The organism is Pseudomonas sp. PDM31 (assembly GCF_019218965.1).
In the GTDB taxonomy this organism is placed as follows: domain Bacteria; phylum Pseudomonadota; class Gammaproteobacteria; order Pseudomonadales; family Pseudomonadaceae; genus Aquipseudomonas.
In genome coordinates this window covers 1-41,872 of the sequence record NZ_JAHUWS010000020.1, presented here as the reverse complement: position 1 = coordinate 41,872, position 41,872 = coordinate 1, and the positions used below count along the sequence as shown (strand labels likewise).

30 protein-coding genes, 4 tRNA genes and 1 riboswitch are annotated in these 41,872 nt (G+C 57.9%); of the genes, 10 read left to right on the top strand and 24 right to left on the bottom strand.

Annotated elements, in window-relative coordinates:
- Nucleotides 1–987 precede the first annotated feature (987 nt).
- Entirely contained in the window at nucleotides 988–3,213 is a 2,226-nt protein-coding gene (locus KW839_RS27940; protein WP_218425989.1) for a M10 family metallopeptidase C-terminal domain-containing protein, read from the top strand.
- Nucleotides 3,214–3,474: 261 nt separating this feature from the next.
- Here KW839_RS27940 and KW839_RS26870 read toward each other — a convergent pair.
- Nucleotides 3,475–3,551, bottom strand: a tRNA-Arg gene (locus tag KW839_RS26870).
- Between the two features lie 291 nt (nucleotides 3,552–3,842).
- Here KW839_RS26870 and KW839_RS26865 point away from each other — a divergent pair.
- Nucleotides 3,843–4,079 (top strand): hypothetical protein, encoded by a 237-nt coding sequence (locus KW839_RS26865; RefSeq protein WP_218425988.1) that lies wholly within the window; start codon nucleotides 3,843–3,845, stop codon nucleotides 4,077–4,079.
- Between the two features lie 20 nt (nucleotides 4,080–4,099).
- Entirely contained in the window at nucleotides 4,100–4,279 is a 180-nt protein-coding gene (locus KW839_RS26860) for a PA3371 family protein (RefSeq protein WP_060539746.1), read from the top strand.
- Nucleotides 4,280–4,448: 169 nt separating this feature from the next.
- Here the strand turns inward: KW839_RS26860 and KW839_RS27845 are convergent, their stop codons facing one another.
- Entirely contained in the window at nucleotides 4,449–4,571 is a 123-nt protein-coding gene (locus KW839_RS27845; protein ID WP_256352867.1) for a hypothetical protein, read from the bottom strand.
- A gap of 111 nt (nucleotides 4,572–4,682) precedes the next feature.
- Here KW839_RS27845 and KW839_RS26855 point away from each other — a divergent pair, with 111 nt between their 5' ends.
- Nucleotides 4,683–5,009 carry an Arc family DNA-binding protein gene (locus tag KW839_RS26855; protein WP_003178899.1) on the top strand — a complete coding sequence of 109 codons (327 nt, stop codon included), beginning with the start codon at nucleotides 4,683–4,685 and terminating at the stop codon, nucleotides 5,007–5,009.
- A gap of 101 nt (nucleotides 5,010–5,110) precedes the next feature.
- On the opposite strand, the gene mgtE is transcribed toward KW839_RS26855, so the two are convergent.
- Nucleotides 5,111–6,553, bottom strand: coding sequence for a magnesium transporter (mgtE, locus tag KW839_RS26850; protein WP_060539745.1), 1,443 nt, complete (start codon nucleotides 6,551–6,553; stop codon nucleotides 5,111–5,113).
- 321 nt (nucleotides 6,554–6,874) lie between these two features.
- Between mgtE and KW839_RS26845 the strand changes: the two genes are divergently transcribed.
- The gene (locus tag KW839_RS26845; protein WP_218425987.1) at nucleotides 6,875–7,399 is read left to right on the top strand and encodes a cell envelope protein SmpA; all 525 of its coding nucleotides are present in this window, start codon (nucleotides 6,875–6,877) and stop codon (nucleotides 7,397–7,399) included.
- A gap of 19 nt (nucleotides 7,400–7,418) precedes the next feature.
- Here the strand turns inward: KW839_RS26845 and KW839_RS26840 are convergent.
- From KW839_RS26840 to ltaE, 7 genes are all read right to left on the bottom strand, one after another.
- Nucleotides 7,419–7,495, bottom strand: a tRNA-Arg gene (locus tag KW839_RS26840).
- A gap of 72 nt (nucleotides 7,496–7,567) precedes the next feature.
- Nucleotides 7,568–7,644: transfer RNA gene (locus tag KW839_RS26835), tRNA-Arg, on the bottom strand.
- A gap of 107 nt (nucleotides 7,645–7,751) precedes the next feature.
- Nucleotides 7,752–7,842, bottom strand: a tRNA-Ser gene (locus tag KW839_RS26830).
- 62 nt (nucleotides 7,843–7,904) lie between these two features.
- Nucleotides 7,905–8,093, bottom strand: a complete 189-nt coding sequence (gene csrA, locus KW839_RS26825) for a carbon storage regulator CsrA (protein ID WP_002554426.1) — start codon at nucleotides 8,091–8,093, stop codon at nucleotides 7,905–7,907.
- Between the two features lie 186 nt (nucleotides 8,094–8,279).
- Entirely contained in the window at nucleotides 8,280–9,521 is a 1,242-nt protein-coding gene (locus KW839_RS26820; RefSeq protein ID WP_060539743.1) for an aspartate kinase, read from the bottom strand.
- A 91-nt stretch (nucleotides 9,522–9,612) separates the two neighbouring features.
- Nucleotides 9,613–12,231: an alanine--tRNA ligase gene (gene alaS, locus KW839_RS26815; RefSeq protein WP_218425986.1), complete on the bottom strand. Its 2,619-nt coding sequence runs from the start codon at nucleotides 12,229–12,231 to the stop codon at nucleotides 9,613–9,615.
- A 146-nt stretch (nucleotides 12,232–12,377) separates the two neighbouring features.
- The gene (ltaE, locus tag KW839_RS26810) at nucleotides 12,378–13,382 is read right to left on the bottom strand and encodes a low-specificity L-threonine aldolase (RefSeq protein WP_218425985.1); all 1,005 of its coding nucleotides are present in this window, start codon (nucleotides 13,380–13,382) and stop codon (nucleotides 12,378–12,380) included.
- Nucleotides 13,383–13,671: 289 nt separating this feature from the next.
- Nucleotides 13,672–13,843, top strand: a riboswitch (FMN riboswitch).
- 103 nt (nucleotides 13,844–13,946) lie between these two features.
- Here ltaE and KW839_RS26805 point away from each other — a divergent pair.
- Nucleotides 13,947–14,456 (top strand): 6,7-dimethyl-8-ribityllumazine synthase, encoded by a 510-nt coding sequence (locus KW839_RS26805; RefSeq protein ID WP_218425984.1) that lies wholly within the window; start codon nucleotides 13,947–13,949, stop codon nucleotides 14,454–14,456.
- 156 nt (nucleotides 14,457–14,612) lie between these two features.
- Here KW839_RS26805 and astE read toward each other — a convergent pair whose 3' ends face one another.
- The 7 genes from astE to KW839_RS26770 form a co-directional block, all read right to left on the bottom strand.
- Nucleotides 14,613–15,623, bottom strand: a complete 1,011-nt coding sequence (gene astE, locus KW839_RS26800; RefSeq protein WP_218425983.1) for a succinylglutamate desuccinylase — start codon at nucleotides 15,621–15,623, stop codon at nucleotides 14,613–14,615.
- 11 nt (nucleotides 15,624–15,634) lie between these two features.
- Nucleotides 15,635–15,925: a hypothetical protein gene (locus KW839_RS26795; protein WP_060539738.1), complete on the bottom strand. Its 291-nt coding sequence runs from the start codon at nucleotides 15,923–15,925 to the stop codon at nucleotides 15,635–15,637.
- Nucleotides 15,926–15,986: 61 nt separating this feature from the next.
- A complete protein-coding gene (gene astB, locus KW839_RS26790) occupies nucleotides 15,987–17,333 on the bottom strand; it encodes an N-succinylarginine dihydrolase (RefSeq protein ID WP_060539737.1) in 1,347 nt (448 codons plus the stop codon).
- A gap of 163 nt (nucleotides 17,334–17,496) precedes the next feature.
- Nucleotides 17,497–18,966, bottom strand: coding sequence for a succinylglutamate-semialdehyde dehydrogenase (gene astD / locus KW839_RS26785; protein WP_218425991.1), 1,470 nt, complete (start codon nucleotides 18,964–18,966; stop codon nucleotides 17,497–17,499).
- Nucleotides 18,963–19,988 carry an arginine N-succinyltransferase gene (astA, locus tag KW839_RS26780; RefSeq protein ID WP_218425982.1) on the bottom strand — a complete coding sequence of 342 codons (1,026 nt, stop codon included), beginning with the start codon at nucleotides 19,986–19,988 and terminating at the stop codon, nucleotides 18,963–18,965. Before astA ends, astD begins: the two co-directional genes overlap by 4 nt.
- Before the next feature lie 68 nt (nucleotides 19,989–20,056).
- Nucleotides 20,057–21,076, bottom strand: a complete 1,020-nt coding sequence (gene aruF, locus KW839_RS26775) for an arginine/ornithine succinyltransferase subunit alpha (RefSeq protein ID WP_060539734.1) — start codon at nucleotides 21,074–21,076, stop codon at nucleotides 20,057–20,059.
- A 299-nt stretch (nucleotides 21,077–21,375) separates the two neighbouring features.
- A complete protein-coding gene (locus tag KW839_RS26770; protein ID WP_218425981.1) occupies nucleotides 21,376–22,596 on the bottom strand; it encodes an aspartate aminotransferase family protein in 1,221 nt (406 codons plus the stop codon).
- Nucleotides 22,597–22,881: 285 nt separating this feature from the next.
- Here KW839_RS26770 and KW839_RS26765 point away from each other — a divergent pair, with 285 nt between their 5' ends.
- Complete coding sequence (locus tag KW839_RS26765; protein ID WP_371318122.1) at nucleotides 22,882–27,891, top strand: dermonecrotic toxin domain-containing protein; 5,010 nt, start codon at nucleotides 22,882–22,884, stop codon at nucleotides 27,889–27,891.
- Nucleotides 27,892–27,965: 74 nt separating this feature from the next.
- On the opposite strand, the gene argR is transcribed toward KW839_RS26765, so the two are convergent.
- The 7 genes from argR to acs all read right to left on the bottom strand — a co-directional run bounded on the left by argR (nucleotide 27,966) and on the right by acs (nucleotide 36,013).
- A complete protein-coding gene (gene argR, locus KW839_RS26760) occupies nucleotides 27,966–28,946 on the bottom strand; it encodes a transcriptional regulator ArgR (protein WP_060539732.1) in 981 nt (326 codons plus the stop codon).
- A 247-nt stretch (nucleotides 28,947–29,193) separates the two neighbouring features.
- Nucleotides 29,194–29,958 carry an ABC transporter ATP-binding protein gene (locus tag KW839_RS26755; protein WP_007971015.1) on the bottom strand — a complete coding sequence of 255 codons (765 nt, stop codon included), beginning with the start codon at nucleotides 29,956–29,958 and terminating at the stop codon, nucleotides 29,194–29,196.
- A gap of 27 nt (nucleotides 29,959–29,985) precedes the next feature.
- Entirely contained in the window at nucleotides 29,986–31,098 is a 1,113-nt protein-coding gene (locus KW839_RS26750) for a M14 family metallopeptidase (RefSeq protein WP_218425980.1), read from the bottom strand.
- A 1-nt stretch (nucleotide 31,099) separates the two neighbouring features.
- Nucleotides 31,100–31,798, bottom strand: coding sequence for an ABC transporter permease (locus KW839_RS26745; protein WP_060539730.1), 699 nt, complete (start codon nucleotides 31,796–31,798; stop codon nucleotides 31,100–31,102).
- Nucleotides 31,795–32,484 (bottom strand): ABC transporter permease, encoded by a 690-nt coding sequence (locus tag KW839_RS26740; protein WP_034151464.1) that lies wholly within the window; start codon nucleotides 32,482–32,484, stop codon nucleotides 31,795–31,797. Before KW839_RS26740 ends, KW839_RS26745 begins: the two co-directional genes overlap by 4 nt.
- 91 nt (nucleotides 32,485–32,575) lie before the next feature.
- Nucleotides 32,576–33,355: an ABC transporter substrate-binding protein gene (locus KW839_RS26735; protein WP_060539729.1), complete on the bottom strand. Its 780-nt coding sequence runs from the start codon at nucleotides 33,353–33,355 to the stop codon at nucleotides 32,576–32,578.
- Between the two features lie 702 nt (nucleotides 33,356–34,057).
- A complete protein-coding gene (gene acs, locus KW839_RS26730) occupies nucleotides 34,058–36,013 on the bottom strand; it encodes an acetate--CoA ligase (protein WP_060539728.1) in 1,956 nt (651 codons plus the stop codon).
- A gap of 494 nt (nucleotides 36,014–36,507) precedes the next feature.
- On the opposite strand from acs, the gene KW839_RS26725 reads away from it, so the two are divergent.
- The 3 genes from KW839_RS26725 to KW839_RS26715 all read left to right on the top strand — a co-directional run bounded on the left by KW839_RS26725 (nucleotide 36,508) and on the right by KW839_RS26715 (nucleotide 41,770).
- A complete protein-coding gene (locus tag KW839_RS26725) occupies nucleotides 36,508–36,771 on the top strand; it encodes a DUF2790 domain-containing protein (RefSeq protein WP_218425979.1) in 264 nt (87 codons plus the stop codon).
- Nucleotides 36,772–37,307: 536 nt separating this feature from the next.
- The gene (locus tag KW839_RS26720; protein WP_218425978.1) at nucleotides 37,308–38,555 is read left to right on the top strand and encodes a ribonucleotide-diphosphate reductase subunit beta; all 1,248 of its coding nucleotides are present in this window, start codon (nucleotides 37,308–37,310) and stop codon (nucleotides 38,553–38,555) included.
- Between the two features lie 875 nt (nucleotides 38,556–39,430).
- Complete coding sequence (locus KW839_RS26715) at nucleotides 39,431–41,770, top strand: STY4851/ECs_5259 family protein (protein ID WP_218425977.1); 2,340 nt, start codon at nucleotides 39,431–39,433, stop codon at nucleotides 41,768–41,770.
- The last annotated feature ends 102 nt before the right edge of the window (nucleotides 41,771–41,872 follow it).

Sequence of the window (41,872 nt, the reverse complement as noted above, 5' to 3'; positions counted from 1 at the left end):
TTTCGGCTTCGATGAACTGAAGCAACTTGCTGTCGAAAACTGCGTAACTCATTGTTTACCAAGGAGTTTTCCGTTTCGACTGCGCCGGAAGTGGGGCGAATTATAGGCTTCCAGAATCTGCCGTCAAGCGTTGATATTGCTTTTCTATCAATAACTTGCAGAAAGCGGCAAAACGTCCCGATTTCCACCTATAGAGAGAAGCCAAAAGCCCCCTCTATATAGAAGGAGCGAAATCACCGGCGTTCGACACCAGGCTGACTTATCACCTCGGCAACGACCTGGCTAACACTGTCCAGCACGATGCAGCCTACTCACTCGACGACGGAATCGGCAGCTGTCGCGCCCCATCAACGACTTCGTGCGGGGTAGCAACACGATTGGCCTGTCGACCGAGCGCTTCTGGGTTACCGGTCTGGCGACTTCACACCTAGTCCTCTAATCCTGATAGAGCAGAGGAGTACTTTCTTGCCCGCTCTACCCTGCTGCTGCTTTTATCCAGACCATCAAGCGACTTCCCAGGCATGGGAAAGCGATGCTGAACGCCTTCCATCCTCCGTGCGCAATCCACTTGACAGAATCCATACCCCCGGTGATATCGTTTTGATATTATACGGCATAGGGGCCGCATGAGGAGCATGAGGAGTAACAGCCGAAAAAATCGCTGCTTACCCATTCCGAACAATGCGGCCAGAGTAGTCAGGCGTGGTGGATTGCGTCAAAAAACTTCTACGTCACCAATGTACAGGGCATTTTGTTTCCAGACTCAATATGGAAGCAGGGTCAATTTACACCCCTACTCGCCATCAGCCACCTGTGAACGGGTACTCACTCCCCTTGGTTTCATAGAGACATCTAGTAGTCGACTATGGATCGAACTTGGCTAGCCCCAATGTTGGCAGATGAGGATAGGTTGCGCCTCGAATTAATGCTTGAAGTTCAGCCCGTGGCACAAGCCGCTTTTTCAAAAATAAAGACAGGAGAGTCTAAATGGCAACAGTTAATGGAAGGACGGTAAACGGGTCCACCATTTATGGAACCACCGGCTATGACATTATTTATGGCGCCAACATCGCCGAAGTTATTTATGGCGGAATTGGTGACGATACCATTTATGGCAATGATGGTAACGATACGATCTATGGTGGCACTGGGTCGGACAACCTGAATGGCGGCAACGGCAACGATATCCTGGACGCGAGCACCAGCAGTAATAGCGTCCTTACAGGCGGCGCAGGCGCAGATACCTTCGTCATAAATCGTGGAGCCAATTATATAGGGCAAACCATCACGGATTTTGACGTGTCCGCAGATCGGCTGGATCTTCGTCAGCTCGGTATTTCCGACGTCGAGACGCTTAATCGCCTATTTCAAGTCGATTACAATGACAAGCTTTTTTTTACAATCAAAACTAACGGTTATGATTCGACGACCACGCTGAACGATCTTTGGGCCACCGGGATCGAGGAGTTGGACTCATCCAATGTGCTTCTCAATACGACCGTCAAAGACGATACGCTGACCGCAACCTCAAGGAGCGACCTGTTCGGAGGGTTCGGCAATGACAGGCTTACAGGTTCCTCGTCCTACGATCGCCTTTTTGGCGAAAGCGGCAATGACACCCTCTTTGGAATGAATGGGAATGACCTTTTGGTCGGTGGTGCCGGCAACGATACCCTGAACGGTGGTGCCGATGAAGATGTGCTCGAAGGCGGTAATGGCAACGATATCCTGAACGGTGGCACTGGGAGGGACGAGCTCATCGGGGGGGCTGGGAGCGACGTATTCATCGCTCAGCGGGCGAGCAATTACTACGACGCGACCCGAGTCATCGATTTCAGTATTGCAGAGCAGGACAAGCTCGATTTCCGTACGCTCGGGATCAGTGATATCGATAGCCTCAAGCGCCTGGTTGATGCGGTGGACAACAAAGGTGGCGACGTCATCACAAATTGGTACGGCGGCTACTCGGCTGAGTTGACGCTCACGGGAGTTTCGGTCGCCAACCTGACAACGTCCAGCCTGCTCCTCAATACGAGCACGGCCAACACAAATCAGTTCGCCACCGGCAGTAGCGATTTGTTCGGCGGCCTTGGCAACAACCGTCTCGTTGGCTCCTCGTCCCACGATCGCCTGTTCGGCGAAGGCGGCGCTGACACCCTGGAGGGGGGCGATAGTTACGACCTGCTGGTGGGTGGCAGCGGTAACGATAGTTTGTTCGGTGGCAATGGTGAGGACACACTCGAGGGCGGCATCGGCGACGACAAGCTCGATGGTGGCGACAACAACGACATCCTCAAGGGCGGCGTCGGCAACGATACGCTGAATGGCGGCCTGGGAGCAGACGTGTTATCGGGCGGCACCGGTAATGACTTGCTGCTCAGCAGCCTTGGCGACGACTTTCTGGACGGTGGTGAGGGCATCGATACCCTGTCCTACGCAGCAGAGGGATTAGCACTCAACGTCGATCTCAACCTCACCGGCGATCAGCGTGTCCAGGCATCCCGTTACGAAGATGATCGAATTCTCAATATCGAAAACGTTATTGGCGGTTACGCGAACGATCGCCTGGTGGGCAATGCCTATAACAACAGCCTCGATGGTGGCAACGGCGACGATACCCTCAGTGGTGGACTTGGTAATGACGTCCTGCGTGGTGCGGCTGGCAATGACACCCTGAACGGAGGTAGCGGCGTGGACACGGCTACCTACGAGGGGGCAACTTCTGCGGTCAAGGTCGACCTGAACATTACCACTGCCTCGCAGAACACACTCGGTGCCGGTGTCGATCGCCTCATCTCCATCGAAAATCTCACCGGTTCCAGCTACGCCGATACGCTCAAAGGCAATGCGGCAGCCAACGTGTTAACGGGCGGACTGGGCAAGGACACCCTCATCGGCGGCGCTGGCAGCGATATTTTCGACTTCAATTCGTTGTTGGAAACGGGAACGACCAGCTCCACCTGGGATGTCATCAGCGACTTCGTCCGCGGTAGCGACAAGATCGACCTGTCGACACTGGATGCCAACACCGCCACGACCGCCAATGAAGCCTTTGGCGCGATCATCGGTAGCACGACAGCCTTTACTGCTGCCGGGCAATTGAAGATTGCCAATGGCGTGCTCTACGGCAACACGGATGCGGACAACGCCGCCGAGTTCGCCATTCAGATCACCGGTGTCACCAGCCTCTCAACTTCGGACTTCATACTTTGAGCGTGGGGGGCGAATAGCCCCTCATCGAACCAAGGTGCTGAACGACCGTAACAATTGATCAAGGCTGTTCAGCTCAGGAAGTTGACGAATCCTTGATCAGCAGAAAAATCCGGAACCTGCTGACCAGGTTCCGGAATTTTTGAAGGCTGAAAACGAGAAAGGCCCCGTGCTGTGAAGCCGGGGCCTTTTTACTTGCGCTGCTACCTTGCTGGCATGAGTCGCGTTGATCAGCAAATTTCACTGCTAACCATCAGTAAATATTGGTGTCCCAGGGCAGGTTCGAACTGCCAACCTTCCCCTTAGGAGGGGGATGCTCTATCCAATTGAGCTACTGAGACACAAGTCGCCGGCGAAGAATCGCGCAGCGATAGACGGCGTGCATGTTAACGGCCAGGCATGCTTTTGTCATGTCGTCCGTAGGCTTTTTAAGTGTAGGCAGCAGCCCCATTCCGATGTTGACTTGTTTACCGTGCAATTTGCATCACCGCAAAAAGCCATCATTGCAAATTGCAACCCCCGCCTGCCCGGCAAATATCTTAATTGATTGTTTTTAAAGCATTTAAATGCCGATAGACTCTGGCATGCGAGCTGCTTCTGCTGTTCTCACAAGAACGACGGAGGCCAGCTCGATGAACAGCGTCCTTTTACTCGCGAACGCGATCGCTCTGACGGTTTTAGTGGGTTTGCAACTTATTCCCGAGAACGGTGCAGTCGAGGCGGTGGTGGCCCAACGCATTCCGCATTTCCTGCAGCTGCAAAAAGCACCACAGTTGGCGGTGATGAGCGACCGCGACTCTGCCGTTCAGGACGTCAGCCAGGAGAACACCCTGCTGCGGGCGCCGTCGTCTGAACGTTTGGTATTTTGATTTCCCATCAGGAGCAACACATGTCCAAATCAGCCGCAGGATTTTTCATCCTCGCCCTACTGAGCGGCATTCTTCATTTGTCCTTGACCGAAGAGATGGTCATCACCCTGCCCCTGATTGCCTGCGGTTTGTTCACAGCATTGTTCGTGCTGGCACTGATAGCCGGACGCAAGATCAAGTTCGATCCGGTGCTACGCTGACACCACGCCCGCCCGCCAGCCGTCCGTCCTGAATTCACCATCCCTATAGTGCCAACCCTAGCAAATCGGCCATTTGCCACTATCCTGTAAAGGTGGAGGAACAGTGGCCGAATCCTTATACCTGACCCTTTTTGCCAACCGTTGGTCCGGCCAATAATGCAGTAGGCGATCAGAACCGGTCGAACTTTTCAAACCAGTCCGCATTTCTGATAATCAGTGCTGGCAGAACGCCTTTACCCGGCTCAATATTTGTCACAGAATTGACGCCAATGATCTGGCTAATTTGAGGCATGATGCGCGCCTCTATCAATTCAGGTTGAACATTTGGCCATAGTGCTTGTCCTACCAGACATCCTGCGGTCAATCCCCAAAACCGCTCCCCTGAACTAAACCGGTTAAATATATGCGCCCATTGAAACAGGCAATTTATTCCAGCCGTACGGCTGACAAGTTCGTCGTACGTCTGCCAGACGGAATGCGTGAACGCATTGCCGAGGTGGCTCGCAATCATCATCGCAGTATGAACTCCGAGATCATTGCGCGCCTTGAGCAGAGTCTTATTCAGGAAGGCGCACTGGGAGAAGAGTTGAGCATGCGCCTGGACAGCCCTGAGCTGTCATTGCACGAACGCGAGTTGCTGCAGCGCTTTCGCCAACTATCCCATCGCCAGCAGAACGCCCTTGTTTCGCTGATCGCGCACGACGCCGAAATGGCCGCCGACGCCTCCTGATCCAACCCGAACGCCCAAAGCCAGCCTAATCGCTGGCTTTTTTTTGCCTGGATTTCGGGCACAAAAAAACCCGCCGGAGCGGGTTTTTGTGGCAAGGCCGGTCAGAGCAGGAAGATCGTCGCCAGCCCGAGGAAGATGAAGAAGCCGCCGCTGTCCGTGACTGCCGTGATCATCACACTGGCACCCATCGCAGGATCGCGCCCCAGGCGTGCCAGGGTCATGGGAATCAGCACCCCCATCAGCGCCGCCAGCAACAGGTTGAGCGTCATGGCGGCCGTCATGACCACCCCAAGGGACCAACTGCCGTACAGCAGAAAGGCCACGACACCGATAACCCCACCCCAGATCACACCGTTGATCAACGAAACCGCCAGTTCCTTGCGCATCAAGCGGGAGGTATTGCCGGTATTCACCTGATCCAGGGCCATGGCCCGGACAATCATGGTGATGGTCTGGTTGCCCGAGTTGCCACCGATACCCGCCACGATTGGCATCAATGCCGCCAGAGCCACGAGCTTCTCGATCGACCCTTCGAACAGCCCGATCACTCGAGAGGCCACGAACGCGGTAATCAGGTTGATCGCCAGCCAGGCCCAACGGTTACGCAGGGACTTCCAGACCGAGGCAAAAATATCTTCTTCTTCGCGCAGACCCGCCATGTTGAGAACTTCGCTTTCGCTCTCTTCACGAATCAGGTCGACCATTTCGTCGATGGTCAGACGGCCGATCAGCTTGCCGTTCTTGTCGACCACAGGGGCCGAGATCAAGTCGTAACGCTCGAACGCCTGGGCGGCGTCGTAGGCATCTTCGTCCGGGTGAAAACTCACCGGATCGCTGGCCATCACTTCGGCTACCTGCTTGTCCGGATCGTTGACCAGCAACCGCTTGATCGGCAGCACGCCCTTGAGGACACCGTCGTAATCGACCACAAACAACTTGTCGGTGTGGCCCGGCAGCTCCTTGAGACGACGCAGGTAACGCAACACCACTTCGAGACTGACATCCTCACGGATGGTCACCATCTCGAAGTCCATCAATGCACCGACCTGCTCCTCGTCGTAGGACAGGGCCGAACGGACGCGCTCGCGCTGTTGCTGGTCCAGCGACTCCATCAGCTCGTGGACGACGTCTCGCGGCAGCTCGGAGGCCAGGTCAGCGAGTTCGTCGGCATCCATGTCCTTGGCCGCAGCCAGGAGCTCGTGATCGTCCATGTCGGCGATCAGGGTTTCACGAACCGAGTCGGATACTTCGAGCAGGATGTCGCCGTCGCGATCGGCCTTGACCAGTTGCCAGAGCGTCAGACGATCGTCCAGCGGCAAGGCTTCAAGGATGTAGGCGACGTCGGCGGAGTGCAGATCATCGAGCTTGCGCTGCAACTCGACGAGGTTCTGCCGGTGAACCAGGTTCTCGACCCGGTCATGATGCGGGCCTTCCTGGCGGTGAGTCAGGTCTTCGACAACTCGCTGGCGCTGCAGCAATTCGATCACCTGGGCCAGGCGATCCTGCAAGCTTTCCTGCGTTTTCTTTACTTCAACTTCAGACATAGGCGAACTCCACTCCCAGCAGCGGGGTGCGCCGGAAGAATCAATCAGTCAATTCATGATTGGTAAAACGGGGTATTGAGTAACTACTGGGTAAGTCCATGGAAGTATTCCAAAAGCCCCGGCGGGGCTGACGGTCGCAATGATACACCGCCTGACGGTTTAAAACGCTAAAAAATCCCGGTCTGAAACAAGCGCTTGCGAAACAAACTTGAGCGCAATCCTGATCCATGAAAATGCGACGACTCATTCTGCAAAGAAAACACACCAGCACCGAAGTTTCTGCCAGCTACCCTAGAGCGCGAACGTCATGGAGGGCGCTCAATGCCATCGAATGCGCGATACCTGTTGCTGCTTGCCATGCTCAGCCCGCCGCCCGCGGTCTCCGCCACTGTCGTTCAGCGTTGCGAAGCTGCCAATGGCCACATCACCTTTACCACACTCAGTTGCATTGGCGGTGAAAGCGTCTCGCTTCAGGATGTGCGCCCTTCCCCGTCCAGCAGCAACAAGGCGCTCTTGCCTGAGGCCGAAGCCCGCGAGACACCCAGCATGAAAATCAACAACAAAGAACCGGTCGTGATCGGCCAGACAGAGGAAAACTGTGCAGACCTGATCAGCCCCCAGGAGCGCCGCAAGGCGATCATCAATCAGCGCATAGTCGCCGGCATGAGCCAGCAGGACGTCGAAAGCGCCCTCGGCAAGCCGGACAGGATCAGTACTCGCAACTCGACGACAAGTTATCGCTATGGTGCGAAGCCTGGTCGCAGCGCGCAGGTCGAAGTCGAGTTCGATGAGAAGGGATGCAGCACGGGAAAAGCCAAATCCCGGACGGCAAAAAGCCCGCAATAAATGCGGGCTTTCTGTTGTATGGTGCACTCGACAGGATTCGAACCTGTGACCGCTCGGTTCGTAGCCGAGTACTCTATCCAGCTGAGCTACGAGTGCAAGTTGTGTTTTTATACCAGATCACAACTGGTTGAAGCCAAGTTACCTGCATTGCTGCAAACAACTCTTAAATGGTGCACTCGACAGGATTCGAACCTGTGACCGCTCGGTTCGTAGCCGAGTACTCTATCCAGCTGAGCTACGAGTGCATTTGTTGCCGCGCATTATAGGCCGTCTAATCTCTATGTCAAACACTTTTTCTAGTAATTTCAACAACTTACCGAAGAAGCCAGATTACAACGTACTACGCAAATAATGGCGGAGAACGGGGGATTCGAACCCCCGACACCCTTTTGAGGTGTACTCCCTTAGCAGGGGAGCGCCTTCGGCCACTCGGCCAGCTCTCCGCAACACGGGGCGTATCTTAACCAACCTTTTCCCCGTTTGCAAACATAAAAAACGATAAAAATTAATGGCTTGGTTCTTCGTCCTTCTCTTTCTTGATACGCAGGTAAATTTCCTCACGGTGGACCGCAACCTCTTTAGGGGCGTTGACACCGATGCGCACTTGATTTCCTTTGACGCCGAGCACGGTCACGGTGATTTCGCCATCACCGATAATCAGGCTTTCTGCGCACCGACGAGTCAGAATCAGCATACCTTTCTCCTCACGCATTTCATTTCAGGGACTACAGTCTGCAAAAAAAAGGCACTCGACCCACAACCGGAGCGGTCGCAGCCCTACATGCCTGAGTATTGACCAGCGCGAGCAAAAGAACAGCCTTGGGTCACGCCATTCAAAAAAACAAAGGGCGCGGTCAGACCGCGCCCATTGGTAAACGCATCACTCGCCCTGGCGGACCGGTGCGTCCAGTTCGAAAGCCGTGTGCAGAGCGCGCACAGCCAGTTCCAGGTACTTCTCTTCGATCACTACGGAGACTTTGATTTCCGAAGTCGAGATCATCTGGATGTTGATGCTTTCCTTGGCCAGGGATTCGAACATGCGGCTGGCGACGCCTGCGTGCGAGCGCATGCCGACACCGACGATCGAGACCTTGGCGATCTTGGTGTCACCCACGACTTCACGGGCACCCAGCTCACCAGCGGTTTTTTCCAGCACCGCTTGCGCGGCCTGGTAGTCATTGCGGTGTACGGTGAAGGTGAAGTCGGTGGTGTTATCGTGCGCAACGTTCTGCACGATCATGTCGACTTCGATGTTCGCGGCGCTGATCGGGCCGAGAATCTTGAAGGCAACGCCCGGGATGTCTGGCACGCCACGGATGGTCAGCTTGGCTTCATCGCGGTTGAAAGCGATACCGGAAATGATCGGCTGTTCCATGGTTTCCTCTTCATCAATAGTAATGAGGGTGCCCGGACCCTCCTTGAAGCTGTGCAGTACGCGCAGCGGAACGTTGTACTTGCCGGCGAACTCGACTGCGCGGATCTGCAACACCTTGGAACCGAGGCTGGCCATTTCCAGCATCTCTTCGAAGGTGATCTTGTCCAGGCGCTGGGCCACGGACACCACACGCGGGTCGGTGGTGTAGACGCCGTCGACGTCGGTGTAGATCTGGCACTCGTCAGCCTTCAGGGCTGCCGCCAGGGCCACGCCCGTGGTGTCGGAACCGCCACGACCGAGGGTGGTGATGTTGCCGTGCTCGTCGACGCCCTGGAAACCGGCGACAACGACTACACGACCGGCCTTCAGGTCACCGCGAATCTTCTGGTCATCAATCTGCAGGATACGCGCTTTATTGTGCGCGCTATCCGTCAGAATCCGCACCTGGTTGCCGGTGTAGGACACCGCTGGCACGCCGCGCTTGATCAGCGCCATGGCCAACAAGGCAATCGTCACCTGTTCACCGGTGGAAACGATCACGTCCAGCTCACGGGGAACTGGCTGGCCGTCACCACTGATTTGCTTGGCAAGATCGATCAGACGGTTGGTTTCGCCGCTCATTGCAGACAGCACAACCACCAGGTCATCGCCCGCATCGCGGAATTTCTTAACCTTGTCGGCGACCTGTTCGATTCTCTCGACAGTGCCGACCGAGGTGCCTCCAAATTTCTGTACGATCAAAGCCATTTCAAAGCCGCCTCTGCCCATGAAGGGCGCCCAAATAATCACTCAAACAGCGTTGCGGCCAGCCACTAGACTGCCGGCCGCAAACACTGCCTTATAGACCCTGCTCTACAAATGGAACGGTCAGGGCCAATGCACCATCCAGTGCGCCAGCGTCGGTACCGCCGCCCTGCGCCATGTCTGGACGACCACCGCCCTTCCCGCCCACTGCCGCAGCGGCTTGCTTCATCAAATCACCGGCTTTGAGTTGGCCAGTCAGGTCTTTGGTTACGCCTGCAACCAGAACGACCTTCTCCTCATGGACACTGCCGAGCAGGATCACTGCGCGGCCGAGTTTGTTTTTCAGTTGATCGACCAGCGCCAACAGCGCCTTGCCATCCTGACCGTCCAGACGCACGGCCAGCACTTTCACGCCCTTGACGTCCAGGGCCTGGGCCGACAGATCGTCGCCCGCAGCGCTGGCAGCCTTGGCTTGCAGTTGCTCGAGTTGTTTCTCCAGCAGACGGTTGCGCTCCAGCACGGCTGACAGCTTGTCGATCAGGTTGTCGCGGCTACCCTTGACCAGGTTGGCCGCTTCCTTGAGTTGTTCTTCTGCCGCGTTGAAGTAGGCCAGTGCCGCAGCACCGGTGACCGCCTCGATACGCCGTACACCCGACGCCACACCGCCTTCGCTGATGATTTTCAGCAGGCCGATGTCGCCGGTACGGTTGGCATGGATACCACCGCACAGCTCGACGGAGAAGTCGCCGCCCATGCTCAGCACGCGCACGTCGTCGCCGTACTTCTCGCCGAACAGCGCCATGGCGCCCTTCTTCTTCGCGGTTTCGATATCGGTTTCTTCGGTCTCGACGGCGGAGTTCTTGCGAATCTCAGCGTTGACGATGTCTTCCAGGGCCTTCAGTTGTTCCGGCTTGATTGCCTCGAAGTGGCTGAAGTCGAAGCGCAGGCGCTGGCTATCAACCAACGAACCTTTCTGCTGAACGTGCTCGCCCAATACCTGACGCAATGCGGCGTGCAGCAAGTGGGTGGCCGAGTGGTTCAACGAAGTCGCATGACGCACCTCGGCATCCACGTGGGTTTCCACCGGCGCGCCAATGGTCAGGCTACCCGAATCCAGCACACCGTGGTGCAGAAAGGCGCCGCCGGTCTTGGTGGTGTCGCGCACGTCGAAACGTGCGCTGCCCGCCTGAAGATAACCGCAGTCGCCGATCTGGCCACCGGATTCAGCGTAGAACGGCGTCTGGTTCAGAACGATTACCGCCTCTTCGCCTTCATTCAAGACGTCGACCGACTGGCCTTCTTTATAGATAGCGACAATTTTTGCCGAACCGCTGGTGTCTTTGTAGCCGGTGAACTCGGTGGCCACATCAACCTTGACCAGCGTGTTGTAGTCCAGGCCGAAGGAACTGGCCGAACGCGCGCGAACACGCTGGGCTTCCATTTCACGTTCAAAACCGGCTTCGTCGACAGTCAGGCTGCGCTCGCGGGCGATATCCGCGGTCAGGTCCATCGGGAAACCGTAGGTGTCGTAGAGTTTGAACACCACGTCGCCCGGCACCACGGTGCCTTTGAGCTCGAGCAGATCCTGCTCGAGAATCTTCAGGCCATGCTCCAGGGTCTTGGAGAACTGTTCTTCTTCGGCCTTGAGCACACGTTCGATGTTGCTCTGCTGCTTCTTCAGTTCCGGGAAGGCTTCGCCCATCTCGGCAACCAGCGCCGCGACGATCTTGTAGAAGAAGCTGCCGGTGGCGCCCAGCTTGTTACCGTGACGGCAGGCGCGACGGATGATCCGACGCAGTACATAACCGCGACCTTCGTTGGACGGCAGCACGCCATCGGCGATGAGGAAACCGCACGACCGGATGTGGTCGGACACAACCTTGAGCGACGACTGATCGCCATTTTCGCAACCAATGGCTTCAGCAGAGGCTTTCAGCAGGTTCTTGAACAGGTCGATGTCGTAGTTGGAATTGACGTGTTGCATCACCGCACTGATCCGCTCCAGGCCCATGCCGGTGTCGACCGACGGCGCTGGCAACGGATGCAACACGCCATCGGCGGTGCGGTTGAACTGCATGAACACGTTGTTCCAGATTTCGATGTAACGGTCGCCATCTTCTTCCGGCGAGCCCGGTGGGCCACCCCAGATGTGGTCGCCGTGATCGTAGAAAATCTCGGTGCACGGGCCGCACGGGCCGGTGTCGCCCATGGTCCAGAAGTTGTCAGAGGCGTATGGCGCGCCTTTGTTGTCGCCGATGCGGATCATGCGCTCGACCGGCACGCCGATTTCCTTGGTCCAGATGTCATACGCTTCGTCGTCGGAGGCGTAGACGGTGACCCAGAGCTTTTCCTTCGGCAGTTTCAGAACGCCGGTCAGGAAGGTCCAGGCAAAGGTGATCGCGTCGTGCTTGAAATAGTCACCGAAGCTGAAGTTACCGAGCATTTCGAAGAACGTGTGGTGACGAGCGGTATAACCGACGTTTTCCAGGTCACTGTTCTTGCCACCGGCACGCACGCATTTCTGGCTGCTGGTCGCACGGGTGTACGCACGTTTTTCCTGGCCCAGGAAGCAGTCCTTGAACTGGTTCATCCCCGCGTTAGTGAACAGCAGGGTTGGGTCGTTGCCCGGAATCAAAGAGCTGGAGGCTACACGGGTGTGGCCTTGCTCTTCGAAGAAGCGAAGGAAGGCTTCACGGATTTCTGCGCTTTTCATTAGGTTCTTCCACGGAGGCTGCGGCCAAAGGCCTGTTCGAAACGTCAACAGACGAAGCGACGGCAAAGGGCCGCATTATATCGGCCCTGCGCGCGGGGTACAGCGTGTTTATACGATAGAAACGGTCAATTGGACCGCTAACCCTGTTACTTGCGGGAAAAGTCGACGAATGCCGCGACGACCTGCTCGATTTGCGCGCGGCTGACGTCCATGTGCGTAACCATGCGCAGACGTGCGGCCGCGCTGAGCTTGATCCCGCGTTCGGCAGCAAACGCCTTGATGGCCTCGGCTTTGTCGCCCATGGCAACGTAAACCATGTTGGTCTGTACCGGTTCGACCTCGAACCCCGCCCCACACAGGCCTTCGGCCAGCATCTGCGCGTTGGCATGGTCATCGGCCAGGCGTTCTACGTTGTTATCCAGCGCATGCAGGCCTGCCGCCGCGAGAATTCCGGCCTGACGCATGCCGCCACCGACCATCTTGCGCAGGCGCCGGGCCTTGCCGATCAGCTCCGCCGAGCCGCACAGCACCGAACCGACCGGTGCGCCCAGGCCTTTGGACAGGCACACCGAGACCGAATCGAAATGCGCGGTGATTTCCCGGGCATCCACACCCAGCTTGACCGCCGCGTTGTACAGCCGTGCGCCGTCCAGGTGCAATTGCAACCCGTGGTCGCGGGTAAAACTGCGCGCTTGAGCCAGGTAATCCAGGGGCAAAACCTTACCCTGCATGGTGTTTTCCAGGGCCAGCAAACGCGTGCGGGCGAAGTGAAAGTCGTCAGGCTTGATCGCTGCCGCCACCTGGGACAGGTCCAGCGAGCCATCGGCCTGCACTTCCAGCGGCTGCGGCTGGATCGAGCCGAGCACCGCAGCACCGCCACCCTCGTATTTATAGGTGTGGGCTTGCTGACCGACGATGTATTCGTCACCGCGATCGCAGTGGGCCATCAGGCCGAGCAAGTTGCTCATGGTGCCGGTCGGCACGAACAGTGCCGCGGCAAAACCCAGGCGCCGGGCCAGTTCGGCTTCCAACTGATTGACCGTCGGATCTTCGCCATACACGTCATCACCGGTGGCGGCCTTGGTCATTGCCTCGAGCATGCCGGCGCAAGGTTGGGTGACGGTGTCGCTGCGAAGATCAATAACACTCATGAATCTGGCCTCGGTAAGCAGGGGGAAATCCCTTTCAGGAAAGAATTACTGCGGGCATGCCGGCCAATAATCAAGCCTTGAACGAGGAAAAGTCAGGAAAGCACAATCCATGTGGGAGCGGGCTTGCTCGCGAAGGCGCACTGACAGTCAACATTTGCGTTGGATGCTAAACCGTCTTCGCGAGCAAGCCCGCTCCCACAGGTTGTACACCCCGACTGACCGGTATTGGCCATGCGCATACCGCAAATATGTGATAAAAACGCTGCGCAGCCAAACATAATGGCGGCAAAAACGTTCTCAGGGCGGGGTGCAACTCCCCACCGGCGGTAATTGCGCGCAATGCGCATAGCCCGCGAGCGCTTGGCGACAGGCACGGCAATGGCTGTGCATGACGACAAGGTCAGCAGACCCGGTGTGATCCCGGGGCCGACGGTCATAGTCCGGATGAAGAGAGAACGGGATTGACACCGAAGGGCCGCCCGCAGGCTTTTTTTGCGCTCGTGCGTACCCTTGAATCCCATTCGATTCATAAGCCCTGTTTTTCACACAAACAGGAATCAGAACATGCAACCCACCGCAATCGATAGCAAAAGCAAACACCATCATGGCGAGCGCGTAGCGTTCATCCAGGCCTGCTGGCACAAGGATATTGTCGATCAGAGCCGTAAAGGCTTCGTCGCCGAAATGATTGCCCAGGGTTACCAGGAATCCGACATCGACTTCTTCGAAGTCGGCGGCGCCTTTGAAATGCCCCTGCACGCCAAGTTGCTGGCCAAGACCGGTCGTTATGCCGGCATTGTTGCCGCCGCCCTGGTGGTGGACGGCGGGATCTACCGTCACGAGTTCGTTGCCCAGTCGGTGGTCAGCGGCCTGATGCAGGTGCAACTGGAAACTGAAGTGCCGGTGTTCTCGGTATCCCTGACCCCGCACCACTTCCATGCCGGCGAAGAACATCAGAAGTTCTTCTTCGAGCATTTCGTGCATAAAGGCCATGAAGCGGCGAAGACTTGTGCCGATACCCTGCACAAGATACGTGCGCTGCGTCGCACCGAGCCGCGTGCGGTAGCTGTCTAAAACTCGAACCCGTGATATGGGTGAAGTCTTTCGCTTCACCCATATCAAATGTGGGAGCGGGCTTGCTCGCGAAAGCGATTTCACATTCAACGAATGCGTTGAATGTGAATCCGTCTTCGCGAGCAAGCCCGCTCCCACATGGGTTTTGTATTGGTCTTAAGCCAGGTTTTCGTCGGTGGTCGGCACCACCAGGATGCCGGCACGCAGGCCGTTTTTCACCTTGGGGTTGGGGAAGATGATCCGCGCGCCCTGCTCTTCGATGATCCAGCGGGTATTGGCGATGTCTTCCGCCAACAGGTAACCCACTTCCAGCTCGGAAAAATTCTCGACATCCACCGGCAGGTTCAGGCGGAAGCTGTCGCTGTGCTTGATGATTTCCCGCGCCACACTGAATAGCTGCAAACCATCGAGCGCCTCTTCACTCATTTCCGGCTCGGTGCCTTCGATGATCTGTTTCAGGCGGTTTTCCAGCAAGGAAACATTGACCCCCGAGTTCTGCCCGAACGGCCGCGCCTTGCCCAGTTCAAGGGTGAAGGACTCGGCACCGAGCTTGTCGTAGGTGTAGGAACTGAAGACGATGGACGGCTTGTTCTGCAGCAGCACCGCTTGCATGCCGGCGGCGCGCAAACGTGCCAGCTCCAGACGCGAATGCTGGCGGTCTTCTTTCCAGGGATACAAGGCGAACTGCTCGATCTTCGAGCCGCGAATCGCTGTGTGCAAGTCATAGTGCAGGCGCTGGCGATCCGGCAGGCTGAAGAAGCTCGCCGCCAGGCGTTCCAGTTCACAGGCGCGCAGGGCTTCGCAGCCACTGCTTTGTTCATGACGGCCGTTGAACAGCCGATTGACGTCCTGCTCGACGAAACGCTCGCCCTTGCGAATCGCTTCGGGGTTGCCGAACAGGAACAGAATGCGTGCGCGCGGCTTGAGGTCGCCGCGGGCGATGTTGTGCAACAGGCGGTCGAGCAACTCGATCGGCGCTGTTTCGTTGCCATGGATGCCCGCCGACAGCAGCAGGTCCAGGCCGTTGTCACGCGCTTGCGGTGGCCGGACTTCCAGCGCACCTTCGCTCAACCAGCGCATACGCACGCCTTCGACAGTCAGTTGAGTCTTCTCCGCCGGTTCGCGGCCGGCGAGGGTCAGTTCAAGCAGTTTGCCGAGGGCGAGCATAGAGCGGTTCCTTAATGGTCGTGGTTGCAATCCGGACCGTGCACGTGGTCCTCGTCATCGCCGAGGTCAGCCGGTTCCATTTCCAGTTGCAGACTTACCAGATTAGTCGCCAACGGGCGCAGCAGCAGGTTGGCGTACTCTTCGTCGCCTTCTTCAACGTCCACGCCGATCAGCAGCTGGCCACGGCCGTCCTGCTGAATCCACAGCTCCTTGCCTTGCCACATGACCGCGACGCGGGTGCAGGAAGTTTCCAGTTGCGTGCCGTCGGTGTCTTCAAGGATCAGCTGCAGGGAATCGCTCATGTCTTTACGCTCTCATTGGAGATGAAACGGCGCGCGGCCACACAGGGCAGCGCACCGACGATCAATTGATCTGGAATGGATAAACCGCGCCCAGTTTAAGGATTTGCGTCAGTTCATCCAGTGCCGTCCGGCACTCAAGCAGCAACTGCGGGTCCGCCAGATCGCTTTCGGCCATGCGGTCGCGGTAGTGCTTTTCGACCCATTCGGTCAGTGTGCCGTACAACGGTGCCGTCATGATAACCCCTGGGTTGACGGCCGCCAGTTCGGTTTCGTTGAGTGCGACGCGCAGCCGCAGGCAAGCCGGGCCACCGCCGTTCTGCATGCTCTGCTTGAGATCGAAGACTTTGACCTCGCGGATCAGGCCGCCGGAGCTGGTCAAACCTTGCAGGTACTGCCAGACGCGCTCGTTGCCACGGCATTCTTCCGGCACGATCAACAGCATGGAGCCGTCAGGACGCGACAGCAGCTGGCTATTGAACAGGTAGGAACGAACCGCGTCATCGACGCTGACCGCAGAACGCGGAACACAGACCGACTGAAATTTCCCACCGACTTTAGCGAGTTTGCTCTGCAGTTCAGCGAGCATCTTTTCGGTCTCGAGGAAGGCGTCCTCGTGATAGAACAACACCTCGCCATTGCCCACGGCGATCACGTCGTTGTGGAACACGCCCTGATCGATCACCGACGGATTCTGCTGGCCGTAGACCACACCGTCATCGCTCAAGCCGTGCAGGCGAGCAACGGCCTGGGACGCTTCGAGGGTCTGGCGCGCCGGGTATTTCTGCGGTGCCGGGTAGCGGGTGTCGAATGCACTTCGACCAAAAACGAAGAATTCGACGCCGGCTTCGCCGTACTCGCGGCAGAAGCGCGTGTGGTTGGCCGCGCCTTCGTCACCGAACTGCGCCACGGCTGGCAAGGCAGCGTGATGGGCGAAGTGCTTCTGATCGGCGAACATCGCCCCCAGCACGCGGCTGGTGGTCGGGTGCTCAATGCTGCGGTGGTATTTGCAGTTGAGGTTGGCGGCGGTGAAATGCACGCGACCATCAGCGGTGTCGGCGCTCGGGCTGACTGTGGCGGCGTTGGCCACCCACATGCTCGACGCCGAGCAACTGGCAACCAGCAGCGGCATCGCTTCTTTGGCGGCGCGCTCGATCACTTGAGCGTCGCTACCGCTGAAACCCAGGCGACGCAGCGCGGCCACATCCGGGCGCTCCTGCGGCGCCAGCACGCCTTGCTGAAAGCCCATTTCCATCAGCGCTTTCATTTTTGCCAGGCCTTGCAGCGCCGCTTCCTTGGGGTTGGAGGACTGCTGGCTGTTGCTCTGGGACGCGACGTTGCCGTAGGACAGGCCGCCGTAGTTATGGGTCGGCCCCACTAGACCGTCAAAATTGACTTCATAGGATTTCATCAGCGAGGCTCCACGAGAATCTGTTGTTATAGGCTCAGGTAACAATTCTTTTAGACCAAGTCGCGGCCATCGCTGGCAAGCCAGCTCCCACAGGTTCAGAGGTGCTCACACATTTTGTGTTCGACGCAACTCCTGTGGGAGCGGGCTTGCTCGCGAATGGGCGCTACGCCATCTTCACGCCAGGCGTCAAAGCGGCCGGCATCACCAGGCTCGGTGTTTCCAGCGAGGCCACCGGGTACGCGCAGTAATCCGCCGCGTAGTAGGCGCTGGCGCGATGGTTGCCCGAGGCTCCGACGCCGCCGAACGGTGCGCTGCTCGCGGCGCCGGTCAATTGCTTGTTCCAGTTGACGATACCCGCACGGCTTTCCAGCCAGAACTGCTGATAACGCGCCTCGGAATCCGACAGCAAGCCGGCCGCCAGGCCGTAGGCGGTGTCGTTGGCTTCAGCGATCGCGGCCTCAAAATCAGCGTAGCGGATCACTTGCAGCAACGGACCAAACAGCTCTTCGTCAGGACGATCGGCCACGGCGCTGACATCCACAATGCCCGGGGTCAACAAGGCCGACTGAGCCTGTGGCTGGGTCATTTCCAGCAGCGCCACAGCGCCATTGGCCAACAGATGCTCTTGGGCATCCATCAGCGCTTTCGCCGCGCCGAGGGAAACCACCGAGCCCATGAACGGCGCCGGTTGCTGGTCGAAAGCACCGACCGCAATGGTCGAACTGACCGCCACCAGACGCGCCAGCAGCGTGTCGCCCCAGGCGCCTTGCGGCACCAGCAGACGGCGGGCGCAGGTGCAACGCTGACCGGCAGAGATGAATGCCGACTGAATGATGGTGTACACCGCAGCGTCGAGGTCGGCGACCTGATCGACCACCAGCGGGTTGTTGCCGCCCATCTCCAGCGCGAGGATCTTGTCCGGACGACCGGCGAATTGCTGGTGCAGGTGATTGCCGGTACGGCTGGAGCCGGTGAAGAACAGGCCGTCGATACCCGGGTTCGCCGCCAGGGCGATACCGGTTTCCCGCGCGCCTTGCAGCAGGTTCAACACGCCCGCCGGCAGCCCTGCCTCGATCCAGCACTTGAGCGTCAGCTCGGCGACTTTCGGCGTCAGTTCGCTAGGTTTGAACAGCACGCTGTTACCGGCCAGCAGCGCCGGCACGATGTGACCGTTGGGCAAGTGACCAGGGAAGTTGTAAGGACCAAACACCGCCACCACACCGTGGGGTTTGTGGCGCAACACGGCGGTGGCGTCGCCCAGCGGGCCGCTCTTCTCGCCGGTACGTTCACGGTAGCTTTGCACCGAAATCGCGATCTTGTTGACCATGCTGGTCACTTCGGTCGCGGCTTCCCACAGCGGCTTGCCGGTTTCTTCGCCAATGGTGTGAGCCATTTCGTCTGCGCGACTTTTCAAGGCGGCGGCGAAGGCTTCCAGCACGGCAATGCGCTGCTCCAGCGTTTTGCGGGCCCAGCCCGGAAACGCCTGTCGCGCCGCTTGCACAGCCGATTCAACCTGGGCAGTGGTGGCGCCGACACCGGACCACAGCACTTGCTGGGTCACCGGGTTGAGCGACTCAAAGGCTTCGCCCTGACCCGCCAGCCATTCACCTGCAATGTATAGCGACTTCATTATTTCGACTCCCGTGCAGCGGACAACACCACGGCGCGCACTTGGTCACCGGCGTTGAGTTGAAGACGTTTGGCAGTCAACGGGTCAACCACCAGGGTGCCGGCGGCCAGACGTGCGGGTGCGGCAGTGATCCGGCAGTCTTCGCGCTTGCGGTTGTGAATGATGAACGGCGTCGCGTCGTCACCCGGCGTGCCGATGGCCAGAACCAGCGCCTGACTGTCACGCACCGCGCGGATCTTGCCGGTTTCGCACTCGATCGCAGGACCTGCGTCGAAGATGTCGACATAGCCCTGATAGCTGAAGCCTTCGCTCTTGAGCATGGCCAGCGCCGGCTCGGTGTCGGGGTGCACCTGACCGATCACGTTGCGCGCATCCGGCGACAGGAAGCAGGTGTACAGCGGGAACTTCGGCATCAGCTCGGCGATGAACGCCTTGTTGCCCACGCCAGTCAGGTAATCGGCCTGGCTGAACTCCATCTTGAAGAAGTGCCGGCCCAAGCTTTCCCAGAATGGCGAACGCCCAGCTGTGTCGGACACACCGCGCATCTCGGCAATGATCTTGTTGCCGAACATCTGCGAAAACTCGGCGATGAACAGCATCCGCGCCTTGGACAGCATGCGGCCGTTGAGGCCCGTGCGGTAATCGGCGTGCAGGAACAGCGAGCACAACTCAGAGTTGCCCGTCAGGTCGTTGGCCAGGAACAGCGTCGGGATTTCGCGGTAGATGTTCAGCTCCTGGGAGGCGCTGACGGTCAGGCCAACCCGGAAGTTGTACCAGGGCTCACGCAGGCCGACGGCGCCGGCAATGGCGGAAATGCCCACCACGCGACCATTGTCGTCTTCGAGCACGAACAGGTAGTCCGCATCGCCCCGCCCGGCTTCGCCGCGGAAAGTCTTCTCGGCCCAGCCAACCCGATGGGCCAGACGCTCTTCGTTGGCCGGCAAGGTGGTCAGGCCGGTGCCGGTGCTACGGGCCAGGTCGATCAGAGCGGGTAAATCGCTGCTGCGTACGGGACGAACGATCATGCTATCTCCTCAAACGGGCCGCTTGCGCCACCCGTGAAACTCGCTGCTTTGCAGGAAACTCAGGCGTTTTAAACGGCTACCAGGCGCACGCTGGCACCTTCGCCGACACCCAGGGCTTCGGCCGCTTCCAGGTCCAGGGTCACGGGTTTTCCCGGCGCGTAATCGAGCTCGAGCATCACCGCGCGGTAATCCTGCAACTGGGCGTTGGACACCAGGTACTGGCGACCGACACCTTTGACTGGCTCGCCGATCTTTACCGGCACCACACGGCTCTGGGCGATCGAACGGATCCCCGAGACGCGGGCGTGCAAGGTCGGGCCGCCGTCGAAAATGTCGATGTAGTGATCGGTCTCGAAGCCTTCGCGCATCAGGATGTCGAAGGTGATCTGCGCCCGTGGATGCACCTGGCCCATCGCCTCTTGAGCGGAGTCCGGCAGCAGCGGCACATAGATCGGGTAATGCGGCATCAGTTCGGCAAGGAACGTCCGGCTCTTCAGGCCGCACAGACGCTCGGCTTCGGCGTAGTTGAGGTCGAAGAAGTTGCGTCCGATGGCGTCCCAGAATGGCGAATCGCCGTTTTCATCGCTGTAACCGACGATCTCGGTCACCACCGAATCGGCAAAGCGCTCGGGATGGCTGGCCACGAATAGCAGACGGCCGCGGGAATTGAGTTCCGACCACGGCGAACCCACCAGCTCGCGCTGCACGTAGAAACTGGTCAGCAGGCTGTTGCCGGTCAGGTCGTGGCACTGGGAGAGCACGTGGATCTTGTTGTGAATCTTCAGCTCGCGAGAGGCGTGCACGAAGGTTTCATTGCGGAAGCTGTAAAACGGCTCGGAATAACCGGCCGACGCGACGATGGCCGAGCAACCGGCGAGTTTGCCGGTGGCGGTGTCTTCGAGGACGAAGAAATAACTCTCTTCGCCGTTGAAGCTTACTTCGGCGGCGAACGAGGCTTCGCTCGCGGCGATCTTGTCGCTCAGGCGTTCAACGTCATCCGGCAAGGAAGTGACACCAATCGGGCTGTCCGCAGCCAGACGCTGTACCTCGCCCAGATCAGCCATTTGCGCGGGGCGCATCACCAGCATGGTGTCACTCCTTTATCTCAGAACTTACAGAAGAAAAAATCCCGGGCCATCCCTGAAACAACTCAGAGTCAACGGTGGGAGCTACTTTGCGTGGCGAGGGGGCTTGCCCCCGTTCGATTGCGCAGCAATCGCGAAAACAGTCAATGCGTTCTGATTGATTAGCGCGCTGACTGTTTTCAGGGGTGCTTCGCACCCCAACGGGGGCAAGCCCCCTCGCCACAAGGCTCGCTCCTACAGAAAAGCGGGGCCGGCATACAAAATCAGGTTCGACGCCTGACAATCAGGCGCCGAAGGGTCTATCAGGCTTGCGTCAGTTTTGCCGCGGCGCGCTCGAAGCGATCCAGGCCAGCATCAATATCGGCGTCTTCCACCACCAGGCTCGGGGCGAAACGAATGACGTCCGGGCCGGCTTGCAGAATCATCAGGCCTTCTTGTTCAGCGGCGTTGAAGATGTCCTTGGCCTTGCCTTTCCAGGCGTCGTTCAACACACAACCGATCAACAGGCCCAGACCACGAACCTGAGTGAACAGGCCGTATTTCTCGCCGATCTGCGTAAGGCGGGTCTTGAACTTGTCGTGCTTGGCGTTGACGCCGGCCAACACTTCAGGCGTGTTGATCACGTCGATCACGGCTTCGGCAACGGCGCAAGCCAGCGGGTTACCACCGTAGGTGGTGCCGTGGGTGCCGACGACCAGGTGCTTGGCCAACTCTTCGGTGGTCAGCATCGCTGCGATCGGGAAACCGCCGCCCAGGCTCTTGGCGCTGGTCAGGATGTCCGGGGTCACGCCGTAATGCTGGTAGGCAAACAGCTTGCCGCTGCGGCCCATGCCGGTTTGCACTTCGTCGAACACCAGCAGCGCGTTGTGCTCGGTGCACAGCTCACGGGCGCCTTGCAGGTAGGCCAGTTCAGCCGGCAGCACGCCGCCCTCACCCTGGATCGGCTCCAGAACCACGGCGCAGGTCTTGTCGGAAATGGCGGCTTTCAGCGCGGCCAGATCGTTGTACGGCACGTGGGTGATACCGGTGATCTTCGGGCCGAAACCGTCGGAGTACTTCGACTGGCCACCGACGTTCACGGTGAACAGGGTACGGCCGTGAAAACTGTTGAGCGCTGCGATGATTTCGTACTTCTCGCTGCCGTAACGATCGAAAGCGACGCGACGGGCCAGCTTGAAGGCGGCCTCGTTGGCTTCGGCGCCGGAGTTGCAGAAGAACACGCGATCGGCAAAGGTGGCATCGATCAGCTTGTGGGCCAGGCGCAAGGCCGGCTCATTGGTGAACACGTTGGACACGTGCCACAGCTTGTTCGCCTGCTCGGTCAAGGCACCGACCAGCGCCGGGTGCGCATGGCCCAATACGTTAACGGCAATCCCGCCAGCGAAGTCGATCAGCTCGCGACCGGACTGGTCCCAGACGCGGGAACCGGCGCCACGCACAGGAATGAATGCGGCAGGCGCATAGTTGGGAACCATTACCTGATCGAAATCGGCGCGTTGTACCGCAGCGTGCTCAACGGACATCGGAGTCTCCTGAAGAGAAAACACTCGCCTGAAACTGGCGAGCTTGGTGAGGATTGTAAGGACAGTTTTCAGCCCGGCCTTGCCGCCAAGCGACAACTTCTTATAGCGCAAACCCCGGATTTTCCCGGGTTTACGGCAATGCGACATATAGGGTCGCAAAGGCGCAGTTTAACTGCCCCGGCGATTTATAGGCAGCGTCACCTGCACCCTATAAATATGTACCGCCCCCCGATCATCGGCATCGTTTTCCATTGAGGCTTATTTAAACCCTCGAGGGTCATCACCGTGCCAACTTCAGAACAGAACCTGTCAACACCAGCAACGGCCCACGCATTTCCCGGCGAACACCCCGACGAGCACTATGCGCCCCTGCAACATAGCGTGCCGCGCTGGCTTGGCGAGGCGATTCCGGTAAAACGCCAGGCATTTAGCCGCGTTCGACCAGGGATGCCCGAGCACTTCAAGCACCTGCCCGCCGCTTCGCATGCAGTTTTGAGAGCGCTCATTGCGCAGCAGTGGACCGTACAGAACAAAGTCGATCGAATACTGGAAAAACTGCAGGACGCCGCCGGTTTTGCCGAGCCCTTGCTGGTCAACGCGTTGAATGAGCGCTTCGACCTGCCGAACCTGGATGTACGTAAAACCTTCTTGCGTCTGTACATCCCTCTACAACTGGGCGCCGCCCGGATCTGGACAGTGTCGCTACTGGACGCCGCGCTGCACAATTTTGAGGAGAGTGAAACCCTTGAAGAGGCTTATGAAGCGGACTCCTCATTCATCACCAAACCCGATGAACTGGGTCATTTCCAGACAATTGCCGGCCTCAAAGAGACGGTTGGCATCGCGGGCTTTACCCGACTGTGCCGGGAGTTGGACATCGGGCGCAAATATCAGGAATACCTCGAAGATAACCTTGGCGTAACCAATCCAGTCGCCGCTGCCGTGCTGCGCCGCCACGTCGATGAAAGCCAGGCGGCGGCGTTAAAGGCTGCGCTGCTGTTCGCCCGAATGAACAGGGACGTTCAAGAGGCAAACGCGCTAATGATCGAAGGCCTGATGGATGGCCTGGAAGGCCTGCGACTGAACCGCACCTCCATGCTTTGTCACGAGCTGTCGATCCTGTCCACGCCGCTCACCGGTGTTTTGCTTTTCTCCCGACAACTAGAACAGACCCGCGACACTGCACAGATTGTGGTGTATGTCCCGGATGACCCTGAGCACCCGATCAAGCAATACCCTTCAACGAGCGATTTTGTCAGGGAGCTGGCGCGGCAACTGCGCGACCCCGATTACCAGCGCTTCTTCAGCCGGTTCATCCCGCACGAGGGCAGAGGCCACTTCTTCGGTCAACTCAATGCCAGCCTGGCTCAAATCCAGTGGCATACACCTGAGCCCGGCAGCAGCTTACCCACCTGGCGAGAGACGCCGCTTGAGGCCCCCAATCTGAACCTGGCAGCCACCCCCATCGAGGGCGACCTGCCGCAACACCTTTACCAGACCCGGCTGAACAAGATCCTCAACGATGCACGGGCCATCGCCATCCCCACCGCGCAAGTCGATCAACGGGTTCGTTGGGCATTCCTGGATTCGGTGACCAGCATCGCCAAATCGATCCTGGAGGTCGCTTCATTCGTACTCCTGCCATTCATACCTTTTTTGGGTGAGGCGATGCTCGCGTACATGGCCTGGCAGATGCTCGATGAAACCTTCGAAGGGATCATCGAATGGGCCGAGGGCCAGACGGCCGAAGCCTTTGAACACGTGATGGGCGCTGCCGAATCGCTCATCCAGCTGGGGATGTTTTTAGTGGGTGGCGCCATTGTCATCGGCGAGTTCCGCAAGGTACTTCCTCGCGAAATCGTAGCATTCATCGATCGGTTCAAACCCGTTGCAGGTCCTGGCGGAAAAACCCTTTACTGGAAGCTCGACCTGACGACCTACAAGCAGAAAATCCCACTGCCAGAGAGCTCCAGGCCCAATAGCCTGGGCTTGCATCAGCATGAAGGCAGAGACATTCTGCCCATCGAAGGCGAGCACTTCGTTGTCAGCAAAGACCCACTGTCCCAGAACCATCAGATTGAGCACCCTACCCGTGCCGATGCTTACAAGCCGATTCTGCGGGGTAATGGTGATGGCGCCTGGCACACCGAGCTGGAACATCCGATGGAGTGGGATAAAGCCACATCACTGGACCGCATCGGGCACAGGGTCGAGTCGTTTTCCCCCGCTCAACGAGAACGCATGCTAGAAATCAGCGGCAGCTCTGAAGACGCCTTGCGCAAAATGCACGTCAATCAGGAACCCTTGCCGCCGCTGCTCGCCGACACGCTCGAGCGCTTTACCATCGATGAGCAGTTGCAGCGCGTCTCTGAGCAGCTGGCCAGTGACCAGCCTGAGCAATACTTGAATGCCGACCCCGCGACCCAACTTCGAATCCTGAACGAAAGCGGACTATTGCCTGAACGCAGCAGACTGCGCCTTTGGGATGAGCAAGGGCAGTTGGCCTGGGAGTCTTCGACCCGGGACGATCTAACCCCGATCGACCTGCGACAAGACCAGTTGATCGATGGAGACCTTCTCAAGACGCTGCTTCAAACACTCAACGAAGGCAAGCTCAACCTGTCGACAAATGAAGCGTTCGGTAATCCGCTCAATGCCCTTGAAAGCCGCACCCACGCCCTTAGAAAGAAGCTGGCGCAAATCATCAGGGACAATAAATCCGAACTTTTTGACGCTCATTACAAAGCCCTTGAGCAAAGCAACGACCCCTTCGTACAAGACATCGTGCAGGCTCATCCGCAGTTACCGAAAAGCGTGGCGCAGGAACTTGTCAACAACGCCACGGGCACCGAACTGCTGCAAATCAGTGAAGGCCACCTACCCGAGAGGCTGGAACGGCTCGCGAGTTTTGCCGAGCAGGAAGTGCGCGTCACCCGCGCCTACGAAGGGCTGGATCTCGACGCTGTCGCAAATCCGGACACCGACACACTGATGCTCCGAAGCCTGGAAACACTGCCCGGCTGGTCCCGCGAGGTACGCCTGGAAATCCGCGATCAGTTTTATGAGGCCCCCGTGGCAGACAGCATCGGCCCTCAGGATGCGCCCATACAAAAAGTGCTGGTACGACAGAAGTCCGGCACCTTCGAGACGTTTGACGACCGCGGGCAGCAACTGCATGGGGCCTCGGATTTCTACACCAGTGTCTTGCAGGCCTTGCCTGACGCGGAGCGCCAGGCGCTGGGTTATCAAATCGGTCAAGGACACAAACTGCAGCGGGCCATACACGATTCCCCGCTGCAACGATCGGAGCTTCGAACGGCGATTGCGCACCCACCCATTCCGGCCCCCCCCATAGACACACTGCGCCTATTGGGCACGAACGGTTATCCCCGCCTCAGGAGCGAAGTACCCCGAACACTGGCAGAACGAGTGCGCGAGCTTTACCCCAGGCTTTCCCCACAGGAGAATCAGGCCCTGGTTCAAAGACTGCAAAGTCACCCCGCAGGCCCGCGCGCGGAACTTTCTCGTCTGCGCGACGAGTATTTCCAGTTATTGAACGACCTTCAAATCTGGGCTAACAACCCACCAGCCTTTCATCCGCAAACCAACGCAAGACTCAGCCCGCTGGAAACAGCCGCGCAAATACAGAACCGCAGACTGCTGCGCGAGCAACTGCTGCGTGGCTGGCGCAAGGAGACAGACTTGTATGACGCCGAAGCGGGCGCAGATCACGGCTACAGCATTGTATTTTCCCAGCCGATACTCGGCGATCTGCCGACCTTGAGCGCCGACTACGGTCACATCTCCATGCTGTCGCTCAATGGCAGCAGTGCGGCCCGCGGGATCGAACCTTTCCTTGGGCGTTTCCCTGGCTTGCGTCGCCTGGAAATGCGTAATTTTGTCCTGAACCGCATGCCCGAGACGATTTCGAACATGACCGGGCTGGACGAATTGATCCTGAGTGATTGTGGCATCGCCCTCACTCCCGCAGATCAGGCATCCCTTGGCCAGTTGCATGAGTTGTCGGTACTCGACCTGGAAAACAACCCGCTTGGTTTCGCCCCCGAGGTAGACGCGCTCCCCAAACTGACCTACATCGACCTTTCCAGTACCGGCATCACCAGCATTCCCCCGGGACTGCGCAATTGCCCGCGACTTCGAACCGCCATCTTCTATGACAATCAGATAAGTGAACTGCCCGCCTTTATCTTTGAACTGCCGGGCGACATCAGCGAAGGCTTTGATTGTGCGAACAATCCGCTGTCTGCCACCTCCCGCGAGCGCATCAAAATCTACTTCGGTCAAACCGGACGAGACCTTGGGGTATTCGCCGAACAGGTGGACATCAATCGAGTGAGAGACCTGTACCCAGGGCTGGATAGAGAAGAAGCGAGTGACTATATCTATCGCTTGCCTGGCACGTTGCCGGAGGGCCGGATCGTTCTGGCGCGCAAGGAGGCCGAGCTTGCCGACATGATCAGCGACCTCACCGTATGGTCGAACGACGTTCCCAACATCCATCCTGAAACCGGTACGCCCCTCACGGCCGATGAGATGTACCAGGAGCACGTCAAAAGGGATCTGTTCAAGCAAGACCTTGAACGTTGCTGGCGCCGAATACCCACAGTCAATGCGGCCGCCAGCGAGTTCGCGTTCGTGTCGACGCTGCCGATTATGGGTGATCTTCCAGTACTGACAGCCGGCTTCAGCCATGTCCCTGAACTGATGCTCACCAGCACCGGTCACATCGCCCCGCGAGCGAGCCAGTTCCTGGAGTACTTTCCCAACCTGGAGCGCCTGACCGTGCGCGGATACCAACTGGATAACATCCCCGACAGCGTGTTCAGGATGCGAAGCCTGAGCGAGCTGAGCCTGCCTGAATGCCGCATCACCCTGACCGAACAAACCCGCAATGGGTTGGCAGAAATGACGCGCCTTGAGCTGATCAACCTGAGGAATAACCCTTTGGGGCTCGCACCCGATCTGAGCAACATGACGCAGTTGTCATTGAACCTGAGCCGTTGTGGGCTCACGGAGATTCCGAGGGCATTGCTCAGTAACGATATCCGGGTAGACGCCGACTTGAGCTTTAACGCAATTACCGAGATGCCCGTCGACCTTTTGGAGGTCAATGCCGATATCGGTGCAGGATTTGACTTCAGCGGCAATCCATTCACAGCTGACAGCCTCCAGCTGATTGCCGATTATTACCGTCTAACCGGTAATGATCTCCAGATCGATGGGATAGCCAACATCCCGGTGCCGGTGAATGGCGTACCAGTCAATCCCGAATGAAACCTGATAGCACGCCTGCCCGAGACCATGGGGTTTGCCGACCCCATGGCGCTCGATCAGCTTATGGGTGAAACCTATCCGCGCTCCGGAGGCACCGACGACAACTCGAACGGGCTGCTGCTGCGGCGCTGGTTGCGATCTTCCCGCGGCGTGGCGCCGAAGAAGTTGCGATAAGCGCTGGAGAAGTGCGGCCCCGACGAGAAGCCGCAAGACAGGCCGATCTGGATGATCGACTTGCTGGTCTGCATCAACATCTGCCGGGCCTTGTTCAGGCGCAACTCCAGGTAATACTGGCTCGGCACGCGGTTGAGGTATTGCTTGAAGATGCGCTCCAGCTGCCGACGGGACACGCACACGTGCTGGGCGATTTCGTCTGTGGTCAGGGGCTCTTCGATGTTGGCTTCCATGAGCAGCACGGCTTGCGTGAGCTTGGGATGGCTGGAGCCGAGACGATTCTGCAACGGAATGCGCTGACGCTCCCCGCCCTCGCGGATGCGCTCGACCACCAACTCTTCCGACACCGCACCGGCCAGTTCCGCGCCGTGATCACGGGCCAGTACTGCCAGCAACAAATCGAGTACCGACATGCCGCCGCAAGCCGTCAGGCGATCACGATCCCAGTCGAACAGATGACTGGTGGCAATGACCTTCGGGAAACGTTCGGCGAAATCGTCCTGCCAGCGCCAGTGCACGGCCGCGCGATAACCGTCGAGCAAACCCAGTTGCGCCAACGGATAAACACCCGCGGACAAACCGCCGATCACACAACCGGCACGCACCAGTTGCTTGAGCCCACTACTGAGCGCCGGCGCCAATGCGGTGGGCGGCTCATCGGCGAGCAGGAACAGTTTCTGGAAGTTTTCGAGCTTGCCGGTCCAGGCCTCACCGGGCAATTGCCAGGCGCCTTCGACCGGTGGCTCGGCCTGCAGGAACGACAGTTCGTAGACCACGTCCGGATGCACACGCTGGGCAACACGCAAGGCCTCCTCAGCCAGCGCCAGCGTCAGAGCTTTAGTGCTGGGCCAAATCAGGAAACCAATTCGATGGGCAGTCATGGGCGGGCAATCCGAAACGAAGAACAGTGATGAAGGCATGGGCCAATGCTAGCCCGCAAATGTACGCAAATCCCGAAACCAGCAAAGATCAAATGTGGGAGCGGGCTTGCTCGCGAAAGCAGTGGTTCAGACAGCAACGATGTTGACTGATACACCGCTTTCGCGAGCAAGCCCGCTCCCACAGGGGATTGGGCCGGCATCCAGGTTGCGAAGCATGCACTATCCCGGTGCGCAACGGGAGTTCGGTTTACTTCAAGCTGCCCGAAAGGAACTGTTGCAGACGCTCCGATTGCGGGTTAACCAGCACTTCACGCGGGTTGCCGCTCTCTTCAACGACACCTTTGTGCAGGAACACCAACTGGTTCGACACTTCACGGGCAAAGCCCATTTCGTGGGTCACCACGACCATGGTCCGGCCTTCCTGAGCCAGGGCCTGCATGACTTTGAGCACGTCACCCACCAGCTCCGGGTCAAGGGCCGAGGTCGGTTCGTCGAACAGCATCACTTCCGGTTCCATCGCCAGCGCCCGGGCAATCGCCACGCGCTGTTGCTCGCCGCCGGACATGTGGCCCGGGTAAGCGTCCTTGCGATGCGCCACGCCCACCTTGTTCAGGTAGTGCTCGGCCTTCTCGCGGGCTTCGGCCTTGGACACGCCCAGTACGTGTACCGGCGCTTCCATGATGTTTTCCAGCGCGGTCATGTGCGACCACAGGTTGAAATGCTGGAACACCATCGACAGGCGCGAACGCATGCGTTGCAGCTGCTTCGGATCAGCCGCCTTCAGCGCGCCGTCCTTGTTCGCCACCAGCTTCAACTCTTCGTTGTTGAGCAGGATCTTGCCCGCGTGTGGCTGCTCCAGCAGATTGATGCAGCGCAGGAAAGTACTTTTGCCGGAGCCACTGGAGCCGATGATGCTGATCACATCGCCGGCTGCCGCTTTCAGGGACACACCCTTGAGCACTTCGTGACTGCCGTAGCGTTTATGCAGGTCTTGGACTTCAAGTTTGTACATGCGGTCGGTTCTCACAAAAACAGTCAGTCAGTCGTTGAGCAAGCGCCCGTGACGCAGCGCTTCGCGCCCCGCCACCTTGGCCAGCCAGAAACCGGGTTGGGCATAACGCAGCCGTTCAATGGCAAACAGCACCCCGGACGTACCAGCACACACCGTGCTGACCCGATCCGCCAACGGATCGATCACTTCAAAAATCTCGTCGCCGGCCTCAACCCACTCACCGGGTTTACGCAGGAAACTCACCACACCCGGGTGCGGTGCCATCAGCAATTCGGTGCCTTCGAACGGCATCGCTTCGCAAGCGTCTTGCGCAGCTTGTGGCCATTCGCCACTGATCAGACCTTGCCCGGCGAGGAACGCCAGAATGCCTTCAGCATGGGCGCAGGCCTCGGCGCGACCGGTGTCGGCCTGACCACCTAATTCAATGGTAGTCGCCAGGCACGCCAGTGGAATTTGCGCATCCGGGAACAGACGCGACAAACGCAGCCATGGCAGCGAGCAGGCTTCATCGAAGGAACTGCCGCCGGAATCTTCCGCCAGCAACCCGACCCGCACATTCAGGTGCGCAGCCAGTGAACGCCACTGCGGCCAATGCTGCGGCAAGGCATACATGTGCAGCGCCGCTTCGGCGTCGCAGTGCAGGTCCAGCACGACATCAGCGGTGCAGGCATGGCTGAGCAGGATGCGCTGCATGCCCTGCAACTGGCTGGATGCCGGTGGCAGCGCGGCCAGCACATCGCTCATGGCCTGGCGAATCAAACGAATGTTGGCGTGCGGGTCATCGCCCAGGTGTCCGTCCAGCGCAGCGGCCACTGGCGCGCTCAGCTCGACGAAGTCACGGTTGAAATTCTTGCCGCTGCCCGCCTCGAAACGCCCCTGATGATTGCCCTGGAGCAATTGACTCAAGCCCAGCGGGTTCGCCACCGGCACCAGTTCGATCACACCGTTGAGCAAGCCCTGGGTTTCGAGTTCGGCCAGGCGCTTTTTCAGCTCGAAGGCTGTGCGCATGCCCGGCAGTTCATCGGCGTGCAGGCTGGCCTGAATGTAGGCCTTGCGCTCGCCACTGCCGAAGCGAAACACCGAGATCTGGCGTTCGCTGCCCAAGTGGCTCCACGGCAACACATGATCGATGCGTTCCATATCAGTGCTTCCGCGGGGCCAGGTAGCCCAACCAGCGGCGCTCGGCCAGCTTGAACAGCTTCACCAGAATGAACGTCAGGCACAGGTAGAACACGCCGGCGGTGATGTACGCCTCAAACGGCAGGTAGTACTGGGCGTTGACCGTGCGTGCGGCACCGGTGATGTCGATCAGGGTCACGATGGACGCCAGACTGGTGGTCTGCAGCATCATGATCACTTCGTTGCTGTACTGCGGCAGCGCCCGGCGCAGGGCCGACGGCAGCAGGATGCGCTTGTACATCTTGAAACGTGACATGCCCATGGCCTTGGCCGCTTCGATCTCGCCGTTCGGCGTGGCGCGCAGGCTGCCGGCAATGATTTCGGCGGTGTAGGCGCTGGTGTTGACGGCAAACGCCAGGCACGCACAGAAGGTCGCGCTGGACAGCCACGGCCAGAGGAAGCTCTCACGCACCGCTTCGAACTGTGCCAGACCGTAGTAGATCAGGAACAGTTGCACCAGCATCGGCGTGCCGCGGATCACGTAGGTGTAGAGCCAGGCCGACATATTGACGACCGGGTTCTTCGAAACGCGCATCAGGCCCAGGGGCAACGCACACAGCAGGCCGAAGAACAGCGACAGCCCGAGCAGTTTGAGGGTGGTCAGCAGGCCGCCGAGGTACAGCGGCATGGCCTCCCAAATGACGTTGTAGTCGAAGATCATAGATCAGCCGCCCTTACGCCTACCGAGTAGCGCTTCTCAAGGTGACGCAATGCCAGCAACGACACACTGGTGATCACCAGGTACATCGCCGCCACCGCGAGGAAGAAGGTGAAAGGCTCGCGGGTGGCATCGGCCGCCTGCTTGGCCTTGAACATCATGTCTTGCAGACCCACCACCGAAATCAGCGCGGTAGCCTTGGTCAGAACCAGCCAGTTGTTGGTAAAGCCCGGGATCGCCAGACGAATCATCTGCGGCACCAGTACCCGAAAGAACACCTGGAAACTGCTCATGCCGTACGCCATGCCGGCTTCCGCCTGCCCCTTGGGGATCGCCATGAAGGCGCCACGGAAGGTTTCCGACAGGTACGCACCGAAGATGAAGCCCAGGGTGCCGATACCGGCGGCCAATGGGTTCAGGTCGATGTAGTCGTCAAAACCGAGCAGCGGTGCGACGCGGTTGAGCAGGTCCTGGCCACCGTAGAAAATCAGCAGGATCAGCACCAGGTCGGGAATGCCGCGGATTACCGTGGAATACAGGTCGCCCAGCCAGGCCAGCCAGCGCACCGGCGACAGACGCAGCGCCACGCCGATCAGACCCAGAACAATGGCCAGGGCCATGGACGACAAGGCGAGCTGAAGCGTCAGCCAAGCGCCATCGAGGATGACAGCCCCGTAGCCTTTCAACATGATTCAGGTCCTCGGAAGTTGGGATGAAAAAATGGCGCAAACCGCAGAGATTCTGTTGCTTGCGCCATTTCGGACTTGTCGCCTGGACGGGTTACTTGCCGTAGATGTCGAAAGCGAAGTACTTGTCCTGGATTTGCTTGTACTTACCGTTCTCGCGAATGGCAGTAATGGCGGCGTTGAGCTTGTCCAGCTCGGCCTTGTCGCCCTTGCGCACGGCGATGCCTACGCCGTCACCGAAGTATTTGACGTCGGTGAACGCCGGGCCGACGAACGCAAAGCCTTTGCCAGCGTCGGTTTTCAGGAAGCCGTCTTCCAGCAGCGTAGCGTCTGCCACGGTGCCGTCGAGGCGGCCGGCAGCCACGTCGAGGTAAATTTCGTTCTGCGAACCGTATGGCTTGATCTCGGCACCCAGCGGGGCCAGGACTTCACGGGCGAAACGCTCGTGGATCGAACCACGTTGCACGCCGATGTTCTTGCCCTTGAGCTCGGTCAGGCCTTCGCTGACCTGAACGCCCTGCTTCATGACCAGGCGGGCCGGGGTGTTGTAGTACTTGTTGGTGAAGTCCACGGACTTCTTGCGGTCTTCAGTGATCGACATCGACGACAGGATGGCGTCGATCTTGCGCACCTTGAGCGCCGGGATCAGACCGTCGAACTCTTGCTCGACCCAAACGCACTTGACCTTCATCTCTTCGCACAGGGCGTTGCCGATGTCGTAGTCGAAACCAACGATGCTGCCGTCCGGCGCTTTGGAAGCGAACGGAGGGTAAGCCGCCTCGATACCAATTTTCAGAGGCTTTTCATCGGCGAAGGTTGGCAGGGACAGCACGGAGGACAGTGCCAGGGCGCCAAGCAGCACGAGTTTCTTCATCTTGGGACTCCATCGGTATAGGGCTGAAACGGCAGAGTGAGCGTTAGCCCAATATGCGAATGAGTAGAACCGAAAAGCAATGCTGCGTCCCGGGATACGAGCGTTGAATTCAACACCGGCAACGACGAGCGAGTGATCGGCATTCTAACGACAGGCCCGAGGCCGATATTTCTTCAATGCGACAACTAGTTACAGAAGCACCGAGAATGCCGTCAGGCGCGTTGACAGCCCCTGCAAAATCATGCAAGAGCAAAAGGGAGTGAACCAATCAACATTGCAAATTGCGGGCCTATTATTGGCAAAGCCTTCTAATCCGGCAAGCGTAGCGTGGGATCTTATTTATTATCCGTGGTTGTGATGCCCTGGATCAGGGCTAAGCGTTTCCCAATGCCCCGGATCGGCGCGATGCGGTTACACATTCAGTAACCTGAGCAATCGCGGGGTAACAGTAGGAATAGCCCTACGTACAAAGCCGATAATTATTGGCTACTGTTTAAGTGGTGTCTGACCGAATGCTATCGTCGGCAAGCCCGCCCCACAGTTTCATACAGCTGGACAGAGATCATCCGCACACCACCCCCCCCCTGTGGGAGCGGGCTTGCCCGCGAAGAGGCCGGCACAACCAACACACAATCCCCAGACATTAAAAAGCCCCGCCAGGCGCAATGCCGGGCAGGGCTCTGAGCGACTCAGACGCGACGCTTACGCCACATTCATCGTCTTGTGCGTATCAATCAAATGCTGCACCACACCCGGATCGGCCAAGGTGGAGATATCTCCCAATCCGTCGTACTCAGCAGTAGCAATCTTGCGCAGAATCCGCCGCATGATTTTCCCCGAACGAGTCTTCGGCAGCCCCGGCGCCCACTGAATCACATCCGGTGAAGCAATCGGACCGATCTCCTTGCGCACCCAGTTTTTCAATTCCAGGCGCAATTGCTCGTTCGGCTCTTCGCCGTTTTTAAGGGTGACATACACATAGATGCCCTGCCCCTTGATGTCATGCGGCACGCCCACCACCGCTGCCTCGGCAACTTTCGGGTGAGCGACCATCGCGCTTTCGATCTCGGCGGTACCCATGCGGTGGCCAGACACGTTGAGCACGTCGTCCACGCGACCGGTGATCCAGTAGTAACCATCGGCATCGCGACGAGCACCGTCACCAGTGAAGTACATGCCACGGAACGTCTTGAAGTAAGTATCGACGAAGCGGTCGTGATCGCCATACAGCGTACGTGCCTGGCCTGGCCACGAATCCAGAATCACCAGGTTGCCCTCGGCCACGCCCTCGATGATGTTGCCCAGGTTGTCCACCAGCGCCGGCACCACGCCGAAGAACGGACGCGCCGCAGAACCCGGTTTCAGACCATGAGCACCCGGCAGCGGGCTCATCAGGGTCGCGCCGGTTTCGGTCTGCCACCAGGTGTCGACGATCGGGCAACGGGATTTGCCGACGTTCTTGTAGTACCAGTCCCAGGCTTCCGGGTTGATCGGCTCGCCCACCGAACCCAGCAGGCGCAGGCTGCTGCCATCGGCACCTTCCACAGCGGCAGTGCCCGAAGCCATCATCGCGCGGATCGCGGTCGGCGCGGTGTAGAGAATATTGACCTTGTGTTTGTCGACGATCTTCGCCACCCGGGTGATGTCCGGATAGTTCGGCACGCCTTCGAACAGCAGCGTGGTCGCGCCATTGGCCAGCGGGCCATAGACAATGTAGGTGTGGCCGGTGACCCAACCGACGTCAGCGGTGCACCAGTAGACTTCACCCGGACGGTAGTCGAACACACGCTCGTGGGTCATGGCCGCATACAGCAGGTAACCGCCAGTGGTGTGCTGCACGCCCTTGGGCTTGCCGGTGGAACCGGAGGTGTAAAGGATGAACAGCGCTTCTTCGGCGCCCATCTCTTTCGGCGCACAAACGGTGCCCGCCACTTTCATCAGGTCTTCGTACCAGATGTCGCGATGCTGGTTCCACTTGATGTCGCCACCGGTGCGCTGGCACACGATGACCTTCTGGATGCTGCTGGTTTCCGGGTTGGTCAGCGCGTCGTCGACGTTGGCCTTGAGCGGGATCTTCTTGCCGGCACGAATGCCTTCGTCGGCAGTGATCACCACTTTCGAGCGGCAGTCGATGATGCGACCGGCCAGGGCTTCCGGCGAGAAACCACCGAACACCACCGAGTGAATCGCGCCGATCCGGGTACAGGCCAGCATGGCGACCACGGCTTCAGGGATCATCGGCATGTAGATAGTCACCACGTCGCCACGGTGCACATCCTGGCCGCGCAGGGCGTTGGCGAACTTGCAGACTTGTTCGTGCAGCTCGCGGTAAGTGATGTTGCGGCTCTCGGAAGGGTCATCGCCTTCCCAGATGATAGCGATCTGGTCACCGCGCTCGGCCAGGTGACGGTCGAGGCAGTTGTAGGAAACGTTCAGGGTGCCATCGGCAAACCATTTGATATCGACATGGTGATCGTCGAAGGAAGTCTGCTTCACCGTGGTGAAAGGCTTGATCCAGTCGAGGCGTTTAGCTTGCTCGCGCCAGAAGCCGTCCGGGTTGACGACGGACTGCTGGTACATGGCCTTGTAGGTCGCCTCGTCGGTCAGCGTATTGGCCAGAACCTCGGGACGAACGGGATACAGGGAAGCCGCACTCATCTTTCTTACCTCGGTGGAATAGTTGTTTTTGTATGACCCAGTTGTAGTCGCGCCGGCCCCATAGAACCATTCGACGATGGTAGTAACAAGGCCCTACAAAATGTCCTGAATAGTTACCCAGCCAGCCAAACCGAGCATTTCCTGTCGCCCCCCAACGAAGGGGATGCCTCCAAAACCCTGTGGGAGCTGGCTTGCCAGCGATGGCGGCCTACCTGACGCACAGCGCCACCAATATCAACAGCAAACCGGCCCCTCGCAGTCGTACCCAATTGGATTCCAGGGATTGTTACGAAATCTGTCAAAAGTGTTTATCAAAAGCCCACCTATATGAATGCACCCCCCAGCCCTAAAATCCATCCCCGCCAAACCGGCAAACCGAGTTAACCAAGTTACAGCCCCCACGAAGGCAGTTAACCCAAACCCAAGTAATCAGATCCGCACGCAACCCCAAAAAGGTTGCGTGACCCCATTCGACCCAAGAAAGGTAACAGCAGATGAAAGCTTTATTAGTTCTGGCCCTGGGCAGCCTGTGCTTGAACGCCATGGCCGACGAAGCCCCGACCGATGTCGCACAGCAACAACCGGTCATCGAGGAATATACTTACTCCACCAACCTGGACATCGCCAAAGTAATCTCCATGAGCGAAACCCCAAACGTGTGTGAAGTGGTGCCGATGAAAATGGAATACGAAGACTCACAAGGTCAACGGCATATCCTGCGTTACAGCATGATGGGTAATGGCTGCTCCAATGGCTGAGCAACAACGCCCGCGCTCTAAATCGAGGCGATTTCGCAGCCCGGCTTCCCGTCGGGCTCGGTTGTGTCTGGATACATCGAAAAGCTCGCAAAAACACAAGATGTAGTGAAAAACCCGGTTTTTGGTTGTTTTTTGAGCAAAAACCAATAAGCGCCCTTTTCCCCGAAAAAAAATCTATGGCCCCCAAAGCCCTGTAAACCCTCGCTCCGACCGAAAAACCCGTCCTCTCGACCGATCTGTAGGCCGATTCGCCGCACCACGACGGCAAAAATTTCCCTATAATGCCGCCCTAACGGGCCTGCAATATCCCCTTACAGGGATCAATAGCCAGTCTGAAGCCCACGCAGAGATCTTTACCGATTTCCGCGCCCGTCAGAGGCTCTCGGAACCCCGTACAAAATTCTGTTTTATTGCCTGCGTTAGCTGCCGCAAGAAACGATTTCCTTTAGATCCAACGCGGCCAGTACGGCCGTGTGAAAAACCAACCAACCATTTTCACACGGGCACTCTGGCCCTCACGCAGGAGACGACACGTCATGCTGAGCTGGGACGAATTCGACAAAGAAGACACGGAAGTAGCGGTCAAGAGCGCCAACGCTGGCCACGCCACCGAAGCCAACATGGACCGTCTCGACAGCGCCGGCGGTGCCGCCGCCCTCGAAGCACGCGCCGTGACCGCCGCTGACTCCGCCGCAGTAGCCCGCGCCAAGGCTGCTCTGGATTCTCTCGACGTCGCCGAAGGCCTCGCCGAACTCGAAGGCGCCTCCGCCCGTGTCGCCGTTGACGAAAAGCGCATGATCAACTGCCGCGCCGACCTCAACCAACTCGTACCCTTCAAGTACGACTGGGCCTGGCAGAAGTACCTGGACGGCTGCGCAAACCACTGGATGCCGCAAGAAGTCAACATGACCGCCGACATCGCCCTCTGGAAAAACCCGGAAGACCTGACCGACGACGAGCGCCGCATCGTCATGCGCAACCTCGGCTTCTTCTCCACCGCCGACTCCCTGGTCGCCAACAACCTGGTCCTGGCCGTCTACCGCCTGATCACCAACCCGGAATGCCGCCAGTACATCCTGCGCCAGGCTTTCGAAGAGGCGATCCACACCCACGCCTACCAGTACTGCATCGAATCGCTGGCCATGGATGAAGGCGAAATCTTCAACATGTACCACGAGATCCCATCGGTCGCGAAAAAAGCCACCTGGGGCCTCAAATACACCCGCTCCATCTCCGATCCGAAGTTCGAAACCGGCACCGTCGAAACCGACAAAGAACTGCTGCGCAACCTGATCGCCTACTACTGCGTTCTGGAAGGCATCTTCTTCTACTGCGGCTTCACCCAGATCCTCTCCATGGGCCGCCGCAACAAAATGACCGGCGTCGCCGAGCAGTTCCAGTACATCCTGCGCGACGAATCCATGCACCTGAACTTCGGCATCGACGTGATCAACCAGATCAAAATCGAAAACCCGCATTTGTGGGATGCTGAAATGAAGGAAGAAGCTTCGCAGATGATTCTGCAGGGCACTCAGCTGGAAATCGAATACGCTCGCGACACCATGCCTCGTGGGGTGTTGGGGATGAATGCGGCGATGATGGAAGACTATCTGAAGTTCATCGCTAACCGTCGCCTGTCGCAGATTGGTCTGAAGGAAGAGTATCCGGGGACTACGAACCCGTTCCCTTGGATGAGCGAGATTATGGACTTGAAGAAAGAGAAGAATTTCTTTGAGACGCGGGTTATTGAGTATCAGACTGGTGGGGCTTTGAGCTGGGATTGATCCCAGAGTTAGCTCAGAATCACTAAACCATGAAACCTTCTCACGAAGAGTGAAACGGATGCACTAAAAAAGGGCTGCCAACTGGCAGCCCTTTTTTGTTTTTCTGCGGCGAAAACGTGAGCCTTCACGTAGCTGATTCGGAAAGCATCCTGGCGCCTATAGCTCTCATGTTGGTGAAACAGAGATCAAGGTAGGGGCGCCGGCCCGCTGGCGTGCGGATGTCACGCTCCAAATCGCCCAGCGCACTATCCAGATAATGTTGGGAGGAAGAGGTACCGCAGTCATACACCCAGTTGAATTGGCTGCTAGCGGTTCCGTTGAGCATCACAAAGCTCCCCGCACTGAACAACCCTTGACCTACGCCGTGGAACCCATAATGAACTTGCAGACCCCATTTCATACTGTGTGGAATTCCTTTTGCTTTACTGAAAGTAGCTAAATGGGGTATTGAACTGCCTTTCGCCGAATATGGCTATAGCAAAAGGCCACCAAAAAGGGCGTAACCAAATCAGCATCATGATCCAGCGCCAGATATTCACACACTGGCGCTGCCGAGCTAAGTTCACAATCTCCTCGACTCACCCAATCGTGACTCCCTCTCTTTCGAATCGAACTCTCCACCAGCGCACGAGCGGTTTGCGGTAAGCGCTCGATAACCCAAGGGCAGCGTGCCCGGCCGCAAGAATAGCGGCGCTGTTGCGAGCATAAATACCGATTGGAGCCTCCAACCCATCAAGATTCAAATGTCGACGGCGTTTCGCGAAGATGGCACAGTGACACACGCCAAAAAAACTCAGGTGGTGCAGCTGGAGACGTCGTCGAGGGTCTGCGCTGCGCTGCATGCTTTTGAATCTTCAGCATAAGGATTTGCGTCAATGACCGCGTTCACTCCTGCTGTAAATCCCATAAAAGCCTGGCTCAGCGAATTTTTGCTCACCCGCGAGCTATTCAAAGGACCTAACGGAAAACCTCTGTATAGCTACCAACTGTCCGAATACGAGTACGCATCCTTACGCGATTTACTTCAAAAGTACCTTCGCCTAGCGTCCAGCCCAGTTCAGGTCATACACCTGGGAGCATGTTTTTGTTTATTCGTCAGTGAGCAGTACCGTAGAAATTACAACAGCTCATGGTCCTGGTCAGGCGCTGAGAGCGAGTTAGCCGTCTCACTTTCACACAGCCAGCATGCAACCTTGACCAGTAAAGGACTGGAATACTGGAAACGCCCTATTCGGTACCGTGAAAACGGTAGGGATTGGCTAGGGTCCCTTTTCGCAGAAGGTGGGTTACCTTGGCCCCTGGTTCAAAAGGAATCACATGGCTTTGGCAAAGCCGTCAATCGAGGCATTAATCTCTTCAGTGCAGGGAGCAGCCACCGAACAACTGCTGACCTAATAGCAGCGCACGAAGATGAATTGCCAATTTCCTTTCGAAATCTAGAAACCAGGCAGCTGCTTGCCGGCATTGTTGAACAGTTGATGCATCTCGCGGGGCAATATTCGCTTAAGGATCAGAAAGACCCTGCTGCCTACCTGGATAAAGTCGCTCCTGAGTGGACAGAAGCCTTTCCAATCCCTCTCGATGAAACTAACGCTAGAGGCCTGATTAATGATTGGCTACATGATGCTGGCAAGCAGCGGCTCGATAGAAAAGAGGCACTAATTCAAGCCAGAGCATTCACCTGTGAGCATTTTCTATTAGGCACACTGCCGGACTGGAAGATTAGGACAGAGCTGGCCTTGCCAAAGGAACACTCATTTGACATTGATGCCCAGCAGTTGGGTAGCACTCGGCTCGATCAAGCCTATTACGAAGGTGAGCACATATTAGCTCGTGGGCCTGCGGTGTATGCCCAGCTGAACGAGTCGCGTCTGACGATCCGCTTCTCCAATCCCTCAATATCAATAGAACGTCGCCGGCTAGGCGAACCTGTCACGCTGCGCTTACTCGACAATGGACGAGTTGTTCAATGTTACCAATTCGACGGCAGCGAGTTGGATTACGAAGAAACGCCGTTAGTTTTTGAGCAGCGGGCTGATTGCTGGCAATTGGTCGGAACATCTTCTTGCGGTGTCGCTGGTGAGTCCGCACGTATTCGCATTCCGACCAAATTTAGTTTTTCGTCAGACGGCCTCGCACCATCGCTGCTGACTACCGACAAAGAGAGCGGCCAGTGGCTAGATCTACGGGCAGATGTATCGCTCCAAAATGGCCCTGACCTCTATCGAATCGAATTAAATCAAAATCAAAACGAACACCGAAAGCCCGCTCTGGCCGGTGTTCAGGGGCTCTATGACAGTAACCCAGGTGTTGTATATTTGGGTTGGCCACGACTGGAGTTGCCCGAAAACTATGAGTTTGGTCTGGGCGATATTCTAGAATTTGCCAATGGGCAACCCCTGGACACTCCTCGCCGTACCGGGCCCTTCGGTGTCGTTCGTTACACCTTGAAAAACCGCAAGGGAAAAACGCTTTTAACTCGCCGCTTTGCCGTCCTACCCAAAGAATTCAGTACCTCGTTGCTTCCCGCAACCACCGAAAAACCTGCTCGATTGCAGGTCAAAGGTGCGCTCCAGCTTGACTTAAAAATCGACAGCTCGCTGCTAATGGCCAAGCGATTGGAGTCTGAACACTCCGCAACCACTTTCTGCCTTATTCATCGAACCGATACACCTCCTGCTGGTTTTACGCTGGAGATCGACCAGAAAAGCAGCAATCAGCCACTACGACTTCGCCTCCCGTACCCGTATCAAGGAGCCCGGCTTATTGGTCCAGACGACCGGCCCTCGCGAGCACACGAACTTACGTTACCTGAGCTTATAGGTCATCGCATCGCATTGACCTCAGGGCAACCTCAAGGGCAAAGTTTCTACATGCAACTGGAACTGGTGAGCGAGGCGCTGCCACATCCAAAACGGCACTATGAGATCAAAGTAGGTTCATCGCCCACGCTGCTAAATTTGTTTAGCTACCAAAATGACATGCTTCAAATGCTGGGAGCTATCGACGAACAAGATGCGTTTATTAAGCTCACCTTAGAAACCGAACAGCGCGCGCTCAGCCTGAATATCAGACGGTACAACGGCCGCTTGCAATGGGAAAGTCGAGACACATTCACGATCTGCGAAATAAGTAACGCGACAATTTTGAATGACACCGAAGTTGAAGCAATGTTGCTTTCTGATCCTAAACTGTTGGCGCTGATTGAAAACTGACCCACCCTGCCGATTGAAAATTGACCCAGGGCCGTTTGCTGATTTTTGCATCAGCAACTGTGGATAAGCTTAGCAGCAGTGTCCTGCTGACATAGGCACTAA

What these genes read in the sequence shown, in the direction of transcription:
- KW839_RS27940 (WP_218425989.1), top strand. Translation starts at nt 988, where the DNA reads ATGGCAACAGTTAATGGAAGGACGGTAAACGGGTCCACCATTTATGGA.
- KW839_RS26865 (WP_218425988.1), top strand. Translation starts at nt 3,843, where the DNA reads ATGAACAGCGTCCTTTTACTCGCGAACGCGATCGCTCTGACGGTTTTA.
- KW839_RS26860 (WP_060539746.1), top strand. Translation starts at nt 4,100, where the DNA reads ATGTCCAAATCAGCCGCAGGATTTTTCATCCTCGCCCTACTGAGCGGC.
- KW839_RS27845 (WP_256352867.1), bottom strand. Translation starts at nt 4,571, where the DNA reads ATGCCTCAAATTAGCCAGATCATTGGCGTCAATTCTGTGACAAATATT.
- KW839_RS26855 (WP_003178899.1), top strand. Translation starts at nt 4,683, where the DNA reads ATGCGCCCATTGAAACAGGCAATTTATTCCAGCCGTACGGCTGACAAG.
- mgtE (WP_060539745.1), bottom strand. Translation starts at nt 6,553, where the DNA reads ATGTCTGAAGTTGAAGTAAAGAAAACGCAGGAAAGCTTGCAGGATCGC.
- KW839_RS26845 (WP_218425987.1), top strand. Translation starts at nt 6,875, where the DNA reads ATGCCATCGAATGCGCGATACCTGTTGCTGCTTGCCATGCTCAGCCCG.
- csrA (WP_002554426.1), bottom strand. Translation starts at nt 8,093, where the DNA reads ATGCTGATTCTGACTCGTCGGTGCGCAGAAAGCCTGATTATCGGTGAT.
- KW839_RS26820 (WP_060539743.1), bottom strand. Translation starts at nt 9,521, where the DNA reads ATGGCTTTGATCGTACAGAAATTTGGAGGCACCTCGGTCGGCACTGTC.
- alaS (WP_218425986.1), bottom strand. Translation starts at nt 12,231, where the DNA reads ATGAAAAGCGCAGAAATCCGTGAAGCCTTCCTTCGCTTCTTCGAAGAG.
- ltaE (WP_218425985.1), bottom strand. Translation starts at nt 13,382, where the DNA reads ATGAGTGTTATTGATCTTCGCAGCGACACCGTCACCCAACCTTGCGCC.
- KW839_RS26805 (WP_218425984.1), top strand. Translation starts at nt 13,947, where the DNA reads ATGCAACCCACCGCAATCGATAGCAAAAGCAAACACCATCATGGCGAG.
- astE (WP_218425983.1), bottom strand. Translation starts at nt 15,623, where the DNA reads ATGCTCGCCCTCGGCAAACTGCTTGAACTGACCCTCGCCGGCCGCGAA.
- KW839_RS26795 (WP_060539738.1), bottom strand. Translation starts at nt 15,925, where the DNA reads ATGAGCGATTCCCTGCAGCTGATCCTTGAAGACACCGACGGCACGCAA.
- astB (WP_060539737.1), bottom strand. Translation starts at nt 17,333, where the DNA reads ATGAAATCCTATGAAGTCAATTTTGACGGTCTAGTGGGGCCGACCCAT.
- astA (WP_218425982.1), bottom strand. Translation starts at nt 19,988, where the DNA reads ATGATCGTTCGTCCCGTACGCAGCAGCGATTTACCCGCTCTGATCGAC.
- aruF (WP_060539734.1), bottom strand. Translation starts at nt 21,076, where the DNA reads ATGCTGGTGATGCGCCCCGCGCAAATGGCTGATCTGGGCGAGGTACAG.
- KW839_RS26770 (WP_218425981.1), bottom strand. Translation starts at nt 22,596, where the DNA reads ATGTCCGTTGAGCACGCTGCGGTACAACGCGCCGATTTCGATCAGGTA.
- argR (WP_060539732.1), bottom strand. Translation starts at nt 28,946, where the DNA reads ATGACTGCCCATCGAATTGGTTTCCTGATTTGGCCCAGCACTAAAGCT.
- KW839_RS26755 (WP_007971015.1), bottom strand. Translation starts at nt 29,958, where the DNA reads ATGTACAAACTTGAAGTCCAAGACCTGCATAAACGCTACGGCAGTCAC.
- KW839_RS26750 (WP_218425980.1), bottom strand. Translation starts at nt 31,098, where the DNA reads ATGGAACGCATCGATCATGTGTTGCCGTGGAGCCACTTGGGCAGCGAA.
- KW839_RS26745 (WP_060539730.1), bottom strand. Translation starts at nt 31,798, where the DNA reads ATGATCTTCGACTACAACGTCATTTGGGAGGCCATGCCGCTGTACCTC.
- KW839_RS26740 (WP_034151464.1), bottom strand. Translation starts at nt 32,484, where the DNA reads ATGTTGAAAGGCTACGGGGCTGTCATCCTCGATGGCGCTTGGCTGACG.
- KW839_RS26735 (WP_060539729.1), bottom strand. Translation starts at nt 33,355, where the DNA reads ATGAAGAAACTCGTGCTGCTTGGCGCCCTGGCACTGTCCTCCGTGCTG.
- acs (WP_060539728.1), bottom strand. Translation starts at nt 36,013, where the DNA reads ATGAGTGCGGCTTCCCTGTATCCCGTTCGTCCCGAGGTTCTGGCCAAT.
- KW839_RS26725 (WP_218425979.1), top strand. Translation starts at nt 36,508, where the DNA reads ATGAAAGCTTTATTAGTTCTGGCCCTGGGCAGCCTGTGCTTGAACGCC.
- KW839_RS26720 (WP_218425978.1), top strand. Translation starts at nt 37,308, where the DNA reads ATGCTGAGCTGGGACGAATTCGACAAAGAAGACACGGAAGTAGCGGTC.
- KW839_RS26715 (WP_218425977.1), top strand. Translation starts at nt 39,431, where the DNA reads ATGACCGCGTTCACTCCTGCTGTAAATCCCATAAAAGCCTGGCTCAGC.